The organism is Pseudomonas sp. FDAARGOS_380, from assembly GCF_002591235.1.
GTDB classification, from domain to species: Bacteria; Pseudomonadota; Gammaproteobacteria; order Pseudomonadales; family Pseudomonadaceae; genus Aquipseudomonas; species Aquipseudomonas salmasensis.
This window is the reverse complement of sequence record NZ_CP023969.1, coordinates 627,344-681,405: the sequence shown is the minus strand read 5'-3', so window position 1 is coordinate 681,405 and position 54,062 is coordinate 627,344. Positions and strand designations below refer to the sequence as shown.

Annotated in this window: 61 protein-coding genes and 1 riboswitch (2 of these 62 running past the window's edge); of the genes, 34 read left to right on the top strand and 27 right to left on the bottom strand. The window is 60.3% G+C overall.

Features of this window, described 5'->3' with window-relative positions:
• Both CRN80_RS03325 and tldD read left to right on the top strand, forming a co-directional pair.
• Positions 1-201 carry the 3' portion of a carbon-nitrogen hydrolase family protein gene (locus CRN80_RS03325; RefSeq protein ID WP_032893563.1) on the top strand. It extends 648 nt beyond the left edge of the window, so only the last 201 of its 849 coding nucleotides appear in the window; its start codon lies off the left edge, out of view; its stop codon occupies positions 199-201.
• Positions 202-217: 16 nt separating this feature from the next.
• The gene (gene tldD / locus CRN80_RS03320) at positions 218-1,660 is read left to right on the top strand and encodes a metalloprotease TldD (protein WP_098949565.1); all 1,443 of its coding nucleotides are present in this window, start codon (positions 218-220) and stop codon (positions 1,658-1,660) included.
• 45 nt (positions 1,661-1,705) lie between these two features.
• Here tldD and yjgA read toward each other — a convergent pair whose 3' ends face one another.
• The gene (gene yjgA, locus CRN80_RS03315; RefSeq protein WP_003188568.1) at positions 1,706-2,227 is read right to left on the bottom strand and encodes a ribosome biogenesis factor YjgA; all 522 of its coding nucleotides are present in this window, start codon (positions 2,225-2,227) and stop codon (positions 1,706-1,708) included.
• A gap of 108 nt (positions 2,228-2,335) precedes the next feature.
• On the opposite strand from yjgA, the gene pmbA reads away from it, so the two are divergent.
• The 6 genes from pmbA to CRN80_RS03285 all read left to right on the top strand — a co-directional run bounded on the left by pmbA (position 2,336) and on the right by CRN80_RS03285 (position 7,589).
• Entirely contained in the window at positions 2,336-3,682 is a 1,347-nt protein-coding gene (gene pmbA / locus CRN80_RS03310; protein ID WP_032893561.1) for a metalloprotease PmbA, read from the top strand.
• A 147-nt stretch (positions 3,683-3,829) separates the two neighbouring features.
• The gene (locus CRN80_RS03305; RefSeq protein ID WP_032893559.1) at positions 3,830-4,225 is read left to right on the top strand and encodes a hypothetical protein; all 396 of its coding nucleotides are present in this window, start codon (positions 3,830-3,832) and stop codon (positions 4,223-4,225) included.
• Positions 4,218-5,594: a lyase family protein gene (locus CRN80_RS03300; RefSeq protein ID WP_098949564.1), complete on the top strand. Its 1,377-nt coding sequence runs from the start codon at positions 4,218-4,220 to the stop codon at positions 5,592-5,594. Before CRN80_RS03305 ends, CRN80_RS03300 begins: the two co-directional genes overlap by 8 nt.
• A 27-nt stretch (positions 5,595-5,621) precedes the next feature.
• Complete coding sequence (locus tag CRN80_RS03295) at positions 5,622-6,050, top strand: hypothetical protein (protein WP_003188573.1); 429 nt, start codon at positions 5,622-5,624, stop codon at positions 6,048-6,050.
• 1 nt (position 6,051) lies between these two features.
• Positions 6,052-6,663 carry a superoxide dismutase gene (locus tag CRN80_RS03290; protein ID WP_098949563.1) on the top strand — a complete coding sequence of 204 codons (612 nt, stop codon included), beginning with the start codon at positions 6,052-6,054 and terminating at the stop codon, positions 6,661-6,663.
• Positions 6,664-6,695: 32 nt separating this feature from the next.
• A complete protein-coding gene (locus CRN80_RS03285) occupies positions 6,696-7,589 on the top strand; it encodes a ZIP family metal transporter (RefSeq protein WP_098949562.1) in 894 nt (297 codons plus the stop codon).
• A 121-nt stretch (positions 7,590-7,710) separates the two neighbouring features.
• On the opposite strand, the gene CRN80_RS03280 is transcribed toward CRN80_RS03285, so the two are convergent.
• From CRN80_RS03280 to CRN80_RS03235, 10 genes are all read right to left on the bottom strand, one after another.
• Positions 7,711-7,983, bottom strand: coding sequence for an HPr family phosphocarrier protein (locus tag CRN80_RS03280; protein ID WP_032893555.1), 273 nt, complete (start codon positions 7,981-7,983; stop codon positions 7,711-7,713).
• A gap of 16 nt (positions 7,984-7,999) precedes the next feature.
• Positions 8,000-8,857 (bottom strand): RNase adapter RapZ, encoded by an 858-nt coding sequence (rapZ, locus tag CRN80_RS03275; protein WP_003188578.1) that lies wholly within the window; start codon positions 8,855-8,857, stop codon positions 8,000-8,002.
• A 2-nt stretch (positions 8,858-8,859) separates the two neighbouring features.
• Positions 8,860-9,324: a PTS IIA-like nitrogen regulatory protein PtsN gene (ptsN, locus tag CRN80_RS03270; RefSeq protein WP_003188579.1), complete on the bottom strand. Its 465-nt coding sequence runs from the start codon at positions 9,322-9,324 to the stop codon at positions 8,860-8,862.
• A 10-nt stretch (positions 9,325-9,334) separates the two neighbouring features.
• Positions 9,335-9,640, bottom strand: coding sequence for a ribosome hibernation-promoting factor, HPF/YfiA family (gene hpf / locus CRN80_RS03265; RefSeq protein WP_003171804.1), 306 nt, complete (start codon positions 9,638-9,640; stop codon positions 9,335-9,337).
• A 75-nt stretch (positions 9,641-9,715) separates the two neighbouring features.
• On the bottom strand, positions 9,716-11,209 hold the full coding sequence (locus tag CRN80_RS03260) for an RNA polymerase factor sigma-54 (protein WP_003188580.1): 1,494 nt from the start codon (positions 11,207-11,209) through the stop codon (positions 9,716-9,718).
• A gap of 184 nt (positions 11,210-11,393) precedes the next feature.
• On the bottom strand, positions 11,394-12,119 hold the full coding sequence (gene lptB / locus CRN80_RS03255; RefSeq protein ID WP_003188582.1) for an LPS export ABC transporter ATP-binding protein: 726 nt from the start codon (positions 12,117-12,119) through the stop codon (positions 11,394-11,396).
• A complete protein-coding gene (lptA, locus tag CRN80_RS03250; RefSeq protein ID WP_032893554.1) occupies positions 12,119-12,652 on the bottom strand; it encodes a lipopolysaccharide transport periplasmic protein LptA in 534 nt (177 codons plus the stop codon). Before lptA ends, lptB begins: the two co-directional genes overlap by 1 nt.
• The gene (gene lptC / locus CRN80_RS03245) at positions 12,639-13,211 is read right to left on the bottom strand and encodes an LPS export ABC transporter periplasmic protein LptC (RefSeq protein WP_014716937.1); all 573 of its coding nucleotides are present in this window, start codon (positions 13,209-13,211) and stop codon (positions 12,639-12,641) included. Before lptC ends, lptA begins: the two co-directional genes overlap by 14 nt.
• Before the next feature lie 8 nt (positions 13,212-13,219).
• A complete protein-coding gene (locus CRN80_RS03240; protein WP_003188588.1) occupies positions 13,220-13,744 on the bottom strand; it encodes an HAD family hydrolase in 525 nt (174 codons plus the stop codon).
• Positions 13,745-14,719, bottom strand: coding sequence for a KpsF/GutQ family sugar-phosphate isomerase (locus CRN80_RS03235; RefSeq protein WP_032893550.1), 975 nt, complete (start codon positions 14,717-14,719; stop codon positions 13,745-13,747).
• 310 nt (positions 14,720-15,029) lie between these two features.
• Here CRN80_RS03235 and CRN80_RS03230 point away from each other — a divergent pair, with 310 nt between their 5' ends.
• From CRN80_RS03230 to hisC, 10 genes are all read left to right on the top strand, one after another.
• On the top strand, positions 15,030-15,839 hold the full coding sequence (locus CRN80_RS03230) for an ATP-binding cassette domain-containing protein (RefSeq protein WP_003188590.1): 810 nt from the start codon (positions 15,030-15,032) through the stop codon (positions 15,837-15,839).
• The gene (gene mlaE / locus CRN80_RS03225) at positions 15,839-16,636 is read left to right on the top strand and encodes a lipid asymmetry maintenance ABC transporter permease subunit MlaE (protein ID WP_003188592.1); all 798 of its coding nucleotides are present in this window, start codon (positions 15,839-15,841) and stop codon (positions 16,634-16,636) included. Before CRN80_RS03230 ends, mlaE begins: the two co-directional genes overlap by 1 nt.
• Complete coding sequence (gene mlaD, locus CRN80_RS03220; protein WP_003188593.1) at positions 16,636-17,103, top strand: outer membrane lipid asymmetry maintenance protein MlaD; 468 nt, start codon at positions 16,636-16,638, stop codon at positions 17,101-17,103. The genes mlaE and mlaD overlap by 1 nt, the downstream gene beginning before the upstream one ends.
• 11 nt (positions 17,104-17,114) lie before the next feature.
• A complete protein-coding gene (locus CRN80_RS03215; RefSeq protein ID WP_098949561.1) occupies positions 17,115-17,762 on the top strand; it encodes a phospholipid-binding protein MlaC in 648 nt (215 codons plus the stop codon).
• Positions 17,759-18,064: a lipid asymmetry maintenance protein MlaB gene (locus tag CRN80_RS03210; RefSeq protein WP_003188596.1), complete on the top strand. Its 306-nt coding sequence runs from the start codon at positions 17,759-17,761 to the stop codon at positions 18,062-18,064. The genes CRN80_RS03215 and CRN80_RS03210 overlap by 4 nt, the downstream gene beginning before the upstream one ends.
• A 114-nt stretch (positions 18,065-18,178) precedes the next feature.
• Entirely contained in the window at positions 18,179-18,418 is a 240-nt protein-coding gene (locus CRN80_RS03205; protein WP_032893547.1) for a BolA family protein, read from the top strand.
• Between the two features lie 23 nt (positions 18,419-18,441).
• Positions 18,442-19,707, top strand: a complete 1,266-nt coding sequence (murA, locus tag CRN80_RS03200; RefSeq protein WP_003188598.1) for a UDP-N-acetylglucosamine 1-carboxyvinyltransferase — start codon at positions 18,442-18,444, stop codon at positions 19,705-19,707.
• A gap of 234 nt (positions 19,708-19,941) precedes the next feature.
• Entirely contained in the window at positions 19,942-20,577 is a 636-nt protein-coding gene (gene hisG / locus CRN80_RS03195) for an ATP phosphoribosyltransferase (RefSeq protein WP_003188599.1), read from the top strand.
• Between the two features lie 128 nt (positions 20,578-20,705).
• Positions 20,706-22,022: a histidinol dehydrogenase gene (gene hisD / locus CRN80_RS03190; RefSeq protein ID WP_003188601.1), complete on the top strand. Its 1,317-nt coding sequence runs from the start codon at positions 20,706-20,708 to the stop codon at positions 22,020-22,022.
• 3 nt (positions 22,023-22,025) lie between these two features.
• Positions 22,026-23,078, top strand: a complete 1,053-nt coding sequence (gene hisC / locus CRN80_RS03185) for a histidinol-phosphate transaminase (protein WP_098949560.1) — start codon at positions 22,026-22,028, stop codon at positions 23,076-23,078.
• 114 nt (positions 23,079-23,192) lie between these two features.
• Here hisC and CRN80_RS03180 read toward each other — a convergent pair whose 3' ends face one another.
• On the bottom strand, positions 23,193-24,470 hold the full coding sequence (locus CRN80_RS03180) for a uracil-xanthine permease family protein (protein WP_032893544.1): 1,278 nt from the start codon (positions 24,468-24,470) through the stop codon (positions 23,193-23,195).
• A gap of 2 nt (positions 24,471-24,472) precedes the next feature.
• The gene (gene upp, locus CRN80_RS03175) at positions 24,473-25,111 is read right to left on the bottom strand and encodes a uracil phosphoribosyltransferase (protein WP_003188608.1); all 639 of its coding nucleotides are present in this window, start codon (positions 25,109-25,111) and stop codon (positions 24,473-24,475) included.
• 164 nt (positions 25,112-25,275) lie between these two features.
• On the opposite strand from upp, the gene CRN80_RS03170 reads away from it, so the two are divergent.
• The 3 genes from CRN80_RS03170 (at position 25,276) to CRN80_RS03160 (ending at position 26,786) form a co-directional block, all read left to right on the top strand.
• Positions 25,276-25,833: a hypoxanthine-guanine phosphoribosyltransferase gene (locus tag CRN80_RS03170; RefSeq protein ID WP_003188610.1), complete on the top strand. Its 558-nt coding sequence runs from the start codon at positions 25,276-25,278 to the stop codon at positions 25,831-25,833.
• A 3-nt stretch (positions 25,834-25,836) separates the two neighbouring features.
• Positions 25,837-26,304 carry a WbuC family cupin fold metalloprotein gene (locus tag CRN80_RS03165; RefSeq protein WP_098949559.1) on the top strand — a complete coding sequence of 156 codons (468 nt, stop codon included), beginning with the start codon at positions 25,837-25,839 and terminating at the stop codon, positions 26,302-26,304.
• A 194-nt stretch (positions 26,305-26,498) separates the two neighbouring features.
• On the top strand, positions 26,499-26,786 hold the full coding sequence (locus CRN80_RS03160) for a PA4642 family protein (RefSeq protein ID WP_032893541.1): 288 nt from the start codon (positions 26,499-26,501) through the stop codon (positions 26,784-26,786).
• A 103-nt stretch (positions 26,787-26,889) separates the two neighbouring features.
• Here the strand turns inward: CRN80_RS03160 and mqo are convergent, their stop codons facing one another.
• Both mqo and CRN80_RS03150 read right to left on the bottom strand, forming a co-directional pair.
• Positions 26,890-28,428 carry a malate dehydrogenase (quinone) gene (mqo, locus tag CRN80_RS03155; RefSeq protein WP_098949558.1) on the bottom strand — a complete coding sequence of 513 codons (1,539 nt, stop codon included), beginning with the start codon at positions 28,426-28,428 and terminating at the stop codon, positions 26,890-26,892.
• 727 nt (positions 28,429-29,155) lie between these two features.
• Positions 29,156-29,389: a hypothetical protein gene (locus CRN80_RS03150; protein ID WP_003188617.1), complete on the bottom strand. Its 234-nt coding sequence runs from the start codon at positions 29,387-29,389 to the stop codon at positions 29,156-29,158.
• Positions 29,390-29,571: 182 nt separating this feature from the next.
• On the opposite strand from CRN80_RS03150, the gene CRN80_RS03145 reads away from it, so the two are divergent.
• Positions 29,572-30,156, top strand: coding sequence for a YajG family lipoprotein (locus CRN80_RS03145; RefSeq protein WP_014716946.1), 585 nt, complete (start codon positions 29,572-29,574; stop codon positions 30,154-30,156).
• A gap of 59 nt (positions 30,157-30,215) precedes the next feature.
• Here CRN80_RS03145 and CRN80_RS03140 read toward each other — a convergent pair whose 3' ends face one another.
• Positions 30,216-30,425, bottom strand: coding sequence for a hypothetical protein (locus CRN80_RS03140; RefSeq protein WP_003188620.1), 210 nt, complete (start codon positions 30,423-30,425; stop codon positions 30,216-30,218).
• Positions 30,426-30,607: 182 nt separating this feature from the next.
• On the opposite strand from CRN80_RS03140, the gene CRN80_RS03135 reads away from it, so the two are divergent.
• The gene (locus CRN80_RS03135) at positions 30,608-30,865 is read left to right on the top strand and encodes a hypothetical protein (protein ID WP_044271660.1); all 258 of its coding nucleotides are present in this window, start codon (positions 30,608-30,610) and stop codon (positions 30,863-30,865) included.
• 551 nt (positions 30,866-31,416) lie between these two features.
• Here CRN80_RS03135 and CRN80_RS03125 read toward each other — a convergent pair.
• Complete coding sequence (locus tag CRN80_RS03125; protein WP_169918655.1) at positions 31,417-32,580, bottom strand: 1-acyl-sn-glycerol-3-phosphate acyltransferase; 1,164 nt, start codon at positions 32,578-32,580, stop codon at positions 31,417-31,419.
• Positions 32,581-32,712: 132 nt separating this feature from the next.
• Here CRN80_RS03125 and CRN80_RS03120 point away from each other — a divergent pair, with 132 nt between their 5' ends.
• From CRN80_RS03120 to CRN80_RS03105, 4 genes are all read left to right on the top strand, one after another.
• The gene (locus CRN80_RS03120; protein ID WP_003188623.1) at positions 32,713-32,895 is read left to right on the top strand and encodes a CPXCG motif-containing cysteine-rich protein; all 183 of its coding nucleotides are present in this window, start codon (positions 32,713-32,715) and stop codon (positions 32,893-32,895) included.
• An 11-nt stretch (positions 32,896-32,906) separates the two neighbouring features.
• Positions 32,907-33,167, top strand: a complete 261-nt coding sequence (locus CRN80_RS03115) for a putative signal transducing protein (protein ID WP_032893538.1) — start codon at positions 32,907-32,909, stop codon at positions 33,165-33,167.
• Positions 33,168-33,204: 37 nt separating this feature from the next.
• On the top strand, positions 33,205-33,825 hold the full coding sequence (locus tag CRN80_RS03110; RefSeq protein WP_098949556.1) for an SOS response-associated peptidase: 621 nt from the start codon (positions 33,205-33,207) through the stop codon (positions 33,823-33,825).
• A 120-nt stretch (positions 33,826-33,945) separates the two neighbouring features.
• Entirely contained in the window at positions 33,946-34,764 is an 819-nt protein-coding gene (locus CRN80_RS03105) for a M48 family metallopeptidase (RefSeq protein ID WP_014716953.1), read from the top strand.
• Between the two features lie 116 nt (positions 34,765-34,880).
• On the opposite strand, the gene CRN80_RS03100 is transcribed toward CRN80_RS03105, so the two are convergent.
• The 3 genes from CRN80_RS03100 to CRN80_RS03090 form a co-directional block, all read right to left on the bottom strand.
• The gene (locus CRN80_RS03100; RefSeq protein WP_032893536.1) at positions 34,881-35,465 is read right to left on the bottom strand and encodes a TMEM165/GDT1 family protein; all 585 of its coding nucleotides are present in this window, start codon (positions 35,463-35,465) and stop codon (positions 34,881-34,883) included.
• Positions 35,466-35,553: 88 nt separating this feature from the next.
• Positions 35,554-35,673, bottom strand: a riboswitch (yybP-ykoY riboswitch).
• A gap of 51 nt (positions 35,674-35,724) precedes the next feature.
• Positions 35,725-36,723, bottom strand: coding sequence for a class I SAM-dependent methyltransferase (locus CRN80_RS03095; RefSeq protein WP_098949555.1), 999 nt, complete (start codon positions 36,721-36,723; stop codon positions 35,725-35,727).
• Positions 36,724-36,753: 30 nt separating this feature from the next.
• Positions 36,754-37,716 (bottom strand): 2-hydroxyacid dehydrogenase, encoded by a 963-nt coding sequence (locus CRN80_RS03090; protein ID WP_098949554.1) that lies wholly within the window; start codon positions 37,714-37,716, stop codon positions 36,754-36,756.
• Between the two features lie 87 nt (positions 37,717-37,803).
• On the opposite strand from CRN80_RS03090, the gene CRN80_RS03085 reads away from it, so the two are divergent.
• The 5 genes from CRN80_RS03085 (at position 37,804) to CRN80_RS03060 (ending at position 47,353) form a co-directional block, all read left to right on the top strand.
• The gene (locus CRN80_RS03085; protein ID WP_014716957.1) at positions 37,804-38,436 is read left to right on the top strand and encodes a LysE family translocator; all 633 of its coding nucleotides are present in this window, start codon (positions 37,804-37,806) and stop codon (positions 38,434-38,436) included.
• 634 nt (positions 38,437-39,070) lie between these two features.
• Positions 39,071-40,753: a fatty acid--CoA ligase gene (locus tag CRN80_RS03075; RefSeq protein WP_098949552.1), complete on the top strand. Its 1,683-nt coding sequence runs from the start codon at positions 39,071-39,073 to the stop codon at positions 40,751-40,753.
• Between the two features lie 332 nt (positions 40,754-41,085).
• Positions 41,086-42,945, top strand: a complete 1,860-nt coding sequence (locus tag CRN80_RS03070) for a DUF1302 domain-containing protein (RefSeq protein WP_003188640.1) — start codon at positions 41,086-41,088, stop codon at positions 42,943-42,945.
• 42 nt (positions 42,946-42,987) lie between these two features.
• Positions 42,988-44,352, top strand: a complete 1,365-nt coding sequence (locus CRN80_RS03065; protein ID WP_003188642.1) for a DUF1329 domain-containing protein — start codon at positions 42,988-42,990, stop codon at positions 44,350-44,352.
• Positions 44,353-44,623: 271 nt separating this feature from the next.
• A complete protein-coding gene (locus CRN80_RS03060) occupies positions 44,624-47,353 on the top strand; it encodes a LuxR C-terminal-related transcriptional regulator (protein WP_098949551.1) in 2,730 nt (909 codons plus the stop codon).
• Positions 47,354-47,362: 9 nt separating this feature from the next.
• Here the strand turns inward: CRN80_RS03060 and CRN80_RS03055 are convergent, their stop codons facing one another.
• The 4 genes from CRN80_RS03055 to CRN80_RS03040 are packed head-to-tail and all read right to left on the bottom strand — an operon-like array spanning position 47,363 to position 50,796.
• Positions 47,363-47,920 (bottom strand): membrane integrity-associated transporter subunit PqiC, encoded by a 558-nt coding sequence (locus CRN80_RS03055; protein ID WP_044271919.1) that lies wholly within the window; start codon positions 47,918-47,920, stop codon positions 47,363-47,365.
• 14 nt (positions 47,921-47,934) lie between these two features.
• A complete protein-coding gene (locus tag CRN80_RS03050) occupies positions 47,935-49,584 on the bottom strand; it encodes an intermembrane transport protein PqiB (RefSeq protein WP_073524099.1) in 1,650 nt (549 codons plus the stop codon).
• Positions 49,565-50,209 (bottom strand): paraquat-inducible protein A, encoded by a 645-nt coding sequence (locus CRN80_RS03045; protein ID WP_098949550.1) that lies wholly within the window; start codon positions 50,207-50,209, stop codon positions 49,565-49,567. The genes CRN80_RS03050 and CRN80_RS03045 overlap by 20 nt, the downstream gene beginning before the upstream one ends.
• Entirely contained in the window at positions 50,206-50,796 is a 591-nt protein-coding gene (locus CRN80_RS03040; protein ID WP_014716964.1) for a paraquat-inducible protein A, read from the bottom strand. The genes CRN80_RS03045 and CRN80_RS03040 overlap by 4 nt, the downstream gene beginning before the upstream one ends.
• 156 nt (positions 50,797-50,952) lie before the next feature.
• On the opposite strand from CRN80_RS03040, the gene CRN80_RS03035 reads away from it, so the two are divergent.
• Together CRN80_RS03035 and CRN80_RS03030 are read left to right on the top strand one after the other, a co-directional pair.
• Entirely contained in the window at positions 50,953-51,597 is a 645-nt protein-coding gene (locus tag CRN80_RS03035) for an MBL fold metallo-hydrolase (protein WP_098949549.1), read from the top strand.
• A gap of 178 nt (positions 51,598-51,775) precedes the next feature.
• Positions 51,776-52,546 (top strand): OmpA family protein, encoded by a 771-nt coding sequence (locus CRN80_RS03030; protein ID WP_020301258.1) that lies wholly within the window; start codon positions 51,776-51,778, stop codon positions 52,544-52,546.
• 222 nt (positions 52,547-52,768) lie between these two features.
• Here the strand turns inward: CRN80_RS03030 and CRN80_RS03025 are convergent, their stop codons facing one another.
• From CRN80_RS03025 to CRN80_RS03015, 3 genes are all read right to left on the bottom strand, one after another.
• Entirely contained in the window at positions 52,769-53,350 is a 582-nt protein-coding gene (locus CRN80_RS03025) for a BON domain-containing protein (RefSeq protein WP_003188655.1), read from the bottom strand.
• Positions 53,347-53,940: a phosphoheptose isomerase gene (locus tag CRN80_RS03020; RefSeq protein ID WP_007904374.1), complete on the bottom strand. Its 594-nt coding sequence runs from the start codon at positions 53,938-53,940 to the stop codon at positions 53,347-53,349. The genes CRN80_RS03025 and CRN80_RS03020 overlap by 4 nt, the downstream gene beginning before the upstream one ends.
• Before the next feature lie 93 nt (positions 53,941-54,033).
• A protein-coding gene (locus CRN80_RS03015; protein ID WP_003188656.1) for a YraN family protein crosses the window boundary here: on the bottom strand, positions 54,034-54,062 show its 3' portion. Its footprint extends 343 nt past the window's final position; the window shows 29 of its 372 coding nt (coding positions 344-372); its start codon lies off the right edge, out of view — the gene reads right to left on this strand; it ends in the stop codon at positions 54,034-54,036.

Here is a 54,062-nt window from a genome sequence, read left to right as displayed (position 1 = left end):
CCAGGCCCACGGGAAACCTTTGGCCACGCGGCGATTGTCGACCCTTGGGGGCGAGTGCTGGCGCAACAGGATCAAGGCGAAGCGGTGTTACTGGCCGAACGCGATAGCAGTGAACAGGCGTCGATACGGGCGCGCATGCCGGTGACCAATCACCGGCGCTTTTTCTCGCAGGGCGCGCAGCGGCCTGCTTCAGAACGATGAATTTAAGGCCAAACCTATGAGCGAGTTGTTGTCCTCAGTCAGTGATCACCTCCTGGCACCCGGTGGCGTGACCATCGAAAGCCTGCAAACCGTGCTCGGCGATCTGGCCGGGCCGGGTATCGATGCGGCTGACCTGTATTTCCAGGGGCAGATTTCCGAGTCCTGGGCGCTGGAAGATGGGATCGTCAAGGAAGGCAGTTTCAACCTTGACCAAGGCGTAGGCGTTCGCGCGCAATCGGGCGAGAAAACCGGTTTTGCCTACAGCAATGCGATCACCCTGGAGGCCCTGGGCCTGGCGGTGCGTGCCGCCCGTTCGATTTCCCGTGCCGGCCAGAATGGCACGGTGCAGGCGTTCAGTACCCAGGACGTGGCCCAGCTGTATGCGCCGGATAACCCCTTGGAAGTGATCAGCCGTGCGGAAAAAGTCGAGCTGCTCAAGCGTATCGACGCCGCTACCCGTGCCTTGGACCCGCGTATCCAGCAAGTGACCGTGAGCATGGCCGGCGTGTGGGAGCGCATCCTCGTGGCGTCCACCGACGGTGGGCTGGCGGCGGATGTACGGCCGCTGGTGCGTTTCAATGTGAGTGTGATCGTCGAACAGAACGGGCGCCGCGAGCGCGGTGGTCATGGCGGCGGCGGGCGCACCGACTACCGTTATTTCCTCGCTGACGACCGTGCCATGGGCTATGCCCGTGAGGCGCTGCGCCAGGCATTGGTCAACCTGGAAGCGATTCCGGCACCGGCCGGTACCTTGCCGGTGGTGCTGGGTTCGGGCTGGTCTGGCGTGTTGCTGCACGAAGCCGTGGGCCATGGGCTGGAAGGCGATTTCAACCGCAAGGGCAGTTCCGCTTACAGCGGGCGCATGGGCGAAATGGTTGCGTCCAAGCTGTGCACCATTGTCGATGACGGCACCCTGGCCGGCCGCCGTGGTTCGCTGAGTGTCGATGACGAAGGGACGCCGACCGAATGCACAACCCTGATCGAGAACGGCGTGCTCAAGGGCTACATGCAAGACAAGCTCAACGCCCGCCTGATGGGCGTGGCGCGCACCGGTAATGGTCGTCGTGAATCCTATGCGCATTTGCCAATGCCGCGCATGACCAACACCTACATGCTCGGTGGCCAAAGCGATCCGGCAGAAATCATTGCCTCGGTCAAACGCGGTATCTACTGCGCCAACCTCGGCGGCGGCCAGGTGGACATCACCAGCGGCAAGTTCGTGTTCTCCACCAGCGAGGCGTACCTGATCGAAGACGGCAAGATTACCGCGCCGGTCAAAGGGGCGACGCTGATTGGTAACGGGCCGGAAGCCATGAGCAAGGTGTCGATGGTCGGTAACGACCTGTCGCTGGACAGCGGCGTGGGCACGTGCGGCAAGGATGGGCAGTCGGTGCCGGTAGGTGTCGGCCAGCCAACCTTGAAAATTGATGCGATCACCGTGGGTGGCACGGGGTCGTAGGAACGCAAGCTTCGGGTGGCGAAGACCGCCACCCGGGGAAGAGGATCAGCGCAGGCCGCGTTGAGTCTCGTCCAGCTCACGGATGTACTTGAAGATTTTACGGCTGGTGGCTGGCGCCTTGTTATGCGCCAGTTCGTGCTGGGCCTGACGGATCAGGGAGCGCAATTGCTGGCGGTCCGCGTCCGGGTAGTCCAGTACGAATTTCTCCAGCACCGCGTCATCGCCCGAGATCAGGCGGTCACGCCAACGTTCCAGGTTGTGGAAGCGTTCGTTGTACTGGCGAGTGGAGGCATCGGTTTGATCGAGCAAAGTCAGAATGGCGTCAATGTCTTGGTCGCGCATCAGTTTGCCGATAAACGAGATGTGCCGTTTACGCGCGATATTCGCTGTGTGCTTGGGCGCATCGGCCAGGGCCCGACGCATTTCGTCGGTCAGTGGCAGTTTTGCAACCAAATCCTTTTTGAGCGTTGTAAGGCGCTCGCCAAGGTCAACCAGAGCATGCAGCTCACGTTTGACCTGGGTTTTGCTTTTCTCCCCATCGAGGGAGTCGTCGTAAGAATCAACCATGGTGGCAGTCCGCAAAGAAACGCCGCCATGATAACCAGTCGGGGGCCGCTTGTCCGGCCCGGTCGCTCGATGGCCTTAACCGAAAGCAGAATTTGAGTGGAGAAAACCATGAGTGCAGCCCAAAGCGTCGGTCCACAAGCGTTACCGGCACTGCAGGAACAAGTCGAGCAGATCCTTGCCGAGGCCAAGCGCCAGGGGGCCAGCGCCTGTGAAGTGGCGGTGTCGCTGGAGCAAGGGTTATCGACTTCGGTGCGCCAGCGGGAAGTGGAAACGGTTGAGTTCAATCGCGACCAAGGGTTTGGCATTACCTTGTATGCAGGCCAGCGCAAAGGCTCGGCCAGCACCTCGGCCAGTGGCCCCGAGGCGATTCGCGAGACTGTCGCCGCGGCATTGGCGATTGCCAAGCACACCTCCGAGGATGAAAGCTCGGGCCTGGCCGACAAAGCGTTGATGGCCAAGGATGTGCAGGATTTCGACCTGTTCCATGCCTGGGACATCACCCCTGAGCAAGCCATCGAACTGGCGCTGACCTGCGAAGCGGCAGCCTTCGATGCCGATGCCCGCATCAAGAATGCGGACGGCACCACCTTGAGTACCCATCAGGGCTGCCGCGTCTACGGCAACAGCCATGGCTTTATCGGTGGTTATGCCTCCACGCGTCACAGCCTCAGTTGCGTGATGATTGCCGAAGCCAACGGGCAGATGCAGCGTGATTACTGGTACGACGTAAACCGCCAAGGCGAGTTACTGGCAGACCCTGCAAGCATTGGCCTGCGTGCAGCGCAACGGGCTGCGAGCCGCCTGGGCGCGCGCCCGGTGCCGACCTGCGAAGTACCTGTGCTGTTTTCCGCAGAGTTGGCCGGTGGTTTATTCGGCAGCTTCCTGGGGGCGATTTCCGGGGGCAACCTGTATCGCAAGTCTTCGTTCCTGGAAGGCGCCATCGGCCAGAAGCTGTTCCCCGAGTGGCTGACCATTGACGAGCGCCCGCATCTGATGCGCGCGATGGGCAGTTCTTCGTTCGACGGCGACGGCCTGGCCACCTATGCCAAGCCGTTTGTCGAGAAGGGTGAGTTGGTGTCCTATGTGCTGGGCACTTATGCCGGTCGCAAGCTGGGCCTGCCAAGCACCGCCAACGCGGGCGGCGTGCATAACCTGTTCGTGACCCATGGCGATGAAGACCAGGCCGCGTTGTTGCGGCGGATGGGGCGTGGGTTGTTGGTGACTGAATTGATGGGCCATGGCCTGAACATGGTCACCGGTGACTACTCGCGCGGTGCGGCGGGTTTCTGGGTGGAGAACGGCGAGATTCAGTTCGCCGTCCAGGAAGTGACCATCGCCGGCAATATGCGCGATATGTTCAAGCAGATCGTTGCCGTGGGTAACGACCTGGAACTGCGCAGCAATATTCGCACGGGTTCGGTGCTGATCGAACGCATGACGGTCGCTGGCAGCTAATCCCTCCCGCACGTCCCGAAAGGCGCGCCATCGCAAAGATGGCGCGCCTTTTTTATTGCAGCTCTTTTTGTGGGATCAATGGGCTACTCTTGTTTTGATTCTCAATATCATTTAATAATAAATATCATTACCGAATGAGTGTGGCTCATGAGTTCTGTCCTGCATGAGGATCCCTATCTGGAAAGCTGGCGTTGGATGAGCCGCCAGATTCGCTGTGGCCTGGATCCCAATGAACCCCGCCTGATCGAGCATTACCTCAACGAAGGTCGGTACCTGGCGTGTTGCACCGCAACCCATCCGTGGACGATCGCCGAAACCTCATTTCGCTTGTTGATCGACACTGCCAGCGATATCGCCTTGCCCTGGCATTGGCGCTCCCTGTGCCTGGACCAGGCCTGGCGGCCACTGCGCGACCTGGAAAAACTCTCCCACTGTGCCTGCCGCCTCAAGCGCTGGCAGACCTTTGCCTGGCAATTGGCGAGTTGCGAATTACTGCCTTCGATTTCCGTTTCTGACTTGGTGCAAGGATCTAATGATGAGTGACACCCGTATCGAACGCGACAGCATGGGCGAACTGTGTGTGCCGCAAGACGCTTTGTATGGCGCGCAAACCCAGCGTGCCGTGAATAATTTTCCGATCAGTCATCAACCCATGCCGGCGCAGTTCATCCGCGCCCTGATCCTGGCCAAGACCGCCGCCGCGAGGGTCAACGTCGACCTCAAGCAAATCAGCGAAGGGCAGGGCAAGGCCATTGTCGATGCCGCCCAAGGCCTGCTGGAAGGCGACTACATGCAGCATTTTCCGGTGGATATCTTCCAGACCGGCTCTGGCACCAGCTCCAACATGAACGCCAACGAAGTGATCGCGACCCTTGCCAGCCGTTTGCTCGGCGAGACGGTCAACCCAAATGACCACGTCAATTGCGGCCAGAGCAGCAACGACATCATCCCCACCACCATCCACGTCAGTGCCGCGTTGGTGCTGCACGAGCAAACACTGCCGGCCCTGTTGCATCTGGTGCAAGTCATCGAGCAAAAAGCCGAGGAGGTTCATCCGTTCATCAAGACCGGCCGCACGCATTTGATGGACGCCATGCCGGTGCGCATGAGCCAGGTGCTCAACGGCTGGGCGCAGCAGCTCAAGGCCAATATCGGCCACGTGCAGGACTTGCTACCGGCGCTGCAAGCACTGGCCCAGGGCGGCACGGCGGTCGGTACCGGGATCAACGCGCACCCCGAGTTTGCCGGGCGCTTCAGCCAGCAGCTGAGCCTTTTGACCGGCGTGAAGTTCACCCCCGGCAAGAACCTGTTTGCGCTGATTGGCTCCCAGGACACCGCCGTTGCAGTCTCTGGCCAGTTGAAAGCCACGGCGGTGTCACTGATGAAGATCGCCAATGACCTGCGCTGGATGAACTCCGGCCCATTGGCCGGCCTCGGTGAAATCGAACTGGAGGCGCTGCAGCCGGGCTCGTCGATCATGCCGGGCAAGGTCAACCCGGTAATACCAGAAGCCACGGCCATGGTGGCCGCCCAGGTTATTGGCAACGACACAGTGATCACCGTGGCCGGCCAATCGGGCAACTTCGAGCTGAATGTGATGCTGCCGATCATTGCCCAGAACCTGCTCAGCAGCCTGGAGTTGCTGGCCAACTCCAGCCGGTTGCTGGCGGACAAGGCCATTGCCAGCTTCAAGGTCAACGAACCCAAGCTCAAGGAAGCGCTGTCGCGCAATCCCATCCTGGTCACCGCACTTAACCCGATCATCGGCTACCAGAAAGCCGCTGAAATCGCCAAGAAGGCGTATCAGCAAGGCCGCCCGGTGATCGATGTCGCCCTCGAACACACCGACCTGCCTCGCAGCCAACTGGAAGTCCTGCTGGACCCGGAAAAGCTCACGGCTGGCGGCGTGTAATCAACGACCCTGCTTTGGAGGCTCACCATGGAGCACTGGAAACGCACGATCGAACGGGCCAATCGCTGCTTTATGGCGGGTGAGCTGGTTGACGCTCGCGAGGCCTATCTGCAAGCCCTGGCCCTGGCCCAAGTGTTGTTCGAACGCTGGGCGGATGCCGACGAAGCAGTGGCGGCTTGCGTCATTTCCCATCACAACCTGGCGGACCTGCACTTGCGCCTGAACCAGCCTGAGGAAAGCGCGGAATACCTCTGCGCTATTCATCAGCGTCTCTTACAGACCATGCAGGACCCGCGCCTGAGCCCGTCATTGCGCGAGGCCGCGTTGCGCCAGAGCAGCAAGACCTACGTCGAGCTGCTGAATTTCATCAGTGATCACGGCGAATACCCACGCACTCATCGGCTGCTGGGCAGTGCTGCGACGCCAACGTCCACGTCCCACTATGGAGCACATTGATATGACCTATACCTTGCCGGTCTTGCCTTACGCCTACGACGCCCTCGAGCCGCATATCGACGCGCAAACCATGGAAATTCACTACACCAAGCACCACCAGACCTACATCAATAACCTCAATGCCGCGGTCGAGGGCACTGAGTTCGCCGGCTGGCCGGTGGAGAAGCTGGTGTCCAGCGTCCAAACATTGCCGGAGAAATTACGCGCCGCCGTGGTCAACCAAGGAGGCGGGCATGCGAACCACTCGTTGTTCTGGGCGGTCATGTCGCCGACAGGGGGCGGCAAACCCGAGGGTGCGCTGGGCAAGGCCATCGACGAACAACTTGGCGGCTTCGACAGCTTCAAGGAAGCCTTTACCAAGGCGGCGTTGACGCGATTCGGCAGCGGTTGGGCTTGGCTGAGCGTTACGCCCCAGAAAACGCTGGTGGTGGAAAGCAGCGGCAACCAGGACAGCCCGCTGATGAGCGGCAATACACCCATCCTTGGTCTGGACGTCTGGGAACACGCTTACTACCTGCAATATCAAAACCGACGACCCGAGTACATCAATGCATTTTATAGCGTCATCAACTGGCCGGAAGTTGCCGCGCGCTATCAGGCGGCCTTGGCCTGACACTCACTCCATAACAAGATCTAAGGCCGACTATGGGCACTCAAACACTGGCGATCGGTAGCGTGCGGATGTTTCGTTATGCGTTTGGCACGCTGCTGCTATTGGCAGGTACTGCGTTATTAGTGGCCCATGGGCTGGCCTGGCTGAACCTGGAGCCGCGCATACTGCGCGCCTTGCAGGGCGGGGCGATCTGCGCGCTCGGCACCGCGCTGGGGGCGGTGCCGGTGTTGGTGATTCGGCGCATGCCGATGGCGCTGAGCGATACCCTGCTGGGCTTTGGGGCTGGTGTGATGCTGGCGGCGACCGCGTTTTCCCTGGTCGTGCCGGGTATCGCGGCTGCTGAAAGCCTGGGGCTGTCACCCTGGGGCGCCGGTGGCCTGATCAGCTTCGGCATCATGCTCGGAGCGTTCGGCCTGTATCTGGTGGACCGCAAGGTCTCTGGCGCCAGCCCGGAAATGCTGGTGGGTACACCGGATAAACCGGTTATCCCGCCGCGTATTTGGTTATTCGTGTTTGCCATCATTGCGCACAACATCCCGGAAGGCATGGCCGTGGGTGTCTCTGCGGGCGGAGGCATGGCGGATGCCGACAGCCTCGCCATGGGCATTGCATTGCAGGATGTCCCCGAAGGGCTGGTGATTGCGCTGGTATTGGCTGGAGCGGGAATGTCGAGGGCCAAGGCCTTCCTGATTGGCGCTGCATCAGGCTTGGTTGAACCGGTATTTGCGGTGCTCTGCGCATGGCTGGTGAGCCTTGCCGAAGTGTTGTTGCCGTTGGGTCTGGCGCTGGCCGCTGGGGCCATGTTGCTGGTGGTGACTCATGAAGTCATCCCCGAGTCGCGCCGCAATGGTCATGAAAAGCTCGCCAGCCTTGGGCTGTGCCTCGGGTTTTGCCTGATGATGGTGATGGATACGGCGTTAGGCTGAGGATGGCTTTATCTATGTAGGAGCGAGCTTGCTCGCGAAAAACCTGAGAGCACTGCGTTAAACCAGGATGCCCGCGTATCGTTGACGTTTTTCGCGAGCAAGCTCGCTCCTACAGTAGGGGTTATTCGCCTTCGTCGAAGTAGTTGTTAATCAACTCGACCAGTGCGGCCATTGCTTCGTCTTCTTGCTCGCCTTCGGTGCTCAGATGGATCTTGGTGCCTTTGCCGGCCGCCAACATCATCATCGCCATGATGCTTTTGCCATCGACCATGGACTCTGGCGTGCGCCCTGCACGGATCTGGCAGGGGAACTGCCCAGCTACGCCGACGAACTTAGCCGACGCCCGGGCGTGCAGGCCCAGCTTGTTGATGATTTCAATTTCCCGAGCCGGCATCGCAGTGGTGTTCCTTTCAGCTTAGGTCGCGGTGGCGAACCTGGACGTTCTTGAGGGTTTGTTGCAGCACCTGGCCCAGCCGTTCAGTCAAATAGACCGAGCGGTGGTGGCCACCGGTGCAGCCAATGGCAATGGTGACATAGGCCCGATTGCTGGCGGCAAAGCGCGGCAACCATTTGAGCAGGTAGCTGGAGATGTCCTGGAACATCTCTTCTACGTCCGGTTGCGCGGCCAGGTAGTCGACCACAGGCTGGTCCAACCCCGACTGATCGCGTAATTCCGGCTTCCAGTAAGGGTTGGGCAGGCAGCGCACGTCGAACACCAGGTCGGCGTCTACCGGCATGCCGCGCTTGAAGCCAAAAGACTCGACCAGGAACGCCGTCCCCGGCTCAGGCTGGTTCAGCAGGCGCAGCTTGATCGCATCGCGCAACTGATACAGGTTCAGGTTGGTGGTGTTGATCTTCAGGTCGGCCAGGTCAATGATCGGCCCCAGCAGTTTGGTCTCGTCCTCGATGGCTTCGGCCAGAGAGCGGTTGGCACTGCTGAGGGGGTGACGTCGACGGGTTTCGGAGAACCGCTTGAGCAGGGTTTCTTCGTCTGCATCCAGGTACAGCACGTCGCAATGAATGTGCTTGGCGCGCACTTCTTCCAGCAGTTCCGGGAACCGCGAAAGGTGGCTGGGCAGGTTGCGCGCATCAATCGAGACAGCCACCAGTGGCTGTGCCAATTCGGTATGGATCAATGCACGTTCCGCCAGCTCTGGCAGCAGGCCGGCCGGCAGGTTGTCGATGCAATAGAAGCCGTTGTCCTCAAGCACATTGAGGGCGGTGCTCTTACCGGAGCCGGAGCGACCGCTGACGATGATCAAACGCATGATTACTGCCCGTTTTGTTCATCCAGGACAACTTGGTACAACGCTTCATTGCTGGAGGCGCTGCGCAGTTTGTCGCGTACATCCTTGCGGTCCAGCATGCTGGCGATCTGCCGGAGCAGTTCCAGGTGCGCATCGGTGGCGGCTTGCGGGACCAGCAGAACGAACAGCAGGTCAACCGGGGCACCGTCGATGGCGTCGAAGTCGATGGGTTTTTCCAGGTGCAGCAGCGCGCTGACCGGGGTATCGCAGCCTTCGAGGCGGCAGTGAGGAATGGCGATGCCGTTGCCAAAACCGGTCGAGCCGAGTTTTTCACGAGCAATCAGAGCTTCGAAAACATCTTGCATCTCCAGCTCAGGCACTTGGCTGCTGATCAGGTTGGCAATTTGTTCGAGGGCGCGCTTTTTACTGCCGCCCGGCACGTTCACGAGGGAACGGCCGGGGGTCAGGATGGTTTCAAGTCGGATCATGGGGGGAGAGTTAACGACCTGTACCTTGCATCAGGTGCAGATTCTTTTCCTTATGCTTTATGAGTTGGCGGTCGAGCTTGTCGTAGAGCGAGTCGATTGCCGCGTACATGTCTTCATGTTCCGCATTGGCGACGAGCTTGGCATTCGGTACGTGCAGGGTGGCCTCGATTTTCTGCTTGAGCTTATCGACCTCCATGATGACCTGCACGTTGGTGATCTTGTCAAAATGCCCCGCAAGCTTGTTCAGTTTGCTCTCGGTGTATTCACGCAGGGGCTTGGTGACTTCCAGCTGGTGTCCACTGATGTTGACTTGCATACAGCTTCTCCTTCGTTGCCAGTGCATAAAGCGGTGGGCAGGAATACCCACCACTGGAACGCTGTGGCCCGCCCGTCACATCAAACGCTTACGCTCGCTGGAAGGCGCGATCCCTAGGGACTCGCGGTACTTGGCGACGGTTCGACGGGCGACCTGAATGCCTTGTGCCTCCAGTAAACCAGCGATCTTGCTGTCACTCAACGGCTTTTTCTGATTTTCCGCGGCAACCAGTTTTTTAATGATCGCGCGGATCGCCGTGGACGAGCATTCGCCGCCTTCGGAGGTGCTGACGTGGCTGGAGAAAAAGTATTTCAGCTCATAAATACCCCGTGGGGTATGCATGAATTTCTGCGTGGTGACCCGCGAAATCGTCGATTCATGCATGCCAACGGCTTCGGCGATGTCGTGCAGCACTAGAGGCTTCATGGCCTCGTCGCCGTATTCCAGGAAACCGCGCTGGTGTTCGACGATTTGCGTCGCGACTTTCATCAGGGTTTCGTTGCGGCTTTGCAGGCTCTTGATGAACCACCGCGCTTCCTGCAACTGGTTGCGCATGAAGGTGTTGTCGGCGCTGGTGTCAGCGCGGCGCACAAAACCTGCGTATTGCGGGTTGACCCGCAGGCGCGGTACCGACTCCTGGTTCAGCTCCACCAGCCAGCGCTCGTTGTCCTTGCGCACGATGACGTCGGGGACCACGTATTCGGCTTCGCTGGATTCGATCTGCGAGCCCGGACGCGGGTTGAGGCTTTGCACCAGCTCGATGACCTGGCGCAAGTCATCTTCCTTGAGCTTCATGCGGCGCATCAGTTGGCTGTAGTCACGACTGCCCAACAGGTCGATGTAATCACTGACCAGGCGTTGCGCTTCGGTGAGCCATGGCGTCTTGGCGGGCAGTTGGCGCAGTTGCAGCAACAGGCACTCGCTGAGTGTACGGGCACCGATGCCGGCGGGTTCGAATTGCTGGATGCGGTGCAGGACGGCTTCGATTTCGTCCAGTTCGATGTCCAGTTCCGGGTCGAAGGCCTCGAGGATCTCGTCGAGGGTTTCGTCCAGGTAGCCTTGGTTGTTGATGCAATCGATCAGGGTGACCGCGATCAGACGATCGGTATCGGACATCGGCGCCAGGTTCAGTTGCCACAACAAGTGGCTCTGCAGGCTCTCACCCACCGACGTGCGGGTGGTGAAGTCCCACTCGTCATCATCGTTGCTCGGCAGGCTGCTGGCGCTGGTCTGGTAGACGTCTTCCCACGCGGTGTCCACGGGAAGCTCGTTGGGAATGCGTTCGTTCCAGTCGCCTTCCTCCAGGTTATCCACCGTCGGGGCGGTTTCCTGATAGGAGGGTTCCTGCACATCGGGATTGGGTTTTTGCTCGATGTTGTCGGCCAGCGGATCTGCATTGTCGAAGTCGTCGCCTTCTTCCTGGCGTTCGAGCATCGGATTGGACTCCAGGGCCTCCTGGATTTCCTGTTGCAGGTCCAGGGTCGACAATTGGAGCAGGCGGATGGCCTGTTGCAGCTGCGGTGTCATCGTCAGCTGCTGGCCCATTCTCAGGACTAGCGATGGTTTCATGGCAGGGGCTTAACACCTTATTCGCCGGCGCAATGCGCCATCCACGACAGGGCGCGTGAGCGCCAAACATAAGCAAATTATATGCCTGATCTCGGGGCCTTTGCCTAGAGCGCGGTAACAATAAAAAAACCGAGGTTTCCATTGACTCCCGCGCGCTCCAGGGAAAAGCGCGATACCCCTGTGTTTACAGGCGGAACTCGTGACCCAGGTACACTTCCTTCACCAGCTCGTTAGCCAGGATCGTCTCGGCATCGCCTTCGGCAATCAGTTGGCCATCGTTGACGATATAAGCGGTCTCGCAGATATCGAGGGTCTCGCGCACGTTGTGGTCCGTGATCAGCACCCCAATGCCCTTGGCCTTGAGGTGATGGATGATCTGCTTGATATCACCCACCGAAATCGGGTCGACACCGGCGAAGGGTTCATCCAGCAGGATGAATTTCGGCGCGGTCGCCAGGGCGCGGGCGATTTCCACGCGACGACGTTCACCACCGGACAAGCTCATGCCGAGGTTGTCGCGAATATGGTTGATGTGGAATTCCTGCAGCAGGCTTTCCAGCTCTTGGCGGCGGCCATCGCGATCGAGTTCCTTGCGGGTCTCGAGGATCGCCATGATGTTGTCGGCCACCGACAGTTTGCGGAAGATCGACGCCTCCTGGGGAAGATAGCCGATACCTGCCCGTGCACGACCGTGCATGGGTTGGTGGCTGACATCCAGGTCGTCGATCAATACGCGACCCTGGTCTGCCTGGACCAGCCCGACGATCATATAGAAGCAGGTGGTTTTGCCGGCACCGTTAGGGCCGAGCAAACCGACGATCTGGCCGCTGTCGATCGACAGGCTGACATCGCGTACCACCTGGCGGCTTTTATAGGCCTTGGCCAGGTGCTGGGCTTTCAGGGTTGCCATTACTCGGCCTTCTTCTTCGGCTGGATAACCATGTCGATGCGCGGGCGCGGTGCGGTGACCTTGTTGCCGTTGGCGCGACCGGCGTTGGCGATCTGCTTGACGGTGTCATAGGTGATTTTTTCACCTTCGGTCGAGTTGCCGTCGGGGCTAAGTACCTTGGCCTGGTCGATCAGCACGATACGATTCTGCTGGGCGTGATACTGGATGGTCTTACCGTAGCCCTTCATCGGGCCGGTGTCGGTGGCGGACTGCTTCTGCTCGAAATAAGCCAGGTTGCCCACCGACGTCACCACATCGATATCGCCGGTCTTGGTACGCGTCAGGGTCACCGTGTTGCCGGTAATCTTCATCGAGCCCTGGGTGATGATCACGCCGCCGGTATAGGTGGCCACACCTTGCTTGTCATCGAGCTGTGCATCGTCAGCCGAGATGTGGATCGGTTGCTGGCTATCGTTCGGCAGAGCCCAGGCGCTCACGCTTCCCAGTGCTGCGCCCAGACCGAGCAAAATAGGGAGGGTTTTAACGAGCCTCATACTGTCCTCTTACGTTCGATAGCAGGTGTATCCTGCTTTCTTTCAAATACGCTTTCATTCCCTTGCCAGTCGATACACCGCCAGCGCCGTCGATTCTAACGTCTTGCTCGGTCTGCGCATATTGCTTCTGTGGGAATACGGTCATGCGACTGCTGGTAATGATGGTGTCGCGGTTCTGCGCGTCTGTACGTGCGACGCGAACCGAGTCGATCAGTTCAACTTCGGTGCCGTCCGGGTTCACCTCGCCACGCTTGCTGGTGACGTGCCAGGGAAATTCGGTGCCGCGATACAGGTTCAGGTCCGGATTGGTCAGCAGGCTGACTTCGGAAGCCTTCAAGTGCTCGACCTTGTCCGATGTCATCTCATACTGCACCTTGCCATCGGGCAGGTACTGAATGCTGTAGGCATTGGTGGCGTAATAGTCGATAAGGCCTTCGTCAACCTGCGCAACAGGCTTGTCGAGAAAGCGCTCCGGGCTGATATTCCAGTAGCCCACCGCCAGGAGCAGCGCGGCGATGACCCCGAATAACAGGAAGTTGCGAATCTTTTTGCTCAGCATATAACGCTCTATAGGTAGGCGGCGTGGGCCGCTTCAAGACTGCCCTGGGCACGCAGGATCAACTCGCAGAACTCGCGGGCGGCACCTTCGCCGCCACGGGCGGTGGTGATGCCATGGGCGTGTTCGCGCACAAACGCTGCGGCATTCGCGACGGCCATGCCCAGGCCCACCCGGCGAATCACCGGCAGGTCTGGCAGGTCGTCGCCCAGATAGGCGACCTGTTCATAGCTTAGGTTGAGTTGGCCAAGAAGCTCGTCCAATACCACCAGTTTATCCTCGCGGCCCTGATACAGGTGAGGAATACCGAGGTTTTGTGCGCGGCGTTCCACAACCGGTGTTTTTCGACCGCTGATAATTGCGGTTTGCACGCCCGCTGCCATCAGCATCTTGATGCCTTGGCCGTCGAGGGTGTTGAAGGTCTTGAATTCGCTGCCGTCTTCGAGGAAGTACAGGCGGCCATCCGTCAGCACGCCGTCAACGTCGAAAATCGCCAGTTTGATGTTTTTACCGCGTTGCATCAGGTCGCTGGTCATTTACATCACTCCTGCGCGCAGCAAGTCGCCAAGGTTAAGGGCCCCGATCGGTCGATCATCGTGGTCGACCACTATAAGAGCGCCTATTCGGTGGTCTTCCATGATTTTCAACGCTTCGGCCGCGAGCATTTCGGCGCGGGCGGTCTTGCCGTGAGGGGTCATCACGGCGTCGATGGTGGCGGTATGGATATCAATGGTACGGTCCAGGGTGCGACGCAGGTCGCCGTCGGTGAATATCCCGGCCAGCCGGCCATCGGTCTCGACGATGGCGGTCATGCCCAAGCCCTTGCGGGTCATTTCCATCAGCGCATCCCGCAAAAGGGTACCGCGTGGAACGCTCGGCAGCTCGGCGCCGCTGTGCATCACGTTTTCCACTTTCAGCAACAGGCGACGGCCCAGTGCACCACCGGGATGGGAAAATGCGAAGTCTTCAGCGGTAAACCCGCGAGCCTCCAGCAGCGCCACCGCCAGGGCATCGCCCATCACCAGCGCGGCGGTGGTGGAGGAGGTGGGCGCCAGGTTCAGCGGGCAGGCCTCGTGGGCCACGTGCACGTTCAGGTTGACGTCGGCGGCCTTGGCCAGCGTTGACTCAGGGTTGCCTGTAAGACTGATCATCTGGATACCCAGGCGCTTGATCAGCGGCAACAGGGTCACGATTTCGTTGGTGGTGCCGGAGTTGGACAGCGCCAGAATCACGTCATCCTTGGTGATCATGCCCATGTCGCCGTGGCTGGCTTCGGCCGGGTGCACGAAAAACGCGGTGGTCCCGGTGCTCGCCAAGGTCGCGGCGATCTTGTTGCCAATGTGGCCGGACTTGCCCATGCCGACCACCACAACGCGGCCCTTGCTGGCCAGAATCATCTCGCAGGCGCGCACGAAATCCGCGTCGATATGCGCCAGCAAGCCTTCTACGGCTTCAAGCTCAAGGCGTATGGTGCGTTGCGCGGATTGAATAAGGTCGCTGGATTGGCTCATGTCTGAAATCGTATAGCCTGACGAAAAGTCGGCGATTATAGCGGTAATGATCAATTCCCTCACACAAGTTCGTCAGGCTTTGTGCGCCGGATAACTGAAAAGCACCGTCGGTAACATAGCAAGCAACGTTTTTTCCCTGTCTCAAATCTGAACCAGCGCTGTTCCGGCCTTGGGCGCTCTGTACCAGCAGTGATATAGTTCGCCGCCAGTTCGGTCCGCCCAACCCATGTGCCTTATTATTGCGCATCAGTTGAAAACCAAAGTCGCACACATGGTGTCTGAGTGAAAGGCTGCATCCCAAGGAGATTAGATGAGTGCCGATAACGCCTACGCGGTCGAGCTGAAGGGCCTTACCTTCAAGCGCGGTACGCGCAGCATCTTCAATAACGTCGATATTCGCATTCCTCGCGGCAAGGTCACGGGCATCATGGGGCCTTCCGGTTGCGGCAAGACCACCCTGTTGCGCCTGATGGGCATGCAATTGCGCCCCAGTGCCGGGGAAGTGTGGGTCAACGGCCAGAACCTGCCGACGCTGTCGCGCAGCGATCTGTTTGATGCGCGCAAGCATATGGGGGTGCTGTTCCAGAGCGGCGCGCTGTTCACCGACCTCGATGTGTTCGAAAACGTGGCCTTCCCGCTGCGGGTGCACACCCAACTGTCCGACGAGATGATTCGTGACATCGTGTTGCTGAAACTGCAGGCCGTGGGCCTTCGCGGTGCCATCGACCTGATGCCGGACGAGTTGTCCGGCGGCATGAAGCGCCGTGTTGCCCTGGCGCGGGCCATTGCCCTCGACCCACAGATCCTCATGTACGACGAGCCATTCGTGGGTCAGGACCCGATCGCCATGGGCGTGTTGGTGCGCCTGATCCGCCTGCTCAACGATGCATTGGGGATCACCAGTATCGTGGTGTCCCACGACCTGGCCGAAACCGCGAGCATTGCCGACTACCTCTATGTAGTAGGTGATGGTCAGGTGCTGGGGCAGGGTACGCCTGAAGAGTTGATGAACGCCGATAACCCGCGCATTCGCCAATTCATGACCGGCAACCCCGATGGCCCGGTGCCTTTTCACTTTCCGGCAGCGGACTACCGCTCAGATCTTCTGGGGAAGCGCTGATGCGCAAGACATCTCTTATCGAGAAGGTTCGCCTTTTCGGTCGCTCGGGCATCGACATCGTCGAAGTGCTGGGGCGTTCGACCATTTTCCTGTTCCACGCCTTGCTGGGGCGCGGCGGCATCGGCGGCGGCTTTGGCCTGCTGGTCAAGCAACTGCACTCGGTGGGGGTGATGTCCCTGGTGATCATCGTGGTCTCCGGCGTGTTCATCGGCATGGTGCTGGCGCTGCAGGGTTTCAATATCCTGTCCAGCTACGGCTCGGAGCAGGCGGTAGGGCAGATGGTGGCCCTGACTCTGTTGCGTGAGCTTGGCCCCGTGGTCACCGCCTTGTTGTTCGCGGGGCGTGCAGGTTCGGCGCTGACTGCTGAAATCGGCAATATGAAGTCCACCGAGCAGCTGTCCAGCCTGGAAATGATCGGCGTGGACCCGCTCAAGTACATTGTTGCCCCGCGCCTGTGGGCCGGCTTCATTTCCCTGCCATTGCTGGCGATGATCTTCAGCGTGGTGGGTATCTGGGGCGGTTCGTGGGTGGCGGTTGACTGGCTGGGGGTCTACGACGGCTCCTACTGGGCCAACATGCAAAACAGCGTGACCTTCACCGGTGACGTGCTCAACGGCATCATAAAGAGCATTGTCTTCGCCTTTGTGGTGACCTGGATTGCCGTATTCCAAGGCTATGACTGCGAGCCCACTTCAGAGGGGATCAGCCGTGCCACTACCAAGACCGTTGTGTACGCCTCGCTGGCGGTACTGGGCCTTGACTTCATTTTGACCGCCTTGATGTTTGGAGATTTCTGATGCAAAACCGCACTGTGGAAATCGGTGTCGGCCTTTTCTTGCTGGCTGGCATCCTGGCTTTACTGTTGTTGGCCCTGCGAGTCAGCGGCCTTTCGGCCAGCCCTACCGCCGATACCTATAAACTTTACGCGTACTTCGACAATATCGCCGGTTTGACGGTCAGATCCAAAGTGACCATGGCCGGTGTCACCATCGGCAAGGTCACGGCAATCGATCTGGATCGCGACAGCTTTACCGGCCGGGTGACGATGCAACTGGACAAGAAGGTAGATAATCTGCCGACTGACTCCACAGCATCTATCCTCACTGCGGGGTTGCTGGGCGAGAAGTACATCGGTGTCAGCGTGGGCGGGGAAACAGCCCTGCTCAAGGATGGTTCGACCATCCACGACACACAGTCGTCGCTGGTGCTTGAAGACCTGATCGGAAAATTTTTGCTCAATACGGTCAATAAAGACGCCAAATGAGGAATCTGTTCATGATCTCTACCTTGCGACGTGGCCTGCTGGTACTGCTTGCAGCATTGCCGATGATGGCCAACGCGGCAGGTTCTGCCCACGATTTGGTGCAGGACACCACCAGCAGAATGCTGGCTGACCTCAAGGCTAACAAAGAACAGTACAAGCAAGACCCTTCCAAGTTCTACAGTGCGCTCGACGCCATCGTTGGCCCTGTGGTCGATGCTGAAGGTATTTCCAAAAGCATCATGACGGTCAAGTATTCGCGCAAGGCTACGCCTGCGCAGATGAAGACGTTCCAGGAGAACTTCAAGAAGGGCCTGTTCCAGTTCTACGGTAACGCCCTGCTCGAATACAACAACCAGGGCATTATCGTTGACCCGGCCAAGGACGAGACTGGCGACCGCGCCGAAGTCGGGATGAAAGTCTCCGGCAGCAATGGCGCCGTATACCCAGTGTCCTACACCCTGACGAAGATCAACGGCGAGTGGAAACTGCGCAACGTGATCATCAACGGTATCAACATCGGCAAGCTGTTCCGTGACCAGTTCGCTGACGCGATGCAGCGCAATGGCAACGACCTGGACAAGACCATCAATGGTTGGGCCGGTGAAGTGGCCAAGGCCAAGGAAGAAACCGACAAAGCTGCCGGGAAGCCTGCGCAATGACCGAGTCGGCTGTTCGTATCGGCGACGCCGGCGAGCTGTTCCTCAGCGGCGTGCTGGATTACCGCACCGGGCCTGACCTGCGCAAGCAGGGCCAGGCGCTGATCAAGGCCAGCAAGGCGCCAGAACTGGTGCTCGATTGCTCGGCGGTGACCAAGTCCAGCAGTGTCGGCCTGTCGTTGTTGCTGTGCTTCATGCGTGATGCCGAGGCGGCGAAAAAACCGGTCAGCATCCGTGCGTTGCCGGAAGACATGCGTGAAATTGCCGAAGTTTCCGGTTTGACCGAACTGCTGGCGCATCCTTAATACACATTATTAGAAAAGCCCCCCGTCAGAGTCCTGCTATGCGGGGTTCGCAGGCGCGGGGCTTTTTTGTATGATGTGCGACCCGTGCGCACTGGGCGCCGATAGAGGTTGAGCATGCAGGCCCTAGAAGTTAAGAGCTTCCTTGAAGGAAAGCTGCCGGAAACGAACATAGAAGTTGAAGGCGAAGGCTGCAATTTCCAGCTGAACGTGATTAGCGATGAACTGGCGGCATTGAGCCCGGTCAAGCGTCAGCAGCAGATCTATACCCATTTGAACCCATGGATCGCCGATGGCAGCATCCACGCGGTCACTATGAAATTTTTCAGCCGCGCGGCCTGGGCCGAGCGCACCTGAGCCCCCAAGGCGTCGAGATTCTTATGGATAAATTGATTATTACCGGCGGTGCCCGCCTTGATGGCGAGATCCGCATTTCCGGTGCGAAAAACTCCGCCTTGCCGATCCTGGCAGCGACCCTGCTGTGCGATGGCCCAGTGACTGTGGCCAACCTGCCGCACTTGCACGACATTACCACCATGATCGAGCTGTTCGGTCGCATGGGCATTGAGCCGGTGATCGACGAGAAACTGGCCGTCGAAATCGACCCGCGCACCATCAAGACCCTGATCGCACCGTACGAACTGGTGAAAACCATGCGTGCGTCGATCCTGGTGCTGGGCCCGATGGTTGCCCGTTTCGGCGAAGCCGAAGTGGCCTTGCCTGGCGGTTGCGCCATTGGTTCGCGTCCGGTCGACCTGCACATCCGTGGCCTTGAGGCCATGGGCGCAGTCATCGATGTCGAAGGCGGCTACATCAAGGCCAAGGCGCCGGAAGGCGGCCTGCGGGGCGCGAACTTCTTCTTTGATACCGTCAGTGTGACCGGTACCGAGAACATCATGATGGCCGCTGCCCTCGCCAACGGTCGCAGCGTGCTGCAGAACGCCGCGCGCGAGCCGGAAGTGGTCGACCTGGCCAATTTCCTCAACGCCATGGGCGCGAAGGTTTCCGGCGCTGGCACCGACACCATCACTATTGATGGGGTAGAGCGCCTGCACACTGCCACCTACAAAGTCATGCCTGACCGCATCGAGACCGGCACCTACCTGGTTGCCGCCGCCGTGACCGGTGGCCGTGTGAAGGTCAAGGACACCGATCCGACCATCCTTGAAGCCGTCCTGGAAAAACTCAAGGAAGCCGGCGCAGAGATCACCACCGGCGAAGACTGGATCGAGCTGAACATGCACGGCAAGCGGCCGAAAGCTGTCAACGTGCGTACCGCTCCGTACCCGGCGTTCCCGACCGACATGCAAGCGCAGTTCATCTCCCTGAACGCGATTGCCGAAGGCACCGGTGCCGTGATCGAGACCATCTTCGAAAACCGTTTCATGCACGTGTATGAACTGCACCGCATGGGCGCCAAGATCCAGGTCGAAGGCAACACCGCCATCGTCACCGGCATCGACAAGCTCAAGGGCGCGCCAGTCATGGCCACCGACCTGCGTGCTTCGGCCAGCCTGGTAATCTCGGCACTGTGCGCCGAAGGCGACACCCTGATCGACCGCATCTACCACATAGACCGTGGTTACGAGTGCATCGAAGAGAAACTGCAGATGCTCGGCGCAAAAATCCGCCGCGTACCGGGCTAACCCCCACTGCACTGTAGGATGTAGGAGCGAGCTTGCTCGCGAAGAGCTCATGGTCACCGCGTGAAGTCTGAATAAACGCGTTATCGTTGACGTTCTTCGCGAGCAAGAACTAGGCGTCCCCCTCGCTCCTACAAACACTGGTTTGTTTCAAATCGAGGCTGTCATGGCCTCGATCTGTGTCTGGCGCCGTTTGCGACCGGACAGCAATAGCCTGATGAAGGACTGACATTTCCCATGTTGACCATCGCACTGTCCAAGGGCCGCATCCTTGACGACACGTTGCCGCTTCTGGCTGAAGCGGGCATCGTGCCGACCGAGAATCCGGACAAGAGCCGCAAGCTGATCATCCCCACGACCCAGGACGACGTGCGCCTGCTGATCGTGCGGGCTACCGACGTGCCGACCTACGTTGAACATGGCGCCGCCGACCTGGGGGTTGCCGGCAAGGACGTGCTGATGGAGTACGGCGGCCAGGGCTTGTACGAGCCCTTGGACCTACGCATCGCCCTGTGCAAGCTGATGACTGCCGGCCGTGTCGGTGATGTCGAGCCCAAGGGCCGCCTGCGGGTCGCCACCAAGTTCGTCAACGTCGCCAAGCGCTACTACGCCGAGCAAGGCCGTCAGGTCGATATCATCAAGCTCTACGGCTCCATGGAGCTGGCGCCGCTGATCGGCCTGGCCGACAAGATCATCGACGTGGTCGACACCGGCAACACCCTGCGCGCCAACGGTTTGGAGCCCCAGGATTTCATCGCTGACATCAGCTCCCGCCTGATCGTCAACAAGGCATCGATGAAGATGCAGCACGCCCGTATCCAGGCGTTGATCGACACCCTGCGCAAGGCAGTGGAGTCGCGACACCGCGGTTGACTCACCCGCGTAGCTGAAAAGCTGCGCCCGTCTATCCGCCTCATAGCCAGAATTCTCAGGTGCCCAAGCGGAAACGACTGCTAGTTTAGGGCGCCTGAGTTTTTGCCAATTCTATTGAGGCCCTCGCTATGACCACGTCCACTGCAATTGCCCGACTCAACGCTGCCGACCCGGATTTCGCCCATCATCTGGATCATCTGCTGAGCTGGGAAAGCGTGTCCGACGACTCGGTCAACCAGCGGGTGCTCGACATCATCAAGGCCGTGCGCGAGCGCGGTGATGCGGCGCTGGTGGACTTCACCCGCCAGTTCGACGGGCTGGACGTAAAGTCCATGGCCGACCTGATCCTGCCGCGTGAACGCCTGGAGCTGGCGCTGACGCGCATTACCGCACCACAGCGCGAAGCCCTGGAAGTCGCAGCGGCGCGGGTACGCAGCTATCACGAGAAACAGAAGCAGGACTCCTGGAGCTACACCGAGGCCGACGGCACGGTGCTGGGCCAGAAGGTCACGCCACTGGACCGCGCCGGCCTGTACGTGCCGGGCGGCAAGGCGTCGTATCCATCGTCGGTGTTGATGAATGCGATCCCGGCCAAAGTTGCGGGCGTGACCGAAGTGGTCATGGTGGTGCCGACCCCGCGTGGCGAAATCAACGAGCTGGTGCTGGCTGCCGCCTGCATCGCCGGCGTCGACCGCGTGTTCACCATCGGTGGCGCCCAGGCCGTCGCGGCGCTGGCCTATGGCACCGAAAGCGTGCCGAAGGTCGACAAGGTGGTTGGCCCTGGCAACATCTACGTCGCCACCGCCAAGCGCCATGTGTTTGGCCAGGTCGGTATCGACATGATCGCCGGCCCTTCGGAAATCCTTGTGGTGTGTGACGGCCAGACCGACCCGGACTGGATCGCCATGGACCTGTTCTCCCAGGCGGAGCACGATGAAGACGCCCAGGCGATCCTGGTCAGCCCCGATGCCGAGTTCCTCGACAAGGTCGCCGCCAGCATCAATAAACTGCTGCCCACCATGGAGCGTGCCGAGATCATCGAGAAGTCGATCAACGGCCGTGGTGCGCTGATTCTGGTGCGTGACATGGAGCAGGCCATCGAAGTGGCCAACCGCATCGCACCGGAGCACCTGGAACTGTCCGTAGCGGACCCTCAGGCCTGGTTGCCGTCGATCCGTCACGCCGGGGCGATCTTTATGGGGCGCCACACCAGCGAAGCCCTGGGCGACTACTGCGCCGGCCCCAACCACGTGTTGCCGACCTCCGGCACTGCACGTTTCTCGTCGCCGCTGGGGGTGTACGATTTCCAGAAGCGCTCGTCGATTATCTTCTGCTCGCCACAAGGCGCTTCCGAGCTGGGCAAGACCGCCTCGGTGCTGGCCCGTGGTGAATCCCTCAGCGCGCACGCACGCAGCGCCGAATACCGCATCGTCAAGGGAGAGTAAGGCATGAGCAAATTCTGGAGCCCTTTCGTCAAGGACCTGGTGCCTTACGTACCCGGTGAGCAACCGAAGCTGACCAAGCTGGTCAAGCTCAACACCAATGAAAACCCCTACGGCCCATCGCCCAAGGCGCTGGCGGCAATGCAGGCCGAGTTGAACGACAACTTGCGCCTGTACCCGGACCCCAACAGCGACCTGCTCAAGCAGGCCGTGGCCAAGTATTACGGGATCGACGCCGGCAAGGTGTTCCTGGGCAACGGTTCCGATGAAGTCCTGGCGCACATCTTCCATGGCCTGTTCCAGCACGATCTGCCGCTGTTGTTCCCGGACATCAGCTACAGCTTCTATCCGGTGTACTGCGGCCTGTACGGCATCACGTTCGACGCGGTGCCATTGGACGAGCAGTTCCAGATTCGCGCCGCTGACTACGCCAGGCCCAACGGCGGGATCATCTTCCCCAACCCGAACGCGCCCACCGGCTGCGTACTGGCGCTGGACGCGGTAGAGCAGATCCTCAAGGCCAGCCCGGATTCGGTGGTGGTGGTCGATGAAGCCTATATCGACTTCGGCGGCGAAACTGCCATCAGCCTGGTCGACCGTTACCCGAACCTGCTGGTGACCCAGACCCTGTCCAAATCGCGCTCACTGGCCGGTTTGCGCGTAGGCCTGGCCGTGGGCCACCCAGACCTGATCGAGGCGCTGGAGCGGGTCAAGAACAGCTTCAACTCCTACCCGTTGGATCGGCTGGCGATTGTTGGTGCGGCGGCCGCGTTTGACGACCGTGAATACTTTGAGAAGACCTGCAAGTGGGTGATCGACAGCCGCAACCAGGTCGTCGCGCAATTGGAGAGCAAGGGGTTTGAGGTATTGCCGTCGGCGGCGAACTTCATCTTCGCGCGTCACCCGCGGCATGACGCTGCAGGGCTGGCCGCCAAGTTGCGCGAGCAAGGGGTGATTGTGCGGCACTTCAAGCAGGAGCGGATTGCCCAGTTCCTGCGGATCAGCATCGGGACGCCGGAGCAGAACCAGGCGCTGATCGACGGCCTCGGCGAGCTCTAATTTTTACAGGCTGTAAGGGCCTCATCGCGGGCAAGCCCGGCTCCCACAGGATGCTGCATTTCCCTGTGGGAGCCGGGCTTGCCCGCGATGAGGCCATCAGCTAAACCAGAAAACTTAGATCAGCGGCTCATCATCCGGCTTCTTGTTCTTCCAGCCATCATTGCCCGGCAGCAGCAAGTTCAAGCCAATCGCTACCACCGCACACAGGGCGATGCCCTTGAGGCCGAAATCATCCGGGCCGGTGCCGGTACCCACCAGCACACCGCCAATCCCGAACACCAACGTTACCGACACAATCACCAGATTGCGCGCCTCACCCAGGTCGATCTTGTGGCGAATCAGCGTGTTCATCCCCACTGCGGCAATCGAGCCGAACAGCAGGCATAGAATCCCGCCCATCACCGGCACGGGGATGCTCTGCAGCAGTGCGCCGAACTTGCCGATAAACGCCAGGCTGATGGCAAACACTGCCGCCCAGGTCATGATCTTCGGGTTGTAGTTCTTGGTCAGCATCACGGCGCCGGTCACTTCGGCGTAGGTGGTGTTCGGAGGGCCGCCAAACATGCCGGCAGCCGTGGTGGCGATACCGTCACCCAGCAGCGTGCGATGCAGGCCAGGCTTTTTCAGGTAATCGCGGCCGGTCACGCTGCCTACCGCAATCACGCCACCGATATGCTCGATCGCTGGGGCCAGGGCCACCGGGACGATAAACAGGATCGCCTGCCAGTTGAACTCTGGCGCGGTGAAGTGGGGCAGGGCGAACCACGGTGCCGCGGCGATTTTCGCCGTGTCGACCACACCAAAGTAGAACGACATGGCAAAGCCCACCAGCACACCGGAGATGATCGGCACCAGGCGGAAAATGCCCTTGCCGAACACGGCCACGATCAAGGTGGTGAGCAGCGCTGGCATCGAGATCAGCATCGCGGTCTGGTAGTGGATCAGCTCCGCGCCGTCGCCGGACTTGCCCATGGCCATATTGGCAGCAATCGGTGCCATGGCCAGGCCGATCGAGATGATCACCGGGCCGATCACCACGGGCGGCAGCAGCCGGTCGATAAAACCGGTGCCCTTGACCTTCACGGCCAGGCCCAGGAACGTATAGACGAAACCCGCCGCCATCACGCCGCCCATGGTCGCCGCCAGGCCGAACTGGCCCTTGGCGAGGATGATCGGGGTGATGAACGCGAAGCTCGATGCCAGAAATACCGGCACTTGCCGCCCTGTCACCACCTGGAACAACAACGTGCCCAGGCCTGCGGTGAACAGCGCGACGTTTGGATCAAGACCTGTGATCAGCGGCATCAACACCAACGCGCCAAATGCTACGAAGAGCATTTGTGCGCCAGACAGGATCTGGCGCCAAAGCGGGTCGTTGAATTCATCCTGCATGCTCACGCGTCCTTCTGCTTGGTGCCGAAGATCTTGTCACCGGCATCGCCAAGGCCGGGGATGATGTAGCCGTGTTCGTTCAGGCGCTCATCGATGGATGCGGTGTAGATCTGCACATCCGGGTGGGCCTTCTCGACGGCGGCGATGCCTTCGGGCGCGGCCACCAGCACCATGGCGCGGATGTCCCGGCAACCGGCTTTTTTCAGCAGGTCGATGGTGGCAACCATGGAACTGCCGGTGGCGAGCATCGGGTCGATGATCATGGCCAGGCGTTCGTTGATTTCCGGGACGAGTTTTTCCAGGTAGGTGTGGGCCTGCAGGGTTTCTTCATTGCGGGCCACGCCCACGGCGCTGACCTTGGCGCCCGGAATCAGGCTGAGTACACCTTCAAGCATGCCGATACCGGCGCGCAGGATCGGCACCACGGTAATTTTCTTACCGGCGATTTTCTCCACCTGTACGGGACCGGCCCAACCGGGGATCTCGTAGGTTTCCAGGGGCAAATCCTTGGTGGCTTCGTAAGTGAGCAACGCTCCGACTTCCTGAGCAAGCTCACGGAAGTTCTTCGTGCTAATGTCGGCACGGCGCATAAGGCCGAGTTTGTGTCGGATCAGCGGGTGGCGGATCTCGCGAGTGGGCATAGGAAAGGCTCCGGCGGCGGGCAAAAAAACCGGCCTAGATTAATCTATCCGAGGGTGTTGTCCTATAGACATCAAGTACGTTAGTCCATAAAGGCTTGATTGGAGCGCACGAGAAGCGTACCTTCGCCCGCTTTTCTTGCCACAGCACCCCCTTGGAGAGCGCCATGTCTGCTGATCTCGAGCATATCCGTCAAATCATGCACGAGGCTGACTGCCTGTACACCGAAGCGCAGGTCGAAGCAGCGATCGCCAAGGTCGGCGCGCACATCACCCGCGAAATGGCCGACACCAACCCGGTGGTCTTTTGTGTGATGAACGGTGGCCTGATCTTCGCCGGTAAATTGCTCACCCACCTGCAATTCCCACTGGAAGCCTCTTACCTGCACGCCACCCGCTATCGCAATGAGACCAGCGGCGGCGACTTGTTCTGGAAGGCCAAGCCGGAAGTGTCGTTCATCGACCGCGATGTGCTGATCATCGATGACATTCTCGATGAAGGTCACACCCTGGGTGCGATCATCGACTTCTGCAAACATGCCGGCGCACGCAAAGTGCACACCGCCGTGCTGATCGACAAAGACCACGACCGCAAGGCGCGCCCAGAGCTCAAAGCCGATTTTGTCGGGCTGCCGTGCGTTGACCGTTATATCTTCGGGTATGGCATGGACTACAAGGGCTACTGGCGTAACGCCAATGGCATCTACGCCGTTAAAGGAATGTAATCGATGGCCCGCTTTCTTGATCAGACGCTGTTTGCCGAGTTGGCCGAGAAAGCGGCCGCCAATCCCCGTGGCCGTCAAAACGTTAACTTCCATGAGATGCAAGAGCCTTGTCATCGCATGGCGGTTGGTTTGCAGCCCAGCACCTATGTGCAGCCTCACCGTCACCTGAGCGCCGATAAGGCTGAGACCTTGCTGGTGCTCAAAGGGCGTCTGGGTATCCTGATTTTCAGCGAGACAGGTGAGGTGTTGAGCACGCGTGTATTGCAAGCGGGCGGGGAATGCCAGGGCGTTGACCTGTCGCCCGGCGTGTTCCACGGCCTGGTGGTGCTTGAGCCGGACAGCATCATGTTTGAATGCAAGGCTGGCCCTTACCGCGCTGTCGGTGAAGGTGAACTGGCCGACTGGGCGCCCCGCGAAGGCGAAGACGGGATGGCGGAGTATCATCGCTGGATGCTTGCCCAGTTCGGCTGAAATCCAGATGTAGGAGCGAGCTTGCTCGCGAAAAACGTCAACGCTAACGCGTGCTTCCTGAATAAACGCGACGCCTTTGAGTTTTTCGCGAGCAAGCTCGCTCCTACAGGTATTAGGGCAAGCCCCCTCCCACATCCGGCGTCGCGCAGGTAGACTTCAAACCCCGTGTAAATGTCTGCAGGCTGGAGTCGGTAATGCGTAAAGATAAGAAACAGGTGATTGGCGACGAAATCGGTGACGACCAGATCAAGTTGTTCCTGGACTTCGAGCCGGTTGATGCGACGTCGCCGTCCCTGCACAAACTGATCAAGGCTTATCGCGGCCTGCGTATCGACGACTTCGAGCGTTTCCTGGGCTTTTTCAAAGAAGCAGGCCTGGACCTGGATGGCCAGGACGAGCATGGCCAGACCTTCGTCGACCTGATCAAGGACCAGCGCAACGCCGCCGAATACATCGAGCTGATCGACAACGCCCGCGGCTGATTATCCGAGCCACAAAAAAACGCCCCGGCCTCATAAGAGCCCGGGGCGTTTTGCTTTTACCTGTAGGAGCGAGCTTGCTCGCGAAGAACCTGAGAGCGCTGCGTTAATCCACTTGCGCTGCGTTATCGTTGACGTTTTTCGCGAGCGAGCTCGCTCCTACAGGGTCCACCAGCTCAAGGCTGATGTTGTTTTGCGTGTTGATCTTGCGATACAGCTCGGCGTCCGTTTCCAGCACTTTCTCGCGTGCCGGGAAGATCTCGTGCAGCTTGGTGGCCCATTCACCGGCGGCTTTTTCCGGGAAGCAACGCTCGATCAGCTCGAGCATGATCGATACGGTCACCGAGGCGCCTGGAGAGGCGCCCAACAGGGCCGCAAGGGAACCGTCCTTGGCTGCGACCAGCTCTGTGCCAAATTGCAGCACGCCGCCTTTCTTCGGGTCTTTCTTGATGATCTGTACGCGCTGGCCGGCCACTTCCAGGCGCCAGTCTTCGGCTTTCGCCTCGGGGTAGAAGCGACGCAGGGATTCCAAACGCTGCTCCATGGACTGACGCACTTCGCTGACCAAGTACTTGGTCAGGTCCATGTTGTCGCGGGCCACGGCCAGCATCGGGCCGATGTTGCCGGCGCGAATCGACATCGGCAAGTCAAGGAACGAGCCGTGCTTGAGGAACTTGGTGGTGAAACCGGCGTATGGCCCGAACAGCAGGGATTTCTTGCCATCCACTACGCGGGTGTCCAGGTGCGGCACGGACATCGGTGGCGAGCCCACGGCAGCCTGGCTGTAGACCTTGGCCTGGTGCTGCTTGACAACTTCCGGGTTGTCGCAACGCAGCCACTGGCCGCTCACCGGGAAGCCGCCGAAGCCTTTGCTCTCTTCGATGCCCGAGGCCTGCAGCAACGGCAGTGCCGCGCCGCCAGCGCCGAGGAACACGAACTTGGCGTCGACGTCACGGCTGTTGCCGCTGTTGACGTCCTTGATGCTCACGGTCCAGCCCGCGCCGTTGCGCTTGAGGCCGGTCACGCGCTTGCAGTACTTGACCTGGGCGTCTGGCGAACTGGTCAGGTGGCTGAGCAGTTGGTTGGTCAGGGCGCCGAAGTTGACGTCGGTGCCGTTCATCACGCGGGTGGCGGCGATTTTTTCGTCGAGCGGGCGGCCGGGCATCATCAGCGGCATCCACTCGGCCATTTCACTGCGGTCTTCGGTGTAGTGCATGTCCGAAAACGCGTGGTGCTGGCTGAGGGTCTCAAAGCGCTTCTTGAGGAAAGACACGCCTTTGTCGCCCTGCACGAAGCTCAGGTGCGGCACCGGGCTGATGAACGACTTGGACGAGCCAAAGGTGCCCTTCTTGGTCAGGTAAGCCCAGAACTGTTTCGACACCTCGAACTGGGTGTTGATGTGCACGGCTTTCTTGATGTCGATGGAACCATCGGCGGCCTGCGGCGTGTAGTTCAGCTCACACAGCCCCGCGTGGCCGGTACCGGCGTTGTTCCACGGGTTGGAACTCTCCGCGGCACCCGAATCCATCAGCTCAACGACTTCCAGCGTGAGGCCGGGGTCGAGCTCTTTGAGCAGTACGGCCAGGGTGGCACTCATGATGCCGGCCCCTACCAGTACTACGTCGACTGCTTCGTTATGCGCCATTTAACGCGTCTCCAAAATCTGCAGCACCAAATTGTCGGCATGGCTGCCAGGAGTGACGGGGCGGTTCACGTGTTGCCCCAGGTTACCCATGGCCAGGATCGCCATGTCCGATTCGCAATTCTTTGCAACTTCAGCACACGCTTCCTGCCGGGCTAATCTGCCTATGAACGCATTCATGGGCGCCTGTGGCAATTCGACTTATGGTCAAAGCGTGCGATTCGTGCAACCAATCCGTAGCGGACAGGCTCAAGCTCCGGTTTTTGAGGCGTGCTCGGTCCTGTGTAATGGGGCTGTTCCAGACGCTGATGGTGCTTGTACAAACGCCAAACTATTCATTTGCTCGCCACACTCTTGTGAAGTTGTGAAAACCCGTTTTTTCACGCTCTTTTGAAGACGTGAACCTCAAAAAAGGGCTGCCCCAGCCTGGCACCTGGCCCGCAAACCTCTGCCGACACGCGGCAAAACGGGCAAACAACTCAAGTGGCCGAGCGCAATGGCAGCTCTGGCAGATTCGATAAAAGACGGGGTGGTTTGCAAAGGAAACAGCAAGCACGCCAGCTTCACTCGATCTGTGTGGGCGGCTCTCTGTGGGCGATTTTGGGGCTAATGCCTGGGCATTAACGGTGCTGCGAGGCCCGATCAGGAGACGTCCTTATAATCGGGGGGAGATTGTAGCGAAGAACGCCAGGGAAATGGGCGTGTTTTATGACTTTTATTAGGGCGCCGGTCAGGAGGCCAACGCTTGCCGGTGCCGTGGGCGAAAAACCTGCGGGCTGACCCGGGCGCTGGCCGGCAGTGGACGGTGCATCCAGCCCAGGTGAGTCTCGGTCACTTCCACCCAGCCTTCACCGACGGGCGGCAGGCTGCATTGCTTGAAGGCCAGGCAATGACCGTGGGCATCGAGCAGGGCAAAGTGGCGATGACGGGCGTGCGACATGAACAGGGTCTTGAGAAGGCGCATGGCTGTGTACCTGGTGTGTTACATGCTTGAAGGTTGCCAGTGTGGCATGACACTGGGGTGACGAATTTATGCGAATTTGTAATTTGCGCAGGGGCTTCAGCCGCCGTTCAGGATCGCTGGTGAGTGGCGCGCGTGCACCGTTATACTGGCGACCTGTCTGCACCTAGTCCTGGAGAAATGCGATGTTGCAACGCCTGTTGTTCGGTTTGATCACTGTGACCAGTTTGACCCTTGTCGGCTGCGCCAACAGCCCGCAACAACTCAGCCCGCAACCTAAAGTCACCGCGCCGTTGGCTGCGGTAGGCCACGGCCAGCCGGTGTCGGTGCGCGTGGTCGACGGTCGTCCGTCGCCAACCCTGGGCTCGCGTGGCGGCCTGTACCCTGAGACCGCACTGATTTCGGTGACCGGCCAGGATGTGCTGCCCAAGTTGCAGGCCCAGGCTGAAGCCGCCGTGCGTTTGTTGGGCTTTACGCCGACCAACTCACCAGGCGTGCCGCAACTGACCGTGACCCTGGCCGAGCTGAAATACCAGTCGCCCAAAGACGGCTTGTACGTGACCGAGGCTTCCATCGGCGCCACTTTCAAGTCTGACGTCAGCGCCGGTACCCGCCGCTACAGCGGCCGCTACGCTGCCTCGCTCAACCAGCGTTTCGGCATGTCGCCCAACCAGGAAACCAACACCAAGCTGGTCAGCGACGTGCTCAGCGATGCCTTGACCCGCCTGTTCAAGGACCCAAGCATCGGTCAACTGCTCAGCGCGCAATAAGCCGCACACAAAAAACCGGGCTCATCGCTGAGCCCGGTTTTTTTGTGCCTGGCGTTTGGTCATGCCGCCGTATCGACATAAAAGTCCAGCATGCTCACACCGGTGAGCAAATCCAGCTCCGGCAGGTCGGCATGCTGGTGCCCGCCGAGGGCGCAATACACCAGCCAATGGCGGTCCTGAACATTGAACGCGAGGCTGCCGATCAACGCCTCCTGTTCCTCGCTCTGGGCGATCAGGTACAGCCGATCCTGGTTTTGCGCATGCAACATGACAAGCTCCTCAAGCGTCGAAGGGCAACAGAGTGGCTTGTTAAGGTGACGTTCAGGTGACGGCGTAAATTACTGGATACATTAGCCGTCCATGGGGAAGGAGCATTAAAGGCGCAGGAGGCGACTGTCGTTCAGGTGTGTATCTGGACCGATACCCGAATACTGATTCACCGAGGTTTGCGATGGCGCTGCCCGCACTGCTCATTAATATTGTTGCCCTGTTGGTTGCCTGCTCGGGTGCCTGGGTGCTGTTCATCACCCGCCTGCATGCCCAGCGTGCGATGGCCGACCTGGCCCTGCGCAGCGAAGAGCGCGCTATCGACCAGCCGATGCTGTTTCTGGATACGCGCACCGAACGGGCGCATCGCCTGGCGTACCGCGTCGGGTTCGCCTGCCTTGGCCTGGCCCTGGCCATCTCCTGGCTCAGCACCCACCTCTAATTCCACTGCAAAACCCAATGTGGGAGCGGGCTTGCCCGCGAATGCGGTGTGTCAGCTAGTGAATTTTTAACTGAACCACCGCTATCGCAGCATAGTATCTACACAACTCTGTAGGCTGTCGCAGCAAACGGTAACCACGATGCGAAGCGAGCCGCTCTTGATCTTGCTCTTGATCTGCTTTTGATCTTAGGCGCCCCGTTAAACCACGCTGGCCGGAATTCGACAGGGATTTGGGGGGTAAACCGGCAGGGATGCCGGTTTAGCTGCCCCGCGCCATGGATGGCGCGTGGCGGCGGCCCCCCAAATCACTGGCGGATTACGGGCACACCGAGCCCAAGCGAGGTGCCGAGTGGTGGGGCAAGAGCGTTTTGCTTACTTTTGACTGGGCCGGCATTCCGGCTTTTCAAAAGTGAGCCGCCGTCAGGGCGGAACCTTAAGTGGCCGTTACCTAAATAATGGATATTTACCCGGTCCAACTGTGTTGACTGTTAGGCCGTCTTCGCAGGCAAGCCAGCTCCCACACAAGCCTGCTCACCTATTGGGTTGGGTGTTTACAGCGGGATCCCAGCCTTGACTCGGTATTGGTTGCGTACCGGCGTCGCATACTGCACCACCAGGTAAGGCCGGTGCTCCGCCGGGCACTCGTTCAAGCGCCGCTCCCATTCCGCCTTGGCCTTGGCCAGCTCATCGGCCGGGAACACATCCGCCGCCTTGGGCACCTGCAATTGCGGGTCAGCATCATCCCACTGCGCGTACGCCAAGTAGTGCACCGGGAACAACCGATAGCCGCCCAGGATCTGCCGGTCCATTTCCGCTGCCAGCAGCTTGGTGTCTTCAAACCGCTCGGTGATCGGCGGCGCAAAGTTCACGTGTACCCGGCCTTTATAGCCGGTAATGCCCAGGGCAATGCTCACATCATCCTCGCCCGGTGCCTTGGTGTAGGTGCCGGTGGTGGCGCGGATATACAGCTCGCGGGCCTTGGCGGCATCGCAAGGGTCGTATTCGTAGCTGATGGACACCGGCGTCAGGTTCAACGACTGGATCACCTCGGCAAACGGCTCGTCCTTGCGGCTGACGTGGAACATCTTGAGGATCGCCGATTCGGTCCGGTCATCGCCATCCTTGGCCCGGCCTTCAGCCTGGGCGATCCAGATCGACTGGCAGTCGTTGCGGATCGAATGGTTGATGTAGGCCGACAGCAGGTTGTAAGCCGCCATCTTCTCCTTTCGCCCGGTGATCGAACGGTGCACGATGAAGCTCTTGTTCAGGCGCATCAGGTCGCTGACAAACGGCTTTTGCAGCAGGTTGTCGCCGATGGCGATGCGCGGCGTCGGCAGCCCGGCGTGGTACACGGCGTAGTTGACGAAGGCCGGGTCCATCACGATGTCGCGGTGGTTGGCCAGAAACAGATAAGCGGTGCCGGATTTGAGCTGCTCGACGCCGGTATAGGTCACGCCGTCGGTCGCCCGGTCAATGGTGTGGTCGACGTAGTACTCGACTTTGTCCTGCAGCGTGGCCACGGTGGTGACGCCGGCGAACTCGCGGCGCAGTTTGCGCGCGATCATCGGCTTGAGCAGCCAGCCCAGGGCGCCGGCAAAGCGCGGGAAGCGGAAGTGGGTCAGGATGTCCAGAAAGGCCTTGTCACTGAACAGACGCGCCAGCACTGCCGGGACTTCGCTGTCGTTGTAAGGTCGGATGGTATCGAATTCGCCCATCATGCTCTCTTGTTAGAAACGGCTAGGGTAAGTAAAGGAAATAGCAGGGGCGGCGTGAGTAAACTGGCTCTGCCGGAAATAGCCCTGTAAATAGACCGGCGATTATACGCACAAGTCACCTGGGAGACTGCGATGCTGGAAACTGCGATGTACGATTGTCCTTATTGTGGCGAAGCGGTCGAGACAACGGTGGATTTGTCTGGCGGGGACCAGACCTATATAGAAGACTGCCAAGTGTGTTGCCGGCCGATCACGTTCGACCTGCAAGTTCATGGTGAAGAGTGGATGCTTGAAACCCGCAGCGAAAATGAATAACAGGTACGCCCATGCAGCGAATCTACGAACCGGAAAACCTCATGGAGGGCGAGTTGCTCCAACAGATGCTTGCCAGTGAAGGCATCGAGGCGCACCTGGTGGGGCGCCATTTGCTCGGCGGCACGGGCGAGTTGCCGATATTCGGCTTGCTGGGGCTGGAGGTCGACAACGACCAGGCCGCCTGCGCCCGCGAGCTGATCACCGCTTATATTGGCGCGCAACCGTTGCCCGGCGACGAACCCGACAGCTTCCCCGACGTATTGGTCTGTTAGGCTGTCAGTCGGTTTACCCCAAGAGTCGTGTTGCCCCATGTGTGGACGTTATGCCCTGTTTCGCTGGAACCCTGCCTTTGCTGCCTTGCCCGGCTTCCCCGCCGACCAGCAGGCCCAGTGGAACATCTCCCCCAATGATTCGGTGCTCATCCAGCGCCTGAGCGAGGGCCAGCTCACCCTGGCGCGTGCCCGCTGGGGCCTTACGCCGCCCTGGCTCACCGACCTGTCGCGCACTCCGGCCCACGCCCGCGCCGAAACCCTGGCCGAACAACCGATGTTCCGGGAAGCCTTCCGCCAGCGCCGATGCCTGCTGCCCGCCAATGGCTTTTATGAATGGCGCGGCACCCAGCGCAAGCGCCCGTACTGGCTCACACCGGGGGAGGGTTCCACGTTGTTCTTTGCCGCAGTGTGGGAAGCGTATCCGGTGCAGGAGCAGGTATGGCTGAGCACGGCGGTGATTACCCAAGCAGCGCAAAGTCAGCGCCGGCCATTGATCCTGGACGCGGCAGGGCAGGCCGCCTGGCTCGACCCCGAGACCCCGCTTCATGTGCTGCAGGGCATGCTGGCGGCTGAACCTGCCGTGTTGCGCGAGCGGGTGCTGGCCAATATGGTCAACGATCCGAAGCTCAACGGGCCTGAGTGCCTGACCCCGGCGTGAGCTTTGTCAGTCGTTCCACGTTCGGATATATCTGAAATTCAGCGGTTAAACGTCTTGTGTATCTGGCGCAGATACAAATGACCGCCTACGATACGCGCCATGTTTTCAGGGAGCGTGTTCATGAAGAAGTCATTGGTGGTAAGCGGTTTGGTTGCAGCGATGCTGCTGGCGGGTTGTCAGTCGGTCAATACCACCAGCGGCGGCGCCGTTGGGGTAGAGCGCAAGCAGTACATGTTCAGCATGCTGTCGAGTCAGGAAGTCGACCAGATGTATGCCCAGTCTTATCAGCAGACCCTGGGTGAAGCCAGCAGCAAAGGGGTGTTGGACAAGACCAGCGCCAACGCCAAGCGTGTGCAGGCCATTGCCAAGCGCCTGATCGCCCAGGCTCCGACCTTCCGTGCGGATGCAGCCCAGTGGAACTGGGACGTAAACCTGATCAAAAGCGATGAGATGAACGCCAACTGCGGGCCTGGCGGCAAGATCCTGGTGTACAGCGGCTTGATCGACAACCTCAAGCTCACCGATGACGAACTGGCTGCGGTCATGGGCCATGAAATCGCCCACGCCTTGCGTGAACACGGCCGCGAAGCCATGTCTAAGGCCTACGGTATCCAGATGGCCAAGCAGGGCGCCGGGGCGATATTCGGTCTCGGCCAGGACAGCCTGGCACTGGCCGATACCGTGGCCAACTACGGCATGACCTTGCCCAACAGCCGCAGCAATGAAAACGAAGCCGACCTGATCGGCCTGGAACTGGCCGCCCGCGCTGGCTACAACCCGAACGCGGCGATCACGCTGTGGAACAAGATGGCCAAGGCTTCGGAAGGCGCACCGCCAGAATTTATGAGCACTCACCCGGCTTCCGACAGCCGCATCGCGTCGTTGCAGGCGGCGATCCCGAAGGTCATGCCGCTTTACCAGCAGGCCAAAAAATCCTGATCTTGTAGGAGCGAGCTTGCTCGCGAAAAACTCACCGGCGCCGCGTTTATTCAGGCAGTCCGCGTTATCGTTGACGTTTTTCGCGAGCAAGCTCGCTCCTACAGGCAGTGTTCGGCTTAGATCCAACCGCTGCTTTGCATGGCCTTGTACACCGCAATAATCGCCAGCACGAAGAACGCCGTAGCCGCCAAGCGACGAATCAAGGTCAGCGGCAGTTTATCCGCGGCAAAATTCCCCGCCAGCACCACCGGCACGTTGGCAATCAACATGCCCAGGGTGGTACCGATAATCACCAGCCACAGTTCCGGGTATTGCGCCGCCAGCATCACCGTGGCGATCTGGGTCTTGTCGCCGATTTCGGCGAGGAAGAACGCAATCAGAGTGGTCAGGAAGGGCCCGAACTTACGGGTAGTACTGGCTTCGTCATCATCGAGTTTGTCCGGCACCAGGGTCCACAGCGCTGTGGCGCAGAAGCTTGCGGCGAGGATCCAGTGCAGCACCGCATCCGAGAAGAAACTCCCGAACCAGGCGCCCACGGCACCGGCCGCCGCATGGTTGGCCAGGGTCGCGGCGACGATGCCAGCGATGATCGGCCAGGGCTTGCGAAAGCGAGCAGCAAGGATGAGTGCGAGCAGTTGCGTCTTGTCGCCGATTTCGGCCAAGGCAACGATTGCGGTAGGAACGAGTAGTGAATCCAGCATCAGGTAGTTTCCAGGGGCGGGTCGACACGGCTATGACACGTACAGCCTTCCCGCCCCGGGTAAGGTGTGCGTGTCATAGGTCTTGTCAAACCCCGGTCCGTCTGTGCGGACTCCTGGGTCGCATACGCCATGGTCTGCTGACCAAGTATGTTGACGTATGCCGGACGAGCATGGCGCTCGTGGGAGACTACTCCCCTAGGACGCTGCGGATTCTGCCTAGGCAAAACCCATTCGGCAAGCGTTCTTTTTCAAACGCCCATCAGGGGCGCTTGGCACGGTAGATGCGAAAACCATTGCCTTCGGCCTTGATTGCGCAGATGCCCAAATGCTCTTCGATCAGAGGTTGGTACTTCAGGAAGCTATTGGCGATCAAGCGAAGTTCGCCACCTTTTGCCAGGTGTTTCGCCGCTTTTCGCAGCAGGTTCTCTGTAGCGAAATAATCGGTGTGCACACCGACGTGAAAGGGCGGGTTGCTCAAAATCGCGTTCAAACCCATGGGCGCTGCGTCGATACCGTCACCGGTCAACACCTCGGCTTCCAGGCCGTTCGCTGCCAGCGTCAGGCGACTGCTGGCGGCGGCGAAGGCATCCACATCCAGCATCGTCACCGTGTTATGCGGGTAGCGGCGTTTGACCGCCGCCCCCAATACGCCGGCGCCGCAACCGAAATCGAGCAGGTTGCCGCTGGGCAGTTTGTCCAAGTGCTCCAGCAACAACTCGGTGCCGCGGTCCAGGCGACCATGGCTGAACACACCTGGCAAGCTCACGACCTTCAGTGGGCCTTCGGCCAGCGGTACCTCGAAAACTTGCGCCAGGCTCTCAAGCGCAACGGCTTGCGGCGCGTTGGCGACGGTGACCTGCCACAACTGGCAATGCCGTGCGCTATCGAGCTTGCGCGGTTTGCCGAACGGAGCCATCTGTTTGGCGGCGCTTTCGATACCACCCTTTTTCTCGCCCACCAGAAACAACTCGGCACCCGGCAGGCGCGCAGCCACAGCGTTGAGCAGGTAGTCGGTGAGGTCCTTGGACTTGGGCAGGAAAATCACCGCCGCATCAAAGGCGCGCTCGGGGACATTCACGCCAAACCGGCTGCGTTCGGCGAAGCGTGCATCGAGCGCCGCCTGGTCACCGGCATGCCAGCACCAGCCGTGGGCGTTGGGCAGGCGCCCAAGCAAATCGTCGGCAGGCAAACCTACGAGCAGCAGGTTGCCTTGAAAAAGTTCGGCCTGGCGAAGCAGTACTTCACTGCGCGGATCCATAGTCTGCTCCTTGAAAAGGGGCGCAGTTTATCAACTGACGACGCGCAGCGGGGCGCCGCTGAAAAAGCCCAGGGCGTTTTCCGTGAGTTGGCCGACGATGCGCTGGCGTGCTTCGCGACTGCCCCAGGCGTTGTGGGGCGTGACGATCAAGCGTGGAATGTCTTCAGCCAGCAGCGGATTACCCGTGACTGGCGGCTCGACACTCAGCACGTCAGTCGCCGCGCCGCCAAGGTGACCACTGCGCAGCGCGTCGGCCAGGGCCTGTTCATTGATCAAACCACCGCGTGCGGTGTTGACGATAAACGCGCCAGGCTTGAGCAACGCCAGTTCACGAGCGCCGATAAAGTCGCGGGTGTGCTCGTTGAGTGGGCAATGCAGGGTCAGCGCATCGACCTGGGTCAGCAATTGATCCAGCGGCACACGGTCGGCGCGGGCTGGGCGCCCAGGTATCGCGCCGAGCACCACACGCATGCCAAACGCTTCAGCCAGGCGCGCCACGGCACTGCCCAGTTCACCATGGCCGAGCAGGCCGAGGGTTTTGCCTTCCAGTTCGACGATTGGATGGTCCAGCAGGCAAAACTGTTTGGCCTGCTGCCATTTGCCCGCGGCTAAATCCTGTTGGTAGTCCTTCAAGCGTGTGGCGAGGTTGAGCAACAGCATGATCGTGTGCTGGGCCACCGACGGCGTGCCATAGCCCTGGCAATTGCTCACGGTAATCCCCTGGGCACGGGCAGCTTCAAGGTCGATATTGTTGGTGCCGGTGGCCGATACCAGGATCAGCTTGAGCTCCGGGCAGGCGGCCAGGGTTTGGGCCGTGAGCGGGATTTTATTGCTGATGGCGACATGGGCGCCCTGCAAGCGCTCCCGCACATTTTCTGGCGTGGTCTGTTCAAACAGCTGCAACTGGCTGAAGCAGTCATGCAAACCGCTGAGGTCGAGGTCACCCAGGTCCAGGGAAGGGTGGTCGAGGAAGACGGCGCGGCGATTGTTCATTCTCAACTGTACCTTTTGCGAGGAGGTTCGAAGGCGTAATCTGCCGAGCCTATCAGATGAAATAATCAGTTACTTAATGGAGTGAGCATGTACGTCGCCGAGTTTTTGACCGTAGCCTTGATTCACTTGCTGGCGGTGGCCAGCCCCGGCCCGGATTTCGCCGTGGTGGTGCGTGAGAGTGTCACCCATGGCCGCCGCGCCGGCACATGGACGGCACTGGGCGTCGGTTCGGCGATTTTCCTGCATGTGGGGTACTCGTTGCTGGGTATCGGCTTGATCGTGTCCCAGTCCATTGTGCTGTTCAATGCGTTGAAGTGGGCGGCCGCGGCGTACCTGCTGTACATCGGCTTCAAGGCCCTGCGTGCCCAGCCGGCCAAGCCTGCGGCCGAGGGCGAGTTGCACCGTGAAGCGGGTGAGCGCACGCCGCGTGGCGCGTTTACTGCGGGCTTTGTGACCAATGGCTTGAACCCCAAGGCCACGCTGTTTTTCCTGTCGTTGTTTACCGTGGTGATTAACCCGCACACACCGCTGGCGGTGCAGGCCGGTTATGGGGTGTACCTGGCGGTGGCGACGGCGTTGTGGTTTTGCCTGGTGGCCATGCTGTTCAGCCAGCAACGCGTTCGGGCCGGGTTTGCAAAGATGGGTCATTGGTTTGATCGGACCATGGGCGCGGTGTTGATTGCCATTGGGGTGAAGTTGGCCTTCACTAGCATGAAGTAAGCGCGTTCATTCAAGCGGCCAGGGACAAAATGTGGGAGCTGGCTTGCCTGCGATGACGGCCTGCCATCCGACACCTACCTACCTGGCGCCCCACGATCCAACTGTGGGAGCGGGCTTGCTCGCGAAGGCTGCCTGGCAGCTAACACAGTTATACCGAGTACATATCCATTCCTGCGGTAACGGCCACCTAGGGTTCCGCCCTGACGGCGGGTCACTTTGGAAAAGCCCCAAAGTAACCAAAGGGCTCTTGCCCCACCACTCGGCACCTCGCTTAGGCTCGGTGTGCCCGTAATTCGCCAGTGATTTGGGGGGCCGCCGCCACGCGCCATCCATGGCGCGGGGCGGCTAAACCGGCATCCCTGCCGGTTTACCCCCCAAATCCCTGTCGAATTCCGGCCAGCGTGGTTTAACGGGGCGCCTAAGATCAAAAGCAGATCAAGAGCAAGATCAAGAGCGACTCGCTTCGCATCGTGGTTACTGTCGATTGCTGGAGCGCTATGATGTCCAGATAGTGGCGCAACGCTAGCATTTACTGGCCCCTGCAAATCATTCCTTTGGCTGATTTGGCTGAAACATAAGCCCTCTACAGTGCAGGTCTTCAAGTCAAGACCGTGCAGTCATTAAAGGGATTCTTATGTTGCAGACCCGTGTTATCCCGCCCGCCGAAGGTGCGTACCAGTATCCGCTGTTGATCAAGCGCCTGTTGATGTCCGGGACTCGCTACGAGAAGACCCGGGAAATTATCTACCGCGACAAGCTGCGCTACAGCTACCCCACGCTGATCGAGCGCGTCGCGCGCCTGGCCAATGTGCTGACCGAAGCCGGGGTCAAGGCCGGTGACACGGTGGCGGTGATGGACTGGGACAGTCACCGTTACCTGGAGTGCATGTTCGCCATCCCGATGATTGGCGCGGTGATCCACACCATCAACGTGCGGCTGTCGCCGGAACAGATTCTGTACACCATGAACCACGCCGAAGACCGCTTTGTGCTGGTCAACAGTGAGTTCGTGGGGCTCTACCAGGCGATTGCCGGGCAGCTCACTACTGTCGACAAGACCTTGTTGATTACCGATGGTGACACCCACACCGCCGAGCTACCCAATCTTGTCGGTGAGTACGAAACCCTGCTGGCCGCCGCCAGCCCCAGCTATGACTTCGAGGATTTTGACGAAAACTCGGTCGCCACCACCTTCTATACCACCGGCACCACCGGTAACCCTAAAGGTGTGTACTTCACCCACCGGCAACTGGTGCTGCACACCATTGGCGTGGCGACCATCATGGGCTGCGTCGACAGCGTGCGGCTGCTGGGCACCAACGACGTGTACATGCCGATCACGCCGATGTTCCACGTACACGCCTGGGGCTTGCCGTATGTGGCGACCATGCTCGGGCTCAAACAGGTGTACCCCGGCCGCTACGACCCGGAATATCTGGTGGAGCTGTGGCGCAAGGAGAAGGTGACGTTCTCCCACTGTGTGCCGACCATCCTGCAAATGGTGCTCAACGCCAAGGCTGCGCAGAACGTGGATTTCGGCGGTTGGAAAATCGTCATCGGTGGCAGCGCCCTCAACCGCTCGTTGTACGAAGTCGCCAAGGCTCGGGGCATTCAACTGACCGCCGCGTATGGTATGTCCGAGACCGGGCCGCTGGTGTCTTGTGCTCACCTCAACGAAGAGCTGATGGCTGGCAGCGAAGATGAGCGCACCACCTACCGCATCAAGGCCGGTGTGCCGGGGCCGTTGGTTGAGGCGGCAATCATGGACACCGACGGTCGTTTCCTGCCCGCCGATGGCGAAACCCAGGGCGAACTGGTGCTGCGCGCGCCGTGGCTCACCGAGGGTTACTACAAAGAGCCGCAAAAGGGCGCCGAACTCTGGGCCGGTGGTTGGTTGCACACCGGTGATGTGGCCACGCTGGATGCCTTCGGCGTGATTGATATCCGCGACCGCATCAAGGATGTGATCAAGACCGGCGGCGAATGGATCTCTTCCCTAGCTCTGGAAGACCTGGTCAGCCGTCATCCGGCGGTACGGGAAGTGGCGGTGGTGGGCATTGCCGATCCGCAATGGGGCGAGCGCCCCTTCGCGTTGTTGGTGGTGCGCGAAGGGCAGGTGATCGACGCGCGAGAGCTCAAGGAGCACCTCAAGCCTTTTGTCGAGCTGGGGCATTTGAGCAAGTGGGCGATCCCGAGCCAGATCGCCGTTGTTACTGAAATTCCCAAGACCAGTGTCGGCAAGCTCGACAAGAAACGTATCCGTGTCGACATCATCGAGTGGCAGGCCAACAACAGCACGTTCCTCTCCACGCTCTAAACCCTCTCGCCGCGTCCGTTCGGGCGCGGCAATGCTCTATATCAAGCCTTTACTTGTGATTTGCCGAATTTCAGCCATCCTTCCCGCGTCGACCTTCGTCGGCGTGGCGAAAGGGTTGTGGCAGACAGGTTGGTGATGCAAATCACACTTTAGAGGGATCAAGCACTACCCCCCTCTGGCTATAGTCCCTTTCAGAGTTTTTCGCGGATGTTGCGCTTCGAGCCATGGAGGCTCGGTGGCGATGCGGCATTGGAATCGTTGTATCCCGGCCGTTACATCTGAAGAAAGGGCTCACTGCCATAACAATAAAATATGCACATGGAGTAGCGTCGATGACCTCAGTAAACCAGTTCTGGCGCCGGGCAAGACTGCCCCTGGCCGTCAGCCTCGCTTCTACGCTCGCCGGGCCGGCATTCGGCGTCAGTTTCAACATTGGTGAAATCGAAGGGAGCTTTGACTCGTCGCTTTCCGTGGGCGCTAGCTGGTCCACAGCCAAACCCAATCGTGACCTGATCGGTGCCAACAACGGCGGCAAGGGCCTGTCCCAGACCTCCGATGACGGCCACCTGAACTTCAAGCGCGGCGAGACCTTCTCGAAGATCTTCAAGGGCATCCACGACCTGGAACTGAAGTACGGCGACACCGGTGTGTTTGTGCGGGGCAAGTACTGGTACGACTTCGAACTCAAGGACGAAAGCCGTCCGTTCAAGGACATCAGCGACAACAACCGCAAGGAAGGCGCCAAGTCTTCGGGCGGGCAGATTCTCGACGCCTTCGTCTACCACAACTACTCGATTGCCGATGCGCCGGGTTCCGTGCGTTTTGGTAAGCAGGTGGTGAGCTGGGGCGAAAGTACCTTCATCGGTGGCGGCATCAACTCCATCAACCCGATCGACGTGTCGGCGTTTCGTCGTCCGGGGGCCGAGATCAAGGAAGGCTTGATCCCGGTGAACATGTTCTACGTGTCCCAGTCGCTCACCGACAACCTGTCGGCCGAGGCGTTTTACCAGCTGGAGTGGGACCAGACCGTTACTGACAACTGCGGCACGTTCTTCTCGCAGCCGGACGTGATCTCCGATGGTTGCAGCAATAACCTGCGGGTACTGAACAAGCGTTCCACCATTCCTGCTGCTGCACTGCCGACCCTGGGGGCCTTGGGTGTGGACGTCAACAGCGAAGGCGTACTGGTGCGCCGTGGGCCGGACCGTGATGCACGCGACAGCGGCCAGTTCGGCGTGGCCATGCGCTACAACTTCGAACCGCTGGATACTGAATTCGGCGCCTACTTCATGAACTACCACAGCCGTGCGCCGATCTTCAGTGCGCAGGGCGCGCCATCGGCGGCCTACACGCGTCCGCTGGGGCCACTGGGGGCCTTGCGGCCGTTGATCGTGGCGGGCAGCTCGAATTACTTCGTCGAGTACCCGGAAGATATCCGCCTCTACGGCCTGAGCTTCTCCACCACCCTGCCTACCGGCACCGCCTGGAGCGGTGAGTTGAGCTACCGTCCGAATGCGCCGGTGCAGTTGAGCACCACTGACATTCTGTTCGCCGGTGTCACGCCGATCCCAGGCTTTGGCAATGCGTCCGTGCTCAAGGGCACGCCGGGCCAGGACCTGCACGGCTACAACCGCAAGGAAGTCACCCAGTTCCAGACCACCTTCACGCACTTCTTCGACCAGGTCATGGGCGCCAGTCGCCTCACCACCGTCGGTGAAATCGGCGTGACCCACGTGGGCGGCCTGGAAAGTAAATCCCAGGCTCGTTACGGCCGCGACCCGGTGTTCGGCCCAGGCACGCTGCCAGGTGGGTTCTGCAACGCCCTCAACAACTCCACCGCCAACGGCGCCGGCTTGCCCAACGCTGCCGGCTTGAACACCAACTGCAATAACGACGGCTACACCACCGCAACGTCCTGGGGCTACCGCGCCCGTGCCATCTGGGAATACCCGGACGTGTTCGCGGGCGTGAACCTCAAGCCCAACGTGGCCTGGTCCCATGACGTCAAAGGTTACTCGCCAGGCCCTGGCGGCAACTTTGAAGAAGGTCGCAAGGCGGTCAGCCTGGGTCTGGATGCCGAATACCAGAACACCTACACCGCGAGCCTGGCGTACACCAACTTCTTTGGTGGCAAGTTCAGCACCGTGGATGACCGCGACTTTGTCGCCTTGAGCTTCGGCGCCAACTTCTAAGCACACTCTTTTCAAGTGGCATGTATTCAGGAAGACCAGAGCATGAAAATAACAAAAAGTCTGTTGCACGTGGGTGTGCTTGGGCTGTCGATCCTGGCGAGTAACGTCATGGCGGCAGTCTCGGCAGATGAAGCCGCCAAGCTCGGCACGACCCTGACCCCGATGGGCGCCGAGATGGCCGGTAATGCGGCCGGCACCATTCCAAAATGGTCGCCATTGCCGACCAACGCCGGCGCGGTCGACGCCCGTGGTTTCCTCGCCAACCCGTATGCCAGCGAGCAACCGCAGTTCACCATCACCGCGCAGAACGTCGAGCAATACAAAGACAAGCTGGCGCCCGGGCAATACGCGATGTTCAAGCGTTACCCGGACAGCTTCAAGATGCCGGTGTACCCGACCCATCGCGGCGCCACCGTGCCAGCTGAGGTGTTTGCCTCGATCAAAAAAAACGCCACCACCACTAACCTGGTGTCCGGCGGCAACGGCCTGGAAAACTTCGAAACCGCCGTCCCGTTCCCGATTCCCAAGAGCGGCGTTGAAGTGATCTGGAACCACATCACCCGTTATCGCGGCGGCAGCGTGACCCGCCTGGTCACTCAGGCCACTCCGCAAACCAATGGCTCCTACAGCCTGGTGTACTTCCGCGACCAGTTCGTGTTCCGCGACAAGATGAAGGACTTCGATCCAAAAAACCCAGGCAACGTGCTGTTCTACTTCAAGCAGCAAGTGACTGCGCCAGCACGCCTGGCCGGTGGTGTACTGCTGGTGCACGAAACCCTGGACCAGGTCAAAGAGCCGCGTTCGGCCTGGGTCTACAACGCCGGGCAGCGCCGCGTGCGTCGGGCACCGCAAGTGTCCTATGACGGGCCGGGTACTGCCGCCGATGGCCTGCGCACCTCCGACAACCTCGACATGTACAACGGTGCGCCAGACCGCTACGACTGGAAGCTGGAAGGCAAGAAAGAAATCTACATCGCCTCCAACAGCTACAAGGTCGACGATCCCAAGCTCAAGTACGCCGACATCATCAAGGCTGGCCACATCAACCAGGACCTGGCTCGCTACGAGCTGCGCCGTGTCTGGCACGTAGTCGCCACCTTGAAGGAAGGCCAGCGCCACATCTACGCCAAGCGTGACTTCTACATTGACGAAGACACCTGGCAAGCGGCGGTGATCGACCACTACGACGGTCGTGGCCAACTGTGGCGTGTCGCCGAAGCCCATGCCGAGAACTACTACGACAAGCAAGTGCCGTGGTACGCCCTGGAAACCCTCTACGACCTGCAGTCCGGCCGCTACTTGGCCCTGGGCATGAAGAACGAAGAGAAGCAGGCCTATGACTTTGGCTTCACCGCCAGCACCAGCGACTTCACCCCAGCGGCCCTGCGCCAGGACGGTGTTCGCTAACCTCTGCTGATGCTCGCTCCCACGCTCTGCGTGGGAGCGCTTCCTGTGACGCTCTGCGTCACGCCTCACGCGCCCATCCTGAATGGGCGCGTTGTTTTTGAGCCCTTCGCGAGCAAGCTCGCTCCTACTTCTTTCCAGGAGGCTGGAAGGGATATTTCTTGTCGCAGTTCTTTTTCAGCCATTTGTTGCAAAGATCTACAATCCCACCGCTTTTACCGCTAGTCTGCGGACATCTGCAATGCCGACAACAGCCTTCTACAAGAGCCCGGCGATGACTGATCTGTCCCGAACCCATGGGCCTGCCAGTGTGGTGATGCCGACCCTGGAAGGCCGCTTCTACAGGCCGCCGCTGCCTGACGGCTACGTGCTGCGCCCGCGCCTGTGCGAACGGCTGAATGCCGGCCTGGAGGGGCGACTGTTGCTGGTCAGCGCGCCCGCGGGGTTTGGCAAAAGTTCGTTGGCGGTGGAGTTTTGCCAGGGCTTGCCAGCCCAGTGGCAAAGCCTGTGGTTGGGCCTGAGCCCACGGGACAGCGACCCCGGCCGTTTCCTGGAGCGGCTGCTCGACGGCTTGCAACAGTATTTCCCGCAACTCGGCGCCCAATCCATGGGCTTGCTGAAAATGCGCCAGCGTCACCAACCCTTTGCCTTCGAAGAATGGCTCGATGGCCTGCTCGACGAGCTGGCCGTGCACTTGTCTGCACGCTCGCCGTTATTGCTGGTACTGGATGACTATCACCTGGCCCAGGGCCCGGTGCTGGATCGCTGCCTGCAATTTTTCCTCAATCATTTGCCCGATGGCCTGGTGGTGCTGGTCACCAGTCGGCAGCGACCGGACTGGCACCTGGCACGCCTGCGCCTGTCGCGACACCTGCTGGAACTGCATGAGCAAGACCTGCGCCTGACCCACGACGAATCCCTGGCGGTGCTGGATGGGCACGGCAACGCATTGCGCGGTGAAGCGTTGGAAAACCTGATCCGCCGTAGCGAGGGCTGGGTCGCCGGCCTGCGCTTCTGGCTGTTGGCGGCCTCCGAAGCCGGCAGTGAGGGCGCCTTGCCCCAAAGCCTGCACGGTGGCGAGGGGCTGATTCGCGACTACCTGCTCGAAGAGGTTATCGACTGCCTGCCTGCGGAGGTGCAAGCGTTCCTCTACGACACTGCACCGCAGGAGCGCTTTTGCAGCGAATTGTGTGACGCCGTTCGCGAGGCCCATGACAGCGCAGAAATCCTGCGCTATTTGCAGGCTCATCAAGTGTTCCTGGTGCCGTTGGATGAGCAAGGGCACTGGTACCGCTATCACCATTTGTTCTCTGACCTGCTGCGCACCCGCCGCGAGAAAAGCGCCACCTTGCCGCCGGCCAGCTTGCACTTGCGCGCTTGTCGCTGGTTTAACGCCCAGGGCTTGATCGACGAGGCGGTGGAGCAGGCGCTGCGGGCCGGGCACCTGGATGTAGCGGCGAATCTGGTGCAGAACCTGTCCGAAGAGCAACTGCTGGCAGAGCAGAACATCGGCATGCTGCTGCGCTGGAAGATGGACCTGCCCGACAGCCTGCTGATCAGCACGCCGCGTTTGATCGTGCTGTACAGCTGGGCGCTGGGGCTCGCATGCCAACTGGATGCGGCGCAGGAACTGTCCAGTTACCTTAGCCGCTTCCTGCCGGCGCCATCGGCCACCGCGCAAAAATCCATGTTGGCCCAATGGTTGGCGTTGAGCGGGATCATTGCCCGTGGGCGCGGAGACCGTGAGCTGACCCAGCGCTATTGCCAAGAGGCGTTGGAAAGCCTGCCGCAAAAGCGTTACGGCCAGCGCCTGGTGTGCCTCTCGACTCTGTCCAACCTGGCAATCGCCGATGCCGACCTGTGGCGCGCCCGTGGCCTGAACCGCGAATCGTTGGAACTGGCGCAGCGCGTCGGTAACCCCTTGTTTGAAGCCTTAGCCCATTACGACCGGGCCCGGGTGTTGCAGTCGCGGGGTGAGATCCTGCGGTCTTTGGATGAAGTTCGCCAAGGCCTGGAGCGCCTGCATGGGCTGGCACCCCAGCGCCTGTACGCCGTGCGCGCACGGCTGTCGCTGTACGAAGGTTACCTGCTGCTGGTGCGTTGCCAGCCCGAAGCCGGCCTTGCGCGTTTGCGCGCCGGCCTGGCCGAGGCTCGCGCCTGCCGCGATATCAGTGTGCTGATCGGGCACTGTGTCATCGCCAGCTTCGAAGGGCGGCGCGGGGAGTTTGCCAATGCCTTTGCCGAACTGGCCGAGGCCGAGCGCTTGATGCACATCTGGGATGTACCGCCGATCTATTACCTGGCGATGATCACCCTGATCAAGTGCGAGCTGTGGCTGGCCCAGGGGCGCACTGACCTGGCCGACGCCTGGCTGGCCCGCCTGGGGCAGACCTACAACGGCGAGCACGCCGCGGCCGCCCCTGAGTTTCATCCGCACCTGCCGCAACATATCGAGCTGCAACAAGCCGCGCTTGATGTCACTCGCCATCAACCCGACAGCGCGCTGCAACGCCTCGAAGCGTTGGCCCAACAGGCCCATGACAGCGGGCGCCAGATGATTGCCCTGATGGCGCTGGTCCAGCAGGTGCAGTTGCTTCTGGAGAATGGCCAGGAGGCCAAGGCCAGGCCGGTATTGGCCCGTGCCCTGCAAGCCGGCTCGGGCGGCGCGTTGCAGCCGTTTCAACGCTTGTTGGAGGGTTACCCGCAGTGGATGCGCGAGCAGTTGGGCAAGGACCCCCATGGGCTGCTGAACCAGAGCTTGCTGGCGTTGCTGCCCCAGGCCAGCGCGGTTGAAGCCTCACCTCAACAGGAAACCCTGAGCAACCGAGAGTTGGCGGTGCTGCAGCTGATTGCCCAAGGCTGTTCAAACCAGGAAATCAGCAACCAGCTGTTCATCTCCCTGCATACGGTGAAGACCCACGCCAGCCATATCAACAGCAAGCTCGGCGTGGAGCGTCGTACCCAGGCAGTCGCGCGGGCCAAGTCCATGGGCTTGCTGGCCTGAGCCCATGGCTCAAGGCGCGGTCGGGCAGCCTTTGAGCGACGTGTCGACGGTCTGATTGATCAGCGCCGCGAACCGCTTGAGGTTGTTCTGATGCGCCACCACCAACTCGTCGATGCTCGGCCCGGCAGGTGATTGCAAGGTGGTGCGGCAGGTCAAGGCCGGGCGATCGCCATTGACTTGCCTCAGGCGCCAGCGCACATCGAGCAGCGCGTACTGTCCGGGGACCGAGTCAAAACGCTGCACCTCTACGCGCAAAGCCACGGCTTGCCGCGCATTGCTGTTGGCCAATTGATCCACCAACGCGCTCCTCAGCTCATCGGCGAGGGTGGCGGCCCACCACTGGGTTTCAAGAATCGCCAGGCCGCTGTCGCCCTGGCGAATCACTATTTGCGCACGGTCGACCTGAGGCGGCACGCTGATGCTCTCAATGCGTACACCACCGGCCTCTGCTCGCGTACTCGGGCTCAAGTGCGCCGGGGTCAGGGTGTGAAAGGCGATGGGTTCACTGCGACAGGCACCGAGCAGCAGCAGGGTGGCCAGCAATGTGATCTTCAACGGCAATGTCATGGCGGCTCCAATGGTCATTTGCGGGGTGGCCCTTGCAGGTCCGTCGGTGCGGCGTTATCGGGGCGGCCGCGAATCAGCGACTCCGGATGCCGGCCCAGGTAATCCGAAAGCTCACGCAGGGAGCGCGACATGCGCCCCAACTCGTCGAGGGTCTGGGTCAGTTGCTCACGTTGCGGCGAGTCTTCGGCCAGGGTTGAACTGGCCGATTGCAGGGTCTTGCTCACGTCGGCCAAGGTCGTCTGCACACCCGGCAGCGTCTTGGCGTTGAATTGCGCCAGGCCCTTGCGCAGTTCGACCAGGCTGGCGTCGAGGTTGCCGGCAATGCGCTCGACAGGCAGTTGGCTGATCTTGTTGACGATGCCTTCGAACTTCTCTTGCAGTTGTTCCAGGTTGCCCGGGATGGTGGGGATGCCCACCGGGCGCTGGTTCGGGTCGAACGCGACTTTCTCGGCCTTGGGGTAGAAGTCCAGGGCGATGTACAGCTGGCCGGTCAGCAAGTTGCCGCTGCGGGCCTGGGCGCGCAGCCCGTTTTCGATGAAGGTGCCTATCAGGCGTACGCCGGCTGCCTCATCGTCTGGGTTATTGTTCATGGCCTTGAGTAGCTTGGTGTGGGCCTCGCCGAGCAGTTGCGGGTAGATCACGATGCCGACATTGACCGGGAAGGTGCGCTTTTTCGCATCGAAATCCAGGTTGATCGATACAACCCTGCCGAACTCCACGCCAAGGAACTCCACCGGTGCGTCGACTTTCAGACCACGCAGGGCCTGATCGAAACGCAAGACCATGTATTGCCCCCGGCCATTGGGTGGGGCGAGGGCGCTTTGCTGGTCTTCGAACAACTCAAAGCTGCGACTTTCTTCGGCCGGTTTGTCATTGGGGTTGTAGGGCGGCGCCTGGAAGGCGATCCCGCCCATCAACATGGACGACAAGGATTCGGTTTTCAGCGCGAAGCCATTGGCGCCAACGCTCAAGTCGACGCCACTGGCGTTCCAGAAGCGCGTGTTTTCAGTGATGTACACGTCATTGGGCGCATGCACGAAGATTTCGACATTCACGCCCTTGCCTTCGTTGTCCAGCTCATAGGCCACCACCTGGCCCACCGGGATTTTGCGGTAATAAACCGGCGAGCCGATGTCCAGGGAGCCCAGGGCCTGGGTGTGCAGCGTGAAGCGCTTGCCCGGTTCGCCGTAAGTGATGGGCGGCGGGTTTTCCAAACCGGTGAAGTGTTTAGCGCGGGTCTCGGACTGGCCGATGTCTGCGCCGATGTAGTCGCCGGACAACAACGTGTCGATGCCCGACACGCCGCCCGCGCCAATGCGCGGGCGCACCACCCAGAATTTCGAGTCTTCGCGGGTGAAGCTTTCGGCCTGTTTGACCAGCTCGACGGTGGCGTTGACGCTTTTCTGGTCATCGCTCAGGGCCACGGCGGTTACCTGGCCGATCACCACGTTGCGGTATTTGACCTCGGTTTTGTTGGCAACCAGCCCGCTGCCGGTCTTGAAATTGAGGACGATGGTCGGCCCTTGTTGCATGACGCTGTGAATCACCAGCGAGATCCCCACCAGCACAGCGACAATCGGCACGATCCAGACCAGCGAAACGCTGAAACGACGCGTCTTGATCACGGGTTGCCCCGCAGGGGTGTCAGCCTTGGATGAGCTCATCCGAGGTCTCCTCGTTAGGTGGGTTTTCCCAGATTAGCCGGGGATCAAAACTCATGGCCGCGAGCATCGTAAACACGACCACCAGGCCAAAAAACAGAATACCCAGGCGCGGTTCGATCGTGCCCAGGGCTTGAAACTTCACCAGCGCGGCCACCAAGGCGACCACGATGACATCGAGCATCGACCAGTAGCCGATCAGTTCGATAAACCGAAACAGCTTCGAACGCTCCTTGCGCGCCCACTGGCTATTGCGCTGCACGGTGATCAGCAGCAGCCCCAGCGACAAGAACTTGATGCCCGGCACGGCAATGCTGGCGATGAAAATGATCAGCGCAATGTCCCAGGCGCCATGCTGCCAGAACTCCAGCACGCCACTCATGATGGTGCTGTCTGCACCCGAGCCGAGCATGGTGGTGTTCATCACCGGCAGTAAATTGGCCGGGACATAAAAGGCGAGGGCGGTGAGCATGTAGGCCCAGGTGCGGGTCAGGGACTGCACCTTGCGCCGATGCAGCGCGGCGCCACAGCGCTCGCACTCGGTGGGCTCAAGGCGCATGTCGCAGGGCTGGCCGCAGGTGTGGCACAGGCACAGGTTCAGTTCGCGGGCGGTAGGCGGTGAGTTCATACGGTGTCCCACAGGTCACGCACATCGCGCCCGGCAATGCGGATCAGCAACAGGCTCAGGGCAGCCAAGGCAAACAGGCCGGTGCCAGGAATAACGTCCAGCATGCCGGCCAGCTTGAACACCGCGACCATCGCGCCCAGCAGGCACACCTCCAGCATGCTCCACGGCCTGAGTGCTTCGAGCCAGCGCATGCACAGCTTGAACGCCGGCGAGCGCCTGCCGGCCAAGGCGAAACTCAGCACCCAGATCAGCAACAGCAGTTGAAACACCGGCGCGATAATGATGGAAATCGCCGCCACCAGTGCAATGAACGTGATCGGCCCCAGGCTCAGCGCAACCACCGAATCCCAAAGGGTCGCGCTGTTTTTCAAGCCTTGCAGGCTGATGCTCATCACCGGGTAAAAGTTGGCAAAGGTCCACAGCACTGCGGCGGTCACCGTCAGGGCCAGACGTTGCTGCACCGACAGGCCGTTATAGCGCTGCAGCACGCCAGAGCAGCGTACGCACAGGGCTTTCTGATGTTTGGCGAGCGTGACTTTCTCGTACACGCAGTCGCAGTGTTCGCAGATGATCTGTTGATTCGCCATGGGTGTTGCTCCAAATGCGACTGACTGCAGCAGGGGGATTTCAATGGCGCTTGTGTAGCTTAGCAGCGGATAGACCGCGCAATCGACGCCTTCCAGAGCAGGGGCAAGCTACACCATACTGCACTTGGAACGCGCCAGAGAGCTTGCAGGACACCCATGACTATTGAAAAACAACCGTTGATTCGCGAAACCTTCCCCGTCGGGCCGTTGCAGTGCAACTGCACCATCATTGGCGACCCGATCACTAAAAAAGCCATCGTAGTCGACCCCGGCGGCAGTCACGAGTTGATCCTGGCGCGCCTTGATGCGCTGGGCCTGAAGGTGGTGAGCATTATCCACACCCATGCTCACCTCGATCATTTTCTGGCCTCCGGCCAATTGAAAGAAAAGACCGGCGCCACGCTGCACCTGCACAAAGAGGATCAATTTCTATGGGACAACCTGGAAATGCAATGCCAGATGTTTCGCGTGCCCTACGTCCCGGTGCCGTCTCCGGATCGCTGGCTGGAGCATGACGAAGAGCTCGCCTGCGGCTGCGGCGTAGCCTTGCATACTCCTGGGCATACACCGGGCTCGATGAGTTTCTGGTTTGCCGACGCCAAGCTGTTGATCGCCGGCGATACCTTGTTTCGTCGTGGCGTAGGGCGTACGGATTTATGGGGCGGCGACCAGGCGACGATTGTGCGGTCGATCAAGCAGCGCCTGTATACGCTGGACGAAGGCGCGACGGTGGTCACTGGGCATGGGCCGGATACGTTGCTGGGCGATGAGATGCGGGAGAATCCTTTCGTGCGTGCGTGATGGGTTGTCGGCTCTGATACAAGCCGGTACAGACACACAGGCGCAGGCCCGAGCCAAAGACAGCTATGCTTTACGCACCCCTTCACGGAATTTTTGCCGTTTGTCGCGTTCCAAACTCGGCACAGGTCCATTGCCAATGTCCTCTGCATCACAGAATGCAAAAGTAGGAGCTTCCTTCATGTTCACTCCGCGTCGTCTGCTTGTTGTCGCTACCGCCGTAGCCCTGTTGTCTGGCTGCGCCTCACCTAACCCTTATGACGGCAGCCAGGGACAGGCCAGCAATGGTTCCGAAAGCGGCATGAGCAAAACCGCCAAGTACGGCGGCCTCGGTGCGCTGGCTGGCGCCTTGGCCGGTGCGGCCATCGACCATAACAACCGTGGCAAGGGCGCGCTGATTGGCGCAGTGGTTGCGGGTGCCGGTGCGGCAGGTTATGGCTACTACGCCGACCAGCAAGAGAAAAAACTGCGTGAAAGCATGGCCAACACCGGGGTTGAGGTGCAGCGCCAGGGTGACCAGATCAAGCTGATCATGCCCGGTAACATTACCTTCGCCACCAACTCGGACGCGATCTCCAGCAGCTTCTACCAGCCGCTGAACAACCTGGCTAACTCCCTCAAGCAGTTCAACCAGAACACTATCCAGATCGTTGGCTACACCGACAGCACCGGTAGCCGCCAACTGAACATGGACCTGTCCCAGCGTCGTGCGCAGAGCGTGGCCAACTACCTGACCTCCCAAGGTGTCAACGGTGCCAACCTAAGCGCACGCGGTGCCGGCCCGGATAACCCGATTGCCAGCAACGGCGATGTGAACGGCCGCGCCCAGAATCGTCGCGTCGAAGTCAACCTCGGCCCGATCCCTGGCCAGCAATACGGCCAGCCTGGCCAGCAGCAGGCGCCACAGCAGAACAACCAGTTCCAGGGCAACCCGTACCAGCAATACCAGTAAACGCTGGGCATTAAAAAGGGCGCCGTGCAGTCAATGCACGGCGCCCTTTTTTTGATCGTTCCCACGCTCTGCGTTGATCGTTCCCACGCTCTGCGTGGGAATGCCCGCTCGGACGCTCCGCGTCCCACTGATGGCGCAAAAGTCGCGGCCTGTGGGGTGGTGACGCGGAGCGTCACGGGATGCGTGCCCACGCAGAGCGTGGGAACGATCAAGGACTCTACATCAGTCGATGTATTCGAACACCTTCACGATCTTCTGTACGCCCGACACGCCCTGCACCAGGTTGGCGGCGCGGGTGGCTTCGGCCTGGGTCAGCAGGCCCATCATATAGACGATGCCGTTATCGGTGACGATCTTGATCCGCGAACCAGGCACCGCACTGTCGGTGAGCATCTGGGCCTTGATCTTGGTGGTCAGCAAGGCATCGTTGCTGATGGCCAGCAGGGTGATCGGGTCCATGACCTGCAGTTCGTTGTGGACCTTCTTCACGCGTTGCACGCCGGCGGCGGCTTGCTCGGCCTGGGCCTTGAGATCGGCGCGCGGGGTTTGGCCTGCCAGCAGGACTACGCCGTTGAAGCTGGTCACCACGATGCGCGAGGCACCGTTGCCCAGGTCGGTGGCCGCCTTGGCAACGTTGACCTTGACCTTGGTTTCGATCAGCGAATCATCAATGGTGCTGCCGAAGGTGCGCGTGCCCCGGTCGTCCTGGATAGGGGTGTCTCGTGTAGCGGTGATAGCCGAGCTGCAGCCGCTGATGGCGACGCACAGCGTGATGGCCAAAAGACTGAGGCGATTAACGGTCATTCTTCACTCCCGAACAGTTGGCTGTCGATCAGATCGCACAGGCAGTGGATCGCCAGCAGATGAACTTCTTGGATACGTGCAGTGACATTGGCCGGGACGCGAATCTCCACGTCCTCAGGCAGCAGCAGCGAAGCCATGCCGCCGCCGTCGCGACCGGTCAAGGCTACGACAATCATTTCGCGATCATGTGCGGCCTGGATCGCTTGAATAATATTCGCCGAGTTGCCGCTGGTGGAAATCGCCAGCAACACATCGCCGGGCTGGCCGAGGGCGCGGATCTGCTTGGAGAAGATTTCGTTGTAGCTGTAGTCGTTGGCAATCGAGGTGATCGTCGACGAATCGGTGGTCAAGGCAATGGCCGGCAGGCTCGGGCGCTCACGTTCGAAGCGGTTGAGCAGCTCGGAGGAAAAATGCTGGGCATCGCCAGCCGAACCGCCATTGCCGCACGAAAGCATTTTGCCTTCGTTGAGCAAGGCATTGACCATCACCTGGCTGGCTTGCTCGATGTGCGGTGCAAGTACGTCCATCGCCTGTTGCTTGGTGTCGATGCTGGCCTGGAAAAGCTGGCGAATTCGGGATTGCATGTCCATCTGTGTGACCTTAAGTAGCGCGGCTGTTTGGCACAGGTAATGTGCAGCCCGCAAAGCAAAGAGCAAAAATGAGTGGTGGAGGTACCCGGCGAATCAGCTGTCGAAGGCATTTTTGAGCCAAG

Bases quoted from the DNA above. Each gene is read 5' to 3' on its own strand.
- tldD (WP_098949565.1), top strand. From the start codon at position 218: ATGAGCGAGTTGTTGTCCTCAGTCAGTGATCACCTCCTGGCACCCGGT.
- yjgA (WP_003188568.1), bottom strand. From the start codon at position 2,227: ATGGTTGATTCTTACGACGACTCCCTCGATGGGGAGAAAAGCAAAACC.
- pmbA (WP_032893561.1), top strand. From the start codon at position 2,336: ATGAGTGCAGCCCAAAGCGTCGGTCCACAAGCGTTACCGGCACTGCAG.
- CRN80_RS03305 (WP_032893559.1), top strand. From the start codon at position 3,830: ATGAGTTCTGTCCTGCATGAGGATCCCTATCTGGAAAGCTGGCGTTGG.
- CRN80_RS03300 (WP_098949564.1), top strand. From the start codon at position 4,218: ATGAGTGACACCCGTATCGAACGCGACAGCATGGGCGAACTGTGTGTG.
- CRN80_RS03295 (WP_003188573.1), top strand. From the start codon at position 5,622: ATGGAGCACTGGAAACGCACGATCGAACGGGCCAATCGCTGCTTTATG.
- CRN80_RS03290 (WP_098949563.1), top strand. From the start codon at position 6,052: ATGACCTATACCTTGCCGGTCTTGCCTTACGCCTACGACGCCCTCGAG.
- CRN80_RS03285 (WP_098949562.1), top strand. From the start codon at position 6,696: ATGGGCACTCAAACACTGGCGATCGGTAGCGTGCGGATGTTTCGTTAT.
- CRN80_RS03280 (WP_032893555.1), bottom strand. From the start codon at position 7,983: ATGCCGGCTCGGGAAATTGAAATCATCAACAAGCTGGGCCTGCACGCC.
- rapZ (WP_003188578.1), bottom strand. From the start codon at position 8,857: ATGCGTTTGATCATCGTCAGCGGTCGCTCCGGCTCCGGTAAGAGCACC.
- ptsN (WP_003188579.1), bottom strand. From the start codon at position 9,324: ATGATCCGACTTGAAACCATCCTGACCCCCGGCCGTTCCCTCGTGAAC.
- hpf (WP_003171804.1), bottom strand. From the start codon at position 9,640: ATGCAAGTCAACATCAGTGGACACCAGCTGGAAGTCACCAAGCCCCTG.
- CRN80_RS03260 (WP_003188580.1), bottom strand. From the start codon at position 11,209: ATGAAACCATCGCTAGTCCTGAGAATGGGCCAGCAGCTGACGATGACA.
- lptB (WP_003188582.1), bottom strand. From the start codon at position 12,119: ATGGCAACCCTGAAAGCCCAGCACCTGGCCAAGGCCTATAAAAGCCGC.
- lptA (WP_032893554.1), bottom strand. From the start codon at position 12,652: ATGAGGCTCGTTAAAACCCTCCCTATTTTGCTCGGTCTGGGCGCAGCA.
- lptC (WP_014716937.1), bottom strand. From the start codon at position 13,211: ATGCTGAGCAAAAAGATTCGCAACTTCCTGTTATTCGGGGTCATCGCC.
- CRN80_RS03240 (WP_003188588.1), bottom strand. From the start codon at position 13,744: ATGACCAGCGACCTGATGCAACGCGGTAAAAACATCAAACTGGCGATT.
- CRN80_RS03235 (WP_032893550.1), bottom strand. From the start codon at position 14,719: ATGAGCCAATCCAGCGACCTTATTCAATCCGCGCAACGCACCATACGC.
- CRN80_RS03230 (WP_003188590.1), top strand. From the start codon at position 15,030: ATGAGTGCCGATAACGCCTACGCGGTCGAGCTGAAGGGCCTTACCTTC.
- mlaE (WP_003188592.1), top strand. From the start codon at position 15,839: ATGCGCAAGACATCTCTTATCGAGAAGGTTCGCCTTTTCGGTCGCTCG.
- mlaD (WP_003188593.1), top strand. From the start codon at position 16,636: ATGCAAAACCGCACTGTGGAAATCGGTGTCGGCCTTTTCTTGCTGGCT.
- CRN80_RS03215 (WP_098949561.1), top strand. From the start codon at position 17,115: ATGATCTCTACCTTGCGACGTGGCCTGCTGGTACTGCTTGCAGCATTG.
- CRN80_RS03210 (WP_003188596.1), top strand. From the start codon at position 17,759: ATGACCGAGTCGGCTGTTCGTATCGGCGACGCCGGCGAGCTGTTCCTC.
- CRN80_RS03205 (WP_032893547.1), top strand. From the start codon at position 18,179: ATGCAGGCCCTAGAAGTTAAGAGCTTCCTTGAAGGAAAGCTGCCGGAA.
- murA (WP_003188598.1), top strand. From the start codon at position 18,442: ATGGATAAATTGATTATTACCGGCGGTGCCCGCCTTGATGGCGAGATC.
- hisG (WP_003188599.1), top strand. From the start codon at position 19,942: ATGTTGACCATCGCACTGTCCAAGGGCCGCATCCTTGACGACACGTTG.
- hisD (WP_003188601.1), top strand. From the start codon at position 20,706: ATGACCACGTCCACTGCAATTGCCCGACTCAACGCTGCCGACCCGGAT.
- hisC (WP_098949560.1), top strand. From the start codon at position 22,026: ATGAGCAAATTCTGGAGCCCTTTCGTCAAGGACCTGGTGCCTTACGTA.
- CRN80_RS03180 (WP_032893544.1), bottom strand. From the start codon at position 24,470: ATGCAGGATGAATTCAACGACCCGCTTTGGCGCCAGATCCTGTCTGGC.
- upp (WP_003188608.1), bottom strand. From the start codon at position 25,111: ATGCCCACTCGCGAGATCCGCCACCCGCTGATCCGACACAAACTCGGC.
- CRN80_RS03170 (WP_003188610.1), top strand. From the start codon at position 25,276: ATGTCTGCTGATCTCGAGCATATCCGTCAAATCATGCACGAGGCTGAC.
- CRN80_RS03165 (WP_098949559.1), top strand. From the start codon at position 25,837: ATGGCCCGCTTTCTTGATCAGACGCTGTTTGCCGAGTTGGCCGAGAAA.
- CRN80_RS03160 (WP_032893541.1), top strand. From the start codon at position 26,499: ATGCGTAAAGATAAGAAACAGGTGATTGGCGACGAAATCGGTGACGAC.
- mqo (WP_098949558.1), bottom strand. From the start codon at position 28,428: ATGGCGCATAACGAAGCAGTCGACGTAGTACTGGTAGGGGCCGGCATC.
- CRN80_RS03150 (WP_003188617.1), bottom strand. From the start codon at position 29,389: ATGCGCCTTCTCAAGACCCTGTTCATGTCGCACGCCCGTCATCGCCAC.
- CRN80_RS03145 (WP_014716946.1), top strand. From the start codon at position 29,572: ATGTTGCAACGCCTGTTGTTCGGTTTGATCACTGTGACCAGTTTGACC.
- CRN80_RS03140 (WP_003188620.1), bottom strand. From the start codon at position 30,425: ATGTTGCATGCGCAAAACCAGGATCGGCTGTACCTGATCGCCCAGAGC.
- CRN80_RS03135 (WP_044271660.1), top strand. From the start codon at position 30,608: ATGGCGCTGCCCGCACTGCTCATTAATATTGTTGCCCTGTTGGTTGCC.
- CRN80_RS03125 (WP_169918655.1), bottom strand. From the start codon at position 32,580: ATGGGCGAATTCGATACCATCCGACCTTACAACGACAGCGAAGTCCCG.
- CRN80_RS03120 (WP_003188623.1), top strand. From the start codon at position 32,713: ATGCTGGAAACTGCGATGTACGATTGTCCTTATTGTGGCGAAGCGGTC.
- CRN80_RS03115 (WP_032893538.1), top strand. From the start codon at position 32,907: ATGCAGCGAATCTACGAACCGGAAAACCTCATGGAGGGCGAGTTGCTC.
- CRN80_RS03110 (WP_098949556.1), top strand. From the start codon at position 33,205: ATGTGTGGACGTTATGCCCTGTTTCGCTGGAACCCTGCCTTTGCTGCC.
- CRN80_RS03105 (WP_014716953.1), top strand. From the start codon at position 33,946: ATGAAGAAGTCATTGGTGGTAAGCGGTTTGGTTGCAGCGATGCTGCTG.
- CRN80_RS03100 (WP_032893536.1), bottom strand. From the start codon at position 35,465: ATGCTGGATTCACTACTCGTTCCTACCGCAATCGTTGCCTTGGCCGAA.
- CRN80_RS03095 (WP_098949555.1), bottom strand. From the start codon at position 36,723: ATGGATCCGCGCAGTGAAGTACTGCTTCGCCAGGCCGAACTTTTTCAA.
- CRN80_RS03090 (WP_098949554.1), bottom strand. From the start codon at position 37,716: ATGAACAATCGCCGCGCCGTCTTCCTCGACCACCCTTCCCTGGACCTG.
- CRN80_RS03085 (WP_014716957.1), top strand. From the start codon at position 37,804: ATGTACGTCGCCGAGTTTTTGACCGTAGCCTTGATTCACTTGCTGGCG.
- CRN80_RS03075 (WP_098949552.1), top strand. From the start codon at position 39,071: ATGTTGCAGACCCGTGTTATCCCGCCCGCCGAAGGTGCGTACCAGTAT.
- CRN80_RS03070 (WP_003188640.1), top strand. From the start codon at position 41,086: ATGACCTCAGTAAACCAGTTCTGGCGCCGGGCAAGACTGCCCCTGGCC.
- CRN80_RS03065 (WP_003188642.1), top strand. From the start codon at position 42,988: ATGAAAATAACAAAAAGTCTGTTGCACGTGGGTGTGCTTGGGCTGTCG.
- CRN80_RS03060 (WP_098949551.1), top strand. From the start codon at position 44,624: ATGACTGATCTGTCCCGAACCCATGGGCCTGCCAGTGTGGTGATGCCG.
- CRN80_RS03055 (WP_044271919.1), bottom strand. From the start codon at position 47,920: ATGACATTGCCGTTGAAGATCACATTGCTGGCCACCCTGCTGCTGCTC.
- CRN80_RS03050 (WP_073524099.1), bottom strand. From the start codon at position 49,584: ATGAGCTCATCCAAGGCTGACACCCCTGCGGGGCAACCCGTGATCAAG.
- CRN80_RS03045 (WP_098949550.1), bottom strand. From the start codon at position 50,209: ATGAACTCACCGCCTACCGCCCGCGAACTGAACCTGTGCCTGTGCCAC.
- CRN80_RS03040 (WP_014716964.1), bottom strand. From the start codon at position 50,796: ATGGCGAATCAACAGATCATCTGCGAACACTGCGACTGCGTGTACGAG.
- CRN80_RS03035 (WP_098949549.1), top strand. From the start codon at position 50,953: ATGACTATTGAAAAACAACCGTTGATTCGCGAAACCTTCCCCGTCGGG.
- CRN80_RS03030 (WP_020301258.1), top strand. From the start codon at position 51,776: ATGTTCACTCCGCGTCGTCTGCTTGTTGTCGCTACCGCCGTAGCCCTG.
- CRN80_RS03025 (WP_003188655.1), bottom strand. From the start codon at position 53,350: ATGACCGTTAATCGCCTCAGTCTTTTGGCCATCACGCTGTGCGTCGCC.
- CRN80_RS03020 (WP_007904374.1), bottom strand. From the start codon at position 53,940: ATGGACATGCAATCCCGAATTCGCCAGCTTTTCCAGGCCAGCATCGAC.